A 57432-nucleotide genomic window follows, 5' to 3' on the forward strand; every position below is an offset into this window, starting at 1 on the left:
CCCCTACACCCCCGTCCGTCTCACCCAAAATCCTCAAATACTCCCTCCTCCACCAATGCACATCCTGCGCCCGAATCCGCTCCAGCAGCTTCTGATGCCGGGACTGCCGCTCCGCCAGCGGCATATGCAAGGCCTGCTGAATCGCCTGCGCGGTAGCATTGATATCGTAAGGATTCACCAGCAACGCCTCGCGCAATTGCTCGGCAGCGCCAGCAAACCGCGATAGCACCAAGACCCCGGGATCGTCCGGATCCTGCGCGGCAACAAACTCCTTCGCAACCAGGTTCATCCCATCGCGCAACGGCGTCACCAGCGCCACGCGGCAAGCGCGGCAAAGGCCCGGCAGACGGCGCCGTGCCGTGGTGCGATGGATGTAGCGCACCGGCATCCAGTCCAGCTCGCCATACTCGCCATTGATCGCCCCGGACAGCCCTTCGAGCTCGCGCCGCAGATCCGCATAGGCGTCCACCGTTTCGCGCGATGGCGCGGCAATCTGGATCAGCGTCGCGCTGCGGCGGTTCTCCGGATACTGCGCCATCAGCGTCCTGACTGCCTTGAGCCGCTGCGGCAGCCCCTTGGAGTAATCGAGCCGGTCGATGCCAAGCAGAAGACGGCGGCTCGAATACTGGCCGCGCATCATCTCGTACGTCTCGCGCGATTCCTCGCACTGGCCCAGCGCGGCGAATTCATCAACATCGATGCCGATCGGGAACGCTTGCGCGCGCACGGTGCGGTGGAAAGCCCGGAAGCGATACTCGCCCATGGGCTCGGCCTGCGCTTCGCTTTGCACGTAGCGCGAGAAATGCTCGAGATCGAGCTGGCTCTGGAAGCCAACCAGGTCATAGGCGAACAGGGCCCGCATCAGCCATTCGTGCTGCGGGATGGCGGCAAGGATCAGCGGCGGGGGCAGCGGGATATGCAGGAAAAAACCCATGCGCTGGCCGCACCCCATGGCACGCAGCTCCGACGCAAGCGGAATCAGGTGATAGTCGTGGATCCAGATCACATCGTCCGGGCGCAGCAACGGGGCAAGCTTGCGTGCAAAGAGCTGGTTGACGCGGCGATAGATGTTGAGATAACCGGAGTCGAAATCCGCCAGGTCGATGCGATAGTGGAACACCGGCCACAGCACGCCATTGCTGTAGCCCTGGTAGTACGCGTCGTGGTCCTCGCGGCACAGGTCGACCGTGGCCAGCGTGACATTGCCGGCTTGCTGGATATGCAGCTCTCCCTCGCCCGGCGTGCCGCCCTGCGCGGCTTCCACGATCTTGCCGCTCCAGCCGAACCACATGCCGCCGGTCGCCTTGAGTGCTTCGCCCAGTGCCACGGCGAGGCCGCCCGCGGCAAGGTTGCGCGGATCGGCCACGCGGTTGGATACCGCTACTAGTCTGCCCATACATTCCTTTGTGCTGGCCTTTGTGCTGGCCTCACCGCGCGCGCCTTCAGATCACGGAATCCCATGGCGCGGACAGGCGCATGGCGCCGTTGATCAGGCCTACCATCGAGTAGGTCTGCGGAAAATTGCCCCACATCTCGCCGGTCACGGGGTGCGTATCCTCGGACAGCAGGCCAAGCGGATTGCGCGCCGCCAGCATGGCCTCGAAGATCTCACGCGCTTCCTCCCGGCGCCCCACGCGCGCGAGCGCATCGATACGCCAGAAGGTGCAGATGTTGAAGGCGGTCTCGGGCTTGCCGAAGTCGTCCGGCGCCTCATAGCGGCGCATATAAGGCCCGTCGCACAGCGACGCTTCCATGGCCTTGAGCGTGGACATGAAACGTTCATCCCTGGGCTCGATAAAACCGACCTCGGCCATCAGCAACACGCTGGCATCGAGCTCGCGCCCGCCGAAGCTCTCGGCGAACGCCTGGCGTTCCTCGCTCCAGGACTCGCGCACGATGCGCACCTTCATGCCTTCGGCATGCTGGCGCCAGTAAGCCGCGCGATCGGGCAATTGCAGCGCATCGCCGATCTTGGCGAGGCGGTCGCAGGCGGCCCAGCTCATCAGGGCGGACGAGGTATGCACCCGCGCGCGCGTGCGCAGCTCCCACATGCCCGCATCGGGCGTGCCGAACACGCGTACCGCCTGCTCGCCCACGGTTTCCAGCACGTGGTACTCGGCCGCCCCGCCGCGGTGCAGCAGGCGATGGTCGTGGAAAGCCTGGGCCGCGCCCAGCACTACGTTGCCGTAGACATCATGCTGGAAGTGCTCCTGCGCCTGGTTGCCCACGCGCACCGGGCCCATGCCACGGTAGCCGGACAAATGATCGAGCATGCTCTCCGGCAATTCGAGCTCCAGCCCGATGCCGTACAGCGGCTGGATATGGCCATTCCTGGATTGCATCACCACGTTGGACAACCAGCGCAGGTAGTCCTCCATGGTGCCGACCTCGGACAAGCTGTTGAGCGCGCGGATCACGAAGAACGCATCGCGCAGCCAGCAGAAGCGGTAATCCCAGTTGCGCCCGCTGCCGGGCGCCTCGGGAATGCTGGTGGTCATGGCCGCGACGATGGCACCCGTCTCCTCGTACAGCGACAGCTTGAGCGTAATGGCGGCGCGGATCACCGCCTCCTGCCACTCGCGCGGCACCGCGAGGCGGCGGCTCCACATCTTCCAGTAAGCCGTGGTTTCCTGCTCGAAGTCGCGTGCGATTTCCTCCACGCCGCCTTGCAGGGTTTCGTCCGGCCCGAGGATGAAGTTGAGGTCGCGCGTGAGCAGGAAAGGTGTCTGCGACAGCACATAGGTCAGCGGCGCGTCGGTGGTCATGCGCAGCGTGCTGCCGTCGCCGATATAGCGCACGTGGCTGCTGCCACGCGTGATCTCGGGCTTGACGCGCCCCCAGTCGAAACGCGGCGCCAACGTCACGCGCACACGCGGCGCGCCCTGAACCGGCCGGATGCGGCGGATCAGCGAGGTGGGGCGGAAGTAACGTCCGATGCGGAAGAAACGCGGCGCGAAATCGGTAATCTCAAGGCTGTTGCCATGCTGGTCGGTCAGCCGGGTCCGCAGCACGGCCGTATTGGGCTCATACCACTGGTGCGCTTCGTGGAAGTCCTCGATTTCGATGGCAAAGTGGCCAGCGTTCTCGCCCGGATCGAGCAAGGCATTGAAGACCGGATCGCCGTCAAAGCGCGGCAGGCAGCACCACACAATGCGCCCGCGCCCGTCGACCAGCGCGGAGATCGCACAGTTGCCGATCATGCCCAGCGATAGCGAAGGCGCGGCGTAGCGCCCGTCATCTCCGGCGCGCGCCGGAAACTCCTCGGTGGATGGGTTGCTCACAGCGAATCCCCCTCAAGACGTCGTTGTGGATGTGGCTCCGGAAACCTGCGTGCCCTGCGCGGCGGCCATGACTTCGAGCGCCTTGGCGGAGCGATGCAGCCAGCAGCGCAGCGCGGCCGGGCCGGTCACGCTGGCGGTGGCGGCGCTGGGCCGCGCGCCAACCAGCAGGCCGACGCCGCCAAGGCGGCGCACCACGGCAAAGCCAGCCTCGTCGGTAATATCGTCGCCCGCAAACAGCGGTGTGCGCCGCGCAAATGGCGGGCTGCGCATAAAGGCATTGATGGCGCCGCCCTTGTCGATGCCTGCTGGCTTGAGTTCCACCACCATCTTGCCGTGCAGGACTTCGATGCCGGGCACGCCACCGGCGAGTTCGGCGGCGAAGTTGCGCACCATGCCTTCGAGGTGGGGAACGGCGCGGTAGTGCACCGCAACCGCGACCGACTTGCGCTCAAGCTGCAAACCGGGATGCGCGCCGACCAGCGCTTCGAGCGGCGGGAGCAGCAGCGGCACGCCAGGGTCAGGCTGGCGCAGGCGTTGGCCGCCCGCGTCGCGCAGTTCCGCGCCATGCACGCCGGCACACGGCAGTTGCAGCGGCTGCAGGAAATGATCCAGCTCCGCGATCGGCCGGCCGGAAACCAGGGCCACCGCACCGCCCAGATGCAGATGCAGGGCGCGCAGCGTCCCCACCAGTTCCGGTTCGACCTGCACGAGGTCAGGACGCGGCGCAAGGTCGGCCAGCGTACCGTCGAAATCCAGGAACAGCGCGGTGTTCGGTTCGATCAGAGGTAGGGAAGGCATTGCGTTACACCGTATCACGAGTGTTCCGGCAGCGTCCACCGGGCTTCGTCCTACAAGGTGCGCAAGCGCCCCTTCGGCGCGCCACGGCGGTGCCTGCACCTCTGCAGTGCGCAAGGCGCCCCGGCGCGCGAAGGTGAGCTTGCCTGCCCTTCGCGGTCGCTTGCACAGGGGTGCAGCCATCGCCGCCCCCCGCCATCCATTATCATTACCGGTTTCCGCCAATCCCCGCCCCGGCTGTCCACGATGACCCGCAAACCCGATTACCTGAGAAAGATCCTGACCGCCAAGGTGTACGACGTGGCCCAAGAGACCGATCTCACCTATGCAAACCTGCTCTCCGCGCGCACCGGCAACAAGGTGTGGTTCAAGCGCGAGGACACCCAGCCGGTGTTCTCGTTCAAGCTGCGCGGCGCGTACAACAAGATGGCCTCGCTGTCGCCGGAAGAGCTCAAGCGCGGCGTGATCGCCGCCTCGGCCGGCAATCACGCGCAGGGCGTGGCGCTGTCAGCCGCGCGCCTGAAGTGCAAGGCGCTGATCGCGATGCCGGTCACCACCCCGCAGGTGAAGATCGACGCGGTGCGTGAGCGTGGTGGCGAGTGGGTGGAAATCGTGTTGCACGGCGACTCGTACAGCGACGCCTACAACCACGCCGCGGTGCTGGAGAAAAAGCACAAGCTGACCTTCATCCACCCCTTCGACGATCCCGAAGTCATCGCCGGCCAAGGCACCATCGCCATGGAAATCCTGCGCCAGCACCCGGGCCCGCTGCATGCGGTGTTCGTGGCGATCGGCGGCGGCGGCCTGATCTCCGGCATTGCGTCCTACATCAAGGCGGTGCGCCCCGAGATCAAGGTAATCGGCGTGCAGACCGTGGACTCCGACGCGATGAAGCGCTCGGTGGACGCGGGCAAGCGCGTGGAGCTCAAGGAAGTGGGCCTGTTCTCGGACGGCACCGCCGTGAAGCTGGTCGGCAAGGAAACCTTCCGCATCACGCGCGAGCTGGTCGACGAGATCATCCTGGTGGACACCGACGCCATCTGCGCCGGGCTCAAGGACGTGTTCCAGGATACCCGCAGCATCCTGGAGCCGGCCGGCGCCATGGCCGTGGCCGGTCTGAAGCTCTACGCCGAGCGCGAGAAGCTCAAGGGCCAGCACCTGGTAGCCATCGCCTGCGGCGCGAACATGAACTTCGACCGCCTGCGCTTCGTGGCGGAGCGCGCCGAGGTGGGCGAAGCACGCGAGGCGGTCTTCGCGGTCAGCATCCCCGAGGAACGCGGCAGCTTCAAGCGCTTCTGCGAGCAGCTCGGCACGCGCAATGTGACCGAGTTCAACTACCGCATCGCCGACAAGAGCATGGCGCATATCTTCGTCGGCGTGCAGATTGCGAGCCGCGCGGAAAACGAGAAGATCGCCGCCGGATTCCGCCGCCACGGCTTCGACACGCTGGACCTGTCCAACGATGAGCTGGCCAAGCAGCACATCCGCTACATGGTGGGCGGGCACTCCCCGCTGGCGCATGACGAACTGCTGTACCGGTTCGAGTTTCCCGAGCGGCCGGGCGCGCTGATGCGCTTCCTGTCGAGCATGAGCCCGAACTGGAATATCAGCCTGTTCCACTACCGCAACCAGGGCGGCGACACCTCCAACATCCTGGTTGGCATCCAGGTGCCCAAGAACGAGAAGCGCGCCTTCCGCGACTTCCTCGCCACGCTGGGCTATGTACACTGGGAAGAGACCGAAAATCCCGTGTACAAGCTGTTCCTGTCCTGATCATCCGAGGCAACCATGAGCCTTCCCGAACAATCGCCGCTAGGCAAACCCTCGGCCTACAAGACCGAGTACGACCCGACGTTGCTGTTCCCGATCCCGCGCCAGCCCAAGCGCACGGAGATCGGCCTGGCGCAAGGCCGCGCGCTGCCGTTCTTCGGCGTGGACATCTGGAACGCGTACGAGCTGTCGTGGCTGAACATGAAGGGCAAGCCCCAGGTGGCGCTGGCCAGCTTCATCATTCCGGCCGACACGCCCAACATCGTCGAGTCCAAGTCGTTCAAGCTCTACCTGAATTCGTTCAACCAGAGCAAGATCGCCTCGCCCGAAGCGTTGCAGCAGCTGCTGCATCACGACCTGTCCGAGGCCACGGGCGGCACGGTGCAGGTGCGCCTGGTGACCGAGGCCGATCTCGGCACGCAGAAGATGGCCGAGCTGGACGGCGTGCAGCTGGACCGGCTCGACATCGAAACCGACATCTACGAGCCGGCGCCGCACTTGCTGCATGCCGCCCAGGACGAATCGCCGGTGGAAGAAACGCTGGTCTCGCACCTGCTCAAGTCCAACTGCCTGGTAACCGGCCAGCCGGACTGGGGCAGCGTGCAGATCCGCTACGTGGGCGCGCCGATCAACCAGGAAGGGCTGCTAAAGTACCTGATCTCGTTTCGCAACCACAACGAGTTCCATGAGCAATGCGTGGAGCGGATCTTCACCGACGTGATGCGGCAGTGCAAGCCGGTGAAGCTGGCGGTTTATGCACGCTATACGCGGCGCGGCGGGCTGGATATCAATCCGTTCCGCACCAACTTCAACACGCCGTGGCCGGACAACCGGCGCAACGCACGGCAGTGAGCCTCGCGAACGCATGAAGCCAATAAAAACCCCGGTGTGCACGCCGGGGTTTTTACTTGCGCCGTGATCCTGGCCGGCTCAAAACTCCGCATGAAAGCGCACGCCGTAGAACTTTGCCGGGCCGCGGTCGCGGTTGTAGCCAGGATTGCGGATGTACTGGAAGTCCGGGCTGATGCTCAGGTACTTGACCGGCTGGAAGCTATAGAACACTTCCACGATCTGCTCGGGACCATACCTGAGCGCGCCGTCGCCGAGGAAGGCGCCCTGCCCGCCTGCGGCCAGGTAAGCCTGGTGCCTCGACCCCAGCATATTCACCGACATCGCCAAGCCAACCACATCGCGCGGCCGGCCCCACGCATTGCCGTTGAGCACGCCGCCGGCGGCGACCTGCCGGCCGATTTCCGTAAAGGCATAGGTTTCGGTCTTGTCGTCCGACATATTGGCGCGCGCGAATACGCCGAGCGATTCGTTGACCCGCTGCATCAGCGACAATCCCGCGCCGATCTTGGCGTGCTCCTCGCGCACATTGGCCACGTCCGGCGTGGCGCCGGTGTTGGCGCCGAGCTGCAGCGCATCGCTGAACGCGCCCATGCGCGCCTTGTTGCGCCAGAGCAGCAGGCGCGCCACGCCGGGCTGGCCGGCCAGGTTGTAGCGCTTCTCGAACTCGAGGATGTCGCCATAGTGCTGGAACATCCGCGTATCGAGCTCCAGCCCGTTGGACTCCAGCGGTTGCAGGAAGTGGCCAAGCCGCACCGACCACATGTCGCCAATGTACTCGAGCGCCACGCCCCAGTTGTAGCCGCGCGCATCGGCCGGGTAGTCGAAGGAGCCGTGCGCCATGAACGACCAGTTCATGAACTGGGTGCGCGGGTCGGAGCCGTACTCGTTCTGGTCGAACACATCGAGCACGCCGAAGTTGCCGGCGGTCAGCACCACGCGGCGCTTGTCGACGCTGCCGGCCAGCTGGTTGAAATCGGCTTCCAGCTGGTCGCTGCCGCCGCCCAGCCCCCAGGTCTGGCGGACAAACGCGCGCGCCCGGTAGAACACCGGATTGGTGCTCGATACCTTGGCCAGCTCACCGTTGGGCAGCCCGCCCAGGCCGTGCAGCCCGGAGAACGGCACGCCCTGGGTCACCTCCGGGTTGAAGTGGAACTCCGCGCCGCGCCACAGGCGCAGGCCGAGATCGAGCGTGGTGCTGAACGAGTAGCTCTTGGCGCGGTCCGCCGTCAGGCTGTTGGCGCCGGAATAGGCCGCGCCGAAGGACGGCTTGCGCTGCCAGATATAGGTGGTCTGGCCGTGGAAGGCGTAGTCCTCGGGGGCATCGGCCTGCGCGGGCGCGTCGCTGCTTGTCCCGGCTTTTTCCTGCGCCAAGGCGGGCATGGCCGCCATGCCGGCAACGCCGGCCAGCGACAAGGCCACACCCGCCAGGCGCGTGGCAAAAAACAGGCATAGCCGCGCTGGGGCGGCGTGGGGGCGGCAGAGCAGCATGAAAAATCCGGGAAACAGCAGCGGGCACATTGGGGGGCACGCCCGGCTGATGGGCGGACGAAGCATAGCCAAGGGTTTATGACATGTCTACCTTGCATTGCTGCAACGCAACATTATGCAAAATAAAAGTGAAATTTACATCACGTTGCAATCGACCTTGAATTAATTAATTCATAAATTAATATTCACTGCAGATTCAGGAGCCGCCATGCCGCCTGCTGCCGCCACCCCACCCCCAAGCCGCCGTCCGGGCCGGCCCGCCGCCGGGGATGCCGCCAGCGCCGGACAGCGCAAGCAGTTGCTCGACGCCGCCACCGAATTGTTCGCCCTGCGTGGTGTTGCCGCTACGCCGATCAAGACCATCGCTAGCCATGCTGGCGTCACCCCGGCGCTCGTGCACTACTACTTCCGCGATCGCGACCAGTTGCTTGACGCAGTGGTCGACGAGCGCCTGCAGCCGCTGGTGGAACAGGTGTTCGCGCCGGCCGCGGCCGACAGCGCGGACCCGGCAGCCATGCTGGTGGGCATCGCCGGACGGCTGATCCGCACAGCCGCCGCCACGCCATGGTTTCCCGGGCTGTGGATCCGCGAGATCGTTGGCGCGGACGGGCAGTTGCATCAGCGCGTGCTGCAGAAGATCGCGCTGCAGCGCGCCGGCCTGGTGATCGGCCCGCTGGCGGCGGCGCGCGCGCGCGGCGAGATCAACGCCAGCCTGGAGCCGGCGCTGCTGATGGTGTCGCTGATCGGCCTGACGTTGCTGCCGCTGGCTACCACCCATATCTGGCGCCGCCTGCCCGGCGCCGGCGCCATCGACAGCGAGGCGCTGGTGCGCCACGTGAGCGCGCTGCTGGCGCACGGCCTGGGGGTAGCGCCGATCGCCCCGATCACCCCGATACCGCGGCCCGGGCCGGCCACGCCGCCGTCCGCCTGAACCCAGCCTGCCCGCCACGGAGCCAGCATGCCTCGCCACGCTCAGCCTCATTCATTCCGCCCCGTCCCGAACCTGCGTGCGGGCTGGCCATTGGCCGCCCTGATCGGGGCCGCGCTGCTATCTGCCTGTGGCGAGCCTGCGCCACCCTCCTGGCAAGGCTATGTGGAGGGCGAATTCGTCAGCGTGGCGTCCCCCTTTGCCGGCCGGCTGGACCAGATCTCCGTCCAGCGCGGGCAGCAGGTGGCAAGTGGCGCGCCGCTGTTCGCGCTGGAGGCCGACGACGAGCGCGCGGCCCGGCAGCAAGCGGCGGAACAAGTGCGTGCGGCCGAGTCCCAGCTTGCCGACCTGCAGACCGGCAAGCGCGTGCCGGAAGTCGACGTGAGCCGAGCGCAGCTGGCGCAGGCGCAAGCCGCCTCGGTGCGCAGCGCCGCGCAACGCAAGCGTGACGAAGCCCAATACGCCATCGGCGGGATCGCGCTGGCGCAGTTGGAAGACAGCCGCGCCACCGCCGCCTCCGACGCCGCCCGCGTGCGCGAGCTGCAGCGCGATATCGACGTGGCCCGGCTGCCGGGACGCGTCGCACAGCAGGCGGCCCAGCAAGCCCAGGTGGCCGCTGCGCGCGCCGCGCTGGCGCAGGCCGAGTGGAAGCTATCGCGCAAGACCGTAGGCGCGACCCAGGCCGGCCTGGTCTACGACACGCCCTTCCGCCCTGGCGACTGGGTGCCGGCCGGCAGCCCGGTGGTGCGGCTGCTGCCGCCGGGCAACGTCAAGGTGCGTTTCTATGTGCCGCAGGCCGTGCTCGGCGCGTTCAAGAACGGCGAGGCCGTACGCGTGCGTTGCGACGGCTGCGCCGCGCCCATTGCAGCCACGGTCACCTACATCTCCAGCCAGGCCGAGTACACGCCGCCGGTGATCTACAGCAACGAAACGCGCAACAAGCTGGTGTTCCTGGTGGAAGCGCGGCCCGCACCGGCAGACGCGCCGAAGCTCCATCCGGGCCAGCCAGTCGAGGTGGCAAGACCATGAACGCGACCGCTGCTCCCCTGGACGGCGGGCCCGGCAAAGCCAGCGCCCTGGCCATCGACGTGCACGGCATCAACAAGCACTACGGCGACAAGCACGTCGTCAACAACCTGACGATGCAAGTCGCGCGCGGCGAGATCTTCGGCTTCCTCGGCCCCAATGGCAGCGGCAAGACCACGTCCATCCGCATGATGTGCGGGCTGCTGACACCGGACTCCGGCACTGGCACGTGCCTGGGCTACGACATCCTGCGCGAAACCGCCGAGATCAAGCGGCGCGTGGGGTACATGACGCAGAAGTTCTCCTATTGGGACGATCTCTCCATCCGCGAGAACCTGGATTTCGTGGCGCGCGTGTATGGCATGCCGCGCCGGCGCGAGGCGGTGGACCGGGCGCTCGAGCACCTCGGCCTGGCCAGCCGCGCGCAGCAACTGGCCGGCGCGCTCTCGGGCGGCTGGAAACAGCGCCTGGCGCTGGCCGCCTGCCTGCTGCATGAACCGGAACTGTTGCTGCTGGACGAGCCCACCGCCGGGGTCGACCCGAAGGCGCGCCGCGATTTCTGGGAGCAACTGCACCAGCTAGCCGCGCGCGGCATCTCGGTGCTGGTCAGCACGCACTACATGGATGAAGCCGAGCGTTGCCACAAGCTCGCCTATATCGCCTACGGCAAGCTGCTGGCGCAGGGCACGGCAAGCGAAGTGGTGGCCAGCCAGAAGCTCGTGACCTGGAGCGTGCAGGGCGAACAGCTCTCCACGTTGTCGGATCAGCTCAAGGGTGCGCCGGGCGTGGAGCAGACCGTGGTGTTCGGCAGCGCGCTGCACATTACCGGGCACGATGCGCCCGCGCTGGAGGCCACGCTGCGCCGCATTGCCGGCCCACAGCACCGGATCGAACCGATCGAGACCAGCCTGGAAGACGTCTTCATCCACATGATGAGCGGCGCCGAGGACAATATGCGCGCGGGCAAGGAAACGCAAAAAACCAGGCGGGACGGCAAGGAGGCCCCGGCATGACGCGCGACGCAAGCGAATCGGCCAAGGCCACCAACGGCGCACGCTTCCCGTTCTCCCTGCAGCGCTGGTGGAGCATCGTGCTCAAGGAGTTCCTGCAGCTGCGGCGGGACCGCGTTACCTTCGGCATGATCGTCGGCCTGCCCATCGTGCAGCTGATGCTGTTTGGCTTCGCCATCAACACCGATCCGCGCCACCTCACCACCGCGGTCATCGCCGCGGACCAGAGCGAGTTCACCCGCTCCTTCGTGGCCGGCATGCAGGCAACCACCTACTTCAACGTGGTCGGCACCCTGCCCGACGAGGCCGCCGGGCGCGAGGCGCTGATGAAGGGCGAGGTGCAGTTCGTGCTCAGCATCCCGCCCGACTTCACCAGCCGGCTGCTGCGCGGCGAACGCCCGGCGCTGCTGGTGGAGGCCGATGCCACCGACCCGTCCGCCACCGGCTCGGCCATCGCCGCGCTGTCGCAGCTGCCGTTCTCGGTCGCCGACAAGGACCTCCAGGGCGCGCTAGCGCACCTGGCGGGCGGCAAGCCGCCCTTTGACGTGCAGGTGCAGCGCCTTTATAACCCGGAGGGACTCACGCAGTACAACATCATTCCCGGGCTGATGGGCGTGATCCTGACCATGACCATGGTCATGATGACGGGCCTGGCGATGACGCGCGAACGCGAGCGCGGCACCATGGAAAACCTGCTTGCCACGCCGGTCAGGCCGCTGGAGGTGATCAGCGGCAAGATCGTGCCCTACATCTTCATCGGCCTGATCCAGGCCACCATCATCCTGCTGGCCGCGCGCTGGGTCTTCGGCGTGCCCTTTGTCGGCTCGGTGGTCGCGGTCTACCTGGCGGCGCTGCTGTTTATCGCCGCCAACCTGACCGTGGGCATCACACTGTCGTCGCTTGCGCAAAACCAGTTGCAAGCGGTGCAGCTGACGTTCTTCTACTTCCTGCCGAACCTGCTGCTATCCGGCTTCATGTTTCCCTTCCAGGGGATGCCACGCTGGGCGCAAGCCATTGGCAACGTGCTGCCGATGACTTACTTCAACCGCCTGATCCGCGGAATCCTGCTCAAGGGCAACAGCTGGACCGAGCTATGGCCGAACGTGTGGCCGATGGCCCTGTTCACGGTCGTCGTCATGACCATTGCAGTGCGTTTTTATCGCCGCACGCTGGATTGAGGAGCCTGCCATGCATGCCTCGCCACACGGTAAATCCACATCCCGCACGGCTCTCGCCGTACTGGCGGCAGCCATGCTTTCGGCCTGCGCGGTGGGCCCGGACTTCACCGCGCCGGCAGCGCCCGCCGCGCCGTCCTATACCGAGGGCACGCAGCCAACGCGCACCAGCGCCGCCGACGCACCGCACGGCCAGGCGCAAACGCTGGAGAGCGGCGCCGATGTGCCGGCGCAATGGTGGACGCTGTTGCGCAGCCCCGCGCTGGACCGCGCCATCCGCGCGGCGCTGGACGCCAGCCCGACGCTGGCGCAAGCACAGGCCCGCATCGAACAGGCGCGCCAGGAACTGGTGGCCACCACCGGCGCGCGCCTGCTGCCGCGGGTGGACGCCAAGCTCAACACCACGCGCCAGCAGGTCGACGTCAACTCACTCGGCATCACCGCCTTTCCCAGTCCCGGGCCGTTCACGCTGTACGGCGCCAGCGTGGCAATCTCCTACACGCTTGACCTGTTCGGCGGCCAGCGCCGCGAGCTCGAAGGCCTGCGCGCGGCGGTGGACTACCAACGCTTCGAGCTGGAAGCCGCGCGCCTGACGCTGGCCGGCAACGTGGCCACGGCCGCCATCCGCGAGGCTGGCTTGCGCGCGCAGATTGCCGGCACCGAGGCCATCGTGGCGGCACAGCAGCGCCAGCTCGCCATCACCGAGCAACGCTTGCGCGCCGGCGGCGTGGCGCAGGTGGACGCGCAGCGCCAGCGCAATGAACTGGCGCAGAGCCAGGCCTTGCTGCCGGGCCTGGCGCAGCAGCTTGCGGCCACGCGGCATCAGCTTGCCGTGTATCTGGGACAGGCGCCCGCAAGTGCCCAGCTGCCCGAGTTCCGGCTGGAAGATCTCACCTTGCCCGCCACGCTTCCGGTGAGCCTGCCCTCCGCCATGGCAAGGCGGCGCCCGGATATCCGCGCGGCCGAGGCGCTGCTGCACCAGGCGTCGGCCAATATCGGCGTGGCCACCGCGCAGCGCTACCCGCAGCTCACGCTGTCCGGCAGCGCCGGCACGCAGGCGCTCTCCGCGCGCGATCTGTTTGGCAGCCTCAACGTGTGGTCGCTAGCCGCGGGACTGGCGCAGCCGGTGTTCCGGGGCGGCGAGCTGGTGGCGCGCAAGCGCGCGGCGCAAGCGGCCTACGCGCAATCGCTCGCGGCCTACCAGCAAACGGTGCTGCAGGGCCTGCGTGAAGTCGCGGATTCGCTGCGCGCGCTGCAGGCCGATGCCAACACCTTGCAGGCGCGCGCCGACAGTGCGAAGCAGGCCGCCGATACGCTATCGATCGTGACCGGCCAGTATCGGCTCGGCGGCGTCAGCCAGCTTGCGGTGCTCGATGCCGAGCGGCAGTACCGGCAGGCCGCGCTCGCACTGTCGCAGGCTACCGCCAGCCGCTTTACCGATTCCGTGGCCCTGCTGCAGGCGCTAGGGGGCGGCTGGTGGCAGGCGGAGGCGGAGGCGGCCGCTGCGCAGTAAAGCGCTAGCGGTGCCGTCTCAACATGAAGATGGCGCACGCCAGCCCGATCGCACCGCGAACGGCGCAGCGCTCACCGCCCCAGAAACCCGCGCAACCGTCGCACACCCTCATCCAGCCTCGCCGGATCACACGCATAGCACCACCGCACAAAGCCCTCCCCCTCGTCCCCGAACGCACTCCCCGGCGCCAGCCCGAGCCGTGCCTCGCGCACCAGCTGCTTGCACAGCGCAAGACTGTCGCTGGCGCCGGCCAGCCGGAAGAACACATACATGGCACCCTCGGGCGCATGCACATCCACGCCCGGCACCACAGCCAACGCACCCACCAGGTGATCGCGCGCCGCGCGCAGCCTGCCGACCAGCTCACGGGTAAAGGCCTCGCCCTCCCGCACCGCCACAATGCCGGCTTCCTGCACGAAGGACGGCGCGCACGACGTGTTGTACTCAACCAGCTTGCCCAGGTCGTCGGTGAGCGCTGCGGGCAGCACCATCCAGCCCAGCCGCCAGCCGGTCATCAACCAGGCCTTGGAGAACGAGTTGACGCAGATCACCCGCTCGTCGCGGCTGGCGATATCCAGGAACGACGGCGCGATGGCGCCATCGCCTTTGCCGTAATACAACCGCTCGTACACTTCATCGGCAATGATCCAGATGCCATGGCGCCGGCAGTGCGCGAGCACCGCTTGCTGGTCCGCGCGCGACATCACCCAGCCGGTAGGGTTGTTCGGCGAGTTGATCATCAGCAAGCGCGTATCTGGCGTCAGCGCGGCCAGCAGCTTGTCGAGATCCAGGGTCCAGCCGTGCGCGCCGTAATCGAGCGAGACGGTTTCCACCTCGGCGCCAAGGATCTTGGGGATTTCCACCAGGTTGGGCCACAGCGGCGTGACGGCAACCGCGCGGTCGCCGGGCCCGGCCACCAGTTGGGCGGCCAGCATCAGCGCGTTGACGCCGGCGCTGGTCACCACCACGTTGTCCAGGGCGGTGGCGCCATGCAGCGCGCTGACGTAGTCAGCGAGCGCGCTGCGCAGCGGGGCGATGCCCAGGTTGTGCGTGTAGAACGTCGCCCCGCCGGCCAGTGCCCGGCTGGCGGCGTCGCGGATAAAGGCGGGCGTGACCTGGTCGGATTCGCCGAACCAGAAGGGCAGCACGTCGGGCAGGCCGATGCCGGCATTGGCCACCTCGCGGATGCGCGAGGCGCGCAGGTGATGGACGGTGGCGCGGGCTGCGGCCGGGGCGCACGCAAAGCCGGACGGGCTGGTGGACATCTGGGCTCCTTGCGGTGTAAGGGTCGGACTGCGGTTCGGACTACGGAACCCACAGAGCGTACCGCAAAGGCACTGACGCCGGTATGCCCGGCAGCATGCCGAGCTGCCGGGCTGGCGGGCTAACGCCCGGGCCCGGCGGAATCGTCCTGCTGCGGCCAGCCGGGTTTCATCCGCAGGCCAAAGCTGCTGCGCGGCTGGACGTCGCGCTCGGGGCGTAACGCGTATTGGTCGTGGTTGACCTGCGGCGCGGTGGTGGCTTGCTGAACGGCCCGGGAGGTTGGCGTCGTCGCCGAGGCCGCGCGCTTGCCCGCCTTGGCAGGCGCGCGTACGCCGCTCGCGTCCAATGCGCCAGCGGGTGCCGCCAGCGCGGATGCGCTGGCCAGGGCGAGCCATAGCGCCGCCACGATGGCGGGTAGGCGGAGGAGGGAGAAAAGGAAAAGGGGTTTTGCTATCACGCTGTCATGCGGCGGCGACGCATGGCCTGCCCGGCCGCCACCTCTGTGGCGCACGGCTGGACCGGCGGCGGCCGCCAGTTGCTGAATCCGTCATTGTGTCAGCTACCGGGGCCGCCGGGTGAAAACGGCCTGCAGCCTCGCCCTCCGGGCAGGGGCGAGGCCGCCGCGCTGGCTTTACTGCGCCGCCGCAAGGCGGTGCCTGGCGTCGTTGCCGCTCTCTGGCGTTGCCTTGCCAGCCGCCTTGCCGCGGGCCAGCACCGGCGCCAGCGCCGCGCCGGTGTGGCTGGCCCGCACCCGCACCAGCCCCTCGGGGTCGGTCGCGGCGACAATGCCGCCGCCCGCCACGCCGCCTTCCGGGCCCAGGTCGAGGATCCAGTCAGCCTCGGCGATCACGTCGAGATCATGCTCGATCACCACCACGCTGTGCCCGCCATCGGCCAGCCGGTGCAGCACGCGGATCAGCTTGGCCACATCGGCCATGTGCAGGCCCACGGTAGGCTCATCCAGCACGTACAGCGTGTGCGGCGCCTGCTGCCCACGGCGGGTGATGTCGTCCCGCACCTTGGACAGTTCGGTCACCAGCTTGATGCGCTGCGCTTCGCCGCCGGACAGCGTGGGCGACGGCTGGCCCAGCGTCAGGTAGCCCAGGCCCACGTCCTTCATCAGCTGCAGCGGGTGCGCGATATTGGACATGGCGGAGAAGAACTCCACCGCCTCGTCGATCTCCATGGTCAGCACGTCGCCGATATTCTTGCCGCGCCAGGTGACCGCCAGCGTCTCCGGGTTGAAGCGCTGGCCGTGGCAGACATCGCAATGCACCTTCACGTCCGGCAGGAAGCTCATGCCGATGGTGCGCACGCCTTGCCCCTCGCAGGCCGGGCAACGCCCGTCGCCGGTGTTGAAGGAAAAGCGCGAGGCGGAATAGCCGCGCGCCTTGGCCTCCAGCGTCTGCGCGAACAGCTTGCGGATGGTGTCCCACACGCCGATATACGTGGCCGGGCAGGAGCGCGGCGTCTTGCCGATCGGGGTCTGGTCGACCTCCAGCACGCGGTCGATGCTTTCATACCCGGTGATGGACTCGCAACCCTGCCAGTTGTGCGTGACCTCCAGCTTGCGGCGCGGCTCGGTGCGCGCCGTGGCTTGCGAGCGCGCGGGCGCCTCGCTGCCAGCCGCCTTGCGCGCGCGCCGCGTGGCCGGCGACGACATCACCGAGCGGCCCACCGCGTCGAGCAGGTTGGCCATCAGCACATCGCGCGCCAGCGTGGACTTGCCGGAACCGCTGACGCCCGTGATGGCGACCAGCCGCGCCAGCGGAATGCTGGCGGTCACGTTGCGCAGGTTGTGCTTCGTGGCGTTATGCACGGTCAGCCAGCGCTCGGGTACGGCCTCGTTGTTCTTGCCCGCCGGCGTCACCTCACGGCGCGGCTGCAACGGATGCAGGATCGGTTGGGCGAGGAACTGCCCGGTGAGCGAATCCGCACTGGCCGACAGCGCGGCCACGCCGCCTTGCGCCACCAGCGTGCCGCCGCGCTTGCCGGCGCCGGGGCCGATGTCGATGATGTGGTCGGCGCGGCGGATGGTGTCCTCGTCGTGCTCCACCACCACCAACGTGTTGCCCTTCTCGCCGAGCTTGCGCAGGGCGTCGAGCAGGATCTGGTTGTCGCGCGGATGCAGCCCGATGGTGGGCTCGTCAAGCACGTAGCACACGCCCTGCAGGTTGCTGCCAAGCTGCGCCGCCAGCCGGATGCGCTGCGCCTCGCCGCCGGACAGGCTGGGCGCGGCGCGGTCCAGGCTGAGGTAGCCCAGGCCGACCTCCTCCAGGAACTGCAGGCGGCTGCGGATCTCGCTCACCACATCGCGCGCGATCTCGCCTTCGCGCCCGGCCAGGTGCAGGCCCTGCACCCAGCGGTGCGTGTCGGAGACCGTCCACTGCGCCACTGCCACGATGGGGTGCGTGTCGAAGGTGACCGCGCGCGCCACCGGGTTCAGCCGCGTGCCGCCGCAGTCCGCGCAGGGCGTATCGGCGACGTCATCGGGCTCCTGCTGCTCCGAGGGCAGCGTCTGCTCGCGCCCGCGGTTGTCGTCGGCCATCACGGTGTCGTCGTAGGCCGCACGCTGCTCGCGCGTGAGGGTCAGGCCGGTGCCCACGCAGCTGGTGCACCAGCCGTGCTTGCTGTTGTAGGAGAACAGGCGCGGGTCCAGTTCCGGATAGCTGGTGCTGCACACCGGGCAAGCGCGCTTGGTGGAGAACACCGTGGTGCTGCCGACGCGAGCGGTGCCGCCGTTGCCCATGGCATGCTGCAGGCCATCGAGCGGCGCCAGCAGGTGCATCACGCCCTTGCCGGCTTCCAGCGCCTGCCCGAGCAGCGCGCGCAATGCGGCTTCGTTGTCCGCGGACACGATGATGTCACCCACCGGCAGTTCGATGGTGTGCTCGCGGAAACGGTCCAGGCGCGGCCACGGGTCCACCGGCAGGAATTCGCCGTCCACGCGCAGGTGCGTGTTGCCGCGCGCCTTGGCCCATTTGGCCAGGTCGGTATAGACACCCTTGCGGTTGACCACCAGCGGCGCCAGCAGGCCCACATGCTGGCCCTTGTAGTCGCGCAGCAATTGCGCCGCGATGGACTCGGGGCTTTGCGAAGTCACGGGCGTGCCGTCGTGGATGCAATGCTGGATACCCAGCTTCACATACATCAGCCGCAGGAAATGCCAGACCTCGGAAGTGGTCGCCACCGTGCTCTTGCGGCCGCCGCGCGACAGGCGCTGCTCGATGGCCACGGTGGGCGGAATGCCGTACACCGCGTCCACCTCCGGGCGCCCGGCGGGCTGCACGATGGAGCGCGCGTAGGCATTGAGGGATTCGAGATAGCGGCGCTGCCCTTCATGGAACAGGATGTCGAAGGCGAGCGTGGATTTGCCCGATCCCGACACACCGGTGATCACATTGAACTTGCCGTGCGGGATATCGACGTTGAGCGCCTTCAGGTTGTGCTCGTGCGCGTTGACGATGCGCACCACGTCCTCGCCTTCGATGGCGCGGCGCGCGCGCGCCGCGCGCAAGGCGGCCTGCAAGGGCACGCCCGCATCCTGCGCGACAAAGGCATGGCCGACGGCGCGGTCGTATTGCAGCAGCGCCTTGCCGGTATGCGAGTGCGCGCAGCGCTTGACGTCTTCCGGCGTGCCCACGCACAGCACTTCACCGCCGGCATCGCCGCCCTCTGGGCCGAGGTCGATGATCCAGTCGGCGGCGCGCACCACGTCGAGGTTGTGCTCGATCACGATCAGCGAGTGGCCGCCATCGAGCAGCTTGCCGAAAGCACGCATCAGCTTGGCGATGTCGTCGAAGTGCAGCCCGGTGGTGGGCTCGTCGAACATGAACAGCTTGCACTCGTACGGCATCGGCTTGACGCGCGTATTGCTCGCCTGCGCGGTCTCGGCCAGGTAGCCGGCCAGCTTCAGCCGCTGGGCCTCGCCCCCCGACAATGTCGGCACCGGCTGGCCCAGCTTCACATACTCCAGGCCCACGTCGACGATCGGCTGCAGCACGCGCAGCACCGCCGCGTCGCCAGCAAAGTACGCCACGGCCTCGCTCACGGTCAGCTCGAGCACATCGGCCACGCTGAGCGCGCGCGGCGGCTGGCCCGGCAGCGCGCGCTCGATCTTCACTTCGAGGATTTCCGCGCGGTAGCGCCGTCCATCGCAATCCGGGCAGCGCAGGTAGACGTCGGAGAGGAACTGCATCTCGACGTGCTCGAAGCCCGAGCCGCCGCAGGTGGGGCAGCGCCCGTCGCCCGAGTTAAAGCTGAACATGCCGGCGGTATAGCTGCGCTGCAGCGCCATTGGCGCCTTGGCGAACAGCTTGCGGATCTCGTCGAAGGCCCCCACATAGCTGGCAGGGTTGGAGCGCGCGGTCTTGCCGATGGGCGACTGGTCGACGAACACCACGTCGGCCACCTGTTCCGCGCCCGTCAGGCTGCGAAAGGCGCCGGGCGCATCCGTGGACTTGCCGAACTGGCGCGCCATGGCGGGATACAGCACGTCCTGCAGCAAGGTGGACTTGCCCGAGCCGGAAACGCCGGTCACGCACACCAGCCGCTGCAGCGGGATCTCCACGGTGACGTCGCGCAGATTGTGCTCGGAGGCGCCTTCGAGCACGATGCGCGGCGTCGCGGCGTCGACCGCGCGCGGCGTCCAGCGGGAGAGATCGGTCACCTGGCGATGGCCGGCAAGATATTCGCCGGTGAGCGTGCCCGAGCCGCGGATATCGGCGGGCGTGCCGTCAAAGATGATGTTGCCGCCGCGCTCGCCCGGCCCTGGGCCCATGTCGATGAGCCGGTCTGCCGCGAGCATCACCGAAGGATCGTGCTCCACCACCACCAGCGTATTGCCGGCGTCACGCAGGCGATGCATGGCCTCGACGATGCGGTTCAGGTCGCGCGGGTGCAGGCCGATGCTGGGCTCGTCCAGCACGAACAACGTCTTGACCAGCGAGGTGCCGAGTGCGGTGGTGAGGTTGATGCGTTGCACCTCGCCGCCGGACAGCGTGCGGCTCTGGCGGTCCAGCGTCAGGTAGCCCAGGCCCACGTCGCACAGGTATTTCAGGCGCGTGCGCACCTCGGCCAGCAGCAGCTTGAGCGCATCATCAAGCATCAGGCTCGGCAGCGTTAGCTCGTCGAAGAACTTGCGGATGCGCTCGATCGGCATCAGCATCAGGTCGTGCACGGTCAGCCCCGGCAGCGCTTCGAGCTGCGTGCGGTCCCAGTCCACGCCGCGCGGCGCGAAGCGCTTCTGCGGCGCGCATACGGCGTCCGCACCCGGCTTGCTGCCCAGGCGCCACAGCAGCGCCTCCGTCTTGAGCCGCGCGCCGCCGCAGGTCTCGCACGGCGTATAGCTGCGGTACTTGGACAGCAGCACGCGGATATGCATCTTGTAGGCCTTCGACTCCAGGTAGTCGAAGAAGCGCTTGACGCCATACCAGTGCGTATTCCACTTGCCGTTCCAGTCCGGCGAGCCGTCGATGACCCAGGCCCGCTCGGCCGGGGTGAGGCTGGACCACGCCACGTCGCGCGGGATGCCCGCCTTGGCGGCGTAGCGCATCAGGTCGTCCTGGCACTCCTTCCAGGCCGGCGTCTGCATCGGCTTGATGGCGCCGCCGCGCAGCGTCTTGCGCTCGTCCGGGATCACCAGGCCGAGGTCCACGCCAATCACGCGGCCGAAGCCGCGGCAAGTCTCGCAGGCGCCGTAGGCGGAGTTGAAGGAGAACAGCGCGGGCTGCGGATCGGCATAGCGGATATCGCTTTCCGGGCTGTGCAGGCCGGTCGAGAACCGCCACACCTGCGCCTGCGCACCCTCGTTGGCCGCGTCGGTCACGTAGACATTGACCCGGCCGCTGCCGCGCTTGAGCGAGGCCTCGATGGCTTCCAGCACCCGCACCTTCTCGGTATTGCCCAGGCGGAAGCGGTCGGCCACCACGTCCAGCACCTTGCGCGGGCCGGTGGGCGAAGCCACCACGCGCTGCGCCTGCACACGCGTGTAGCCGCTGACGGAGAGCCACTGCTCGATCTCGGCATCGGTGGTGGTTTCCGGCAGTTCCACCGGAAAGGTGACCACCAGGCGCGGATCACCCTGGGCGGCACGTGCTTGCAGCTCCGCGTAGATGGTCTCCGGCGAGTCATGCCGCACGGGCTGCGCGGTCTGGCGGTCGAACAGCTCAGCGGCGCGCGCGTACAGCAGCTTCAAGTGATCGTTGAGCTCCGTCATCGTGCCGACCGTGGAGCGCGAACTGCGCACCGGGTTGGTCTGGTCGATGGCGATGGCCGGCGGCACGCCGTCCACCCGGTCCACCTGCGGCCGGTCCATGCGGTCCAGGAACTGGCGCGCGTAGGCGCTGAAGGTTTCGACATAGCGCCGCTGCCCTTCGGCGTAGAGCGTATCGAACACCAGGCTCGATTTGCCCGAGCCCGACGGCCCCGTCACCACGGTCATTTCGCCGGTGTGCAGATCGAGGTCGAGATTCTTGAGATTGTGCTGACGGGCTCCGCGGATACGGATGACACCGGATGACATGGGATGCGTCCTTTAAGGCGTGGCTAGCTGATGGCTTGCGTGCGGCGTGCGATTGGCGAAGACAGGCCTGGCGGGGCACACGAGCCCCGGGAGCGCGGCGAAAGCCATCGCGAATCGCGGTATTGGTACGGTCAGGCCGCTATCCTATCCTGAAGGGCGGCAGCGTGCCGCGCGCTGACGTGTGGCGCTGACATCTCCTGACAGAACGGTGTCAGGAGGAAATGGGGACGGATTGAAAAAAGGAAAGGCCTGCGAGGCGCCCGGCGCGCTGCCGGGCGCTTGCCCACCCTCCAATGCGTGCTAACCCGTCAGTACCGGCAGACAGCCACTGCCGCCAGGGCTCTCAATGGGCTGCAGGCAAGCGGTAGCCGTCGTTGAGGGTCTTCAGGAACGCGATGACGTCGCGGATCTCCGCCTCCGACAGCGCGGCCTTGCTGCCTGGCGCGCCGCCAAACGGCGGTTCCATATTGACATTGTCACGATACCGCGCCGGCAGGTCGTCGAACTTGTCGATGCTGCCGTCGGCCTTGCGCGGGTACCACTTGCCGGGATTGCTGTCCCGTTGCACGTAGAAGCGCAACACCTCTTCTAGCGAATGAAAGGCGCCGTTGTGGAAAAAGGTCTTGCGTTGCGCCACGTTGCGCAGGCCGGGGGTGCGGAACAGGCCACAGTATTCGGCGCGCGCCTTCAGGTCGGTGCGATCCGGCCCGCACAGGCCCATGTCGAAGAAGGCCGGATCGGCATTGACCGCCAGCTTGCGGTTGCGCGGCACGCCCAGCGCGATGAAGCCAAAATCGCTGAAGGCGGGAAAGACGCCATCGGCGCTGATCGCGCTGGGGTGGCAGGCCGCGCAGTTGCCCTTGGCGGGATCGTTGAACAGGTGCAGGCCGCGCGCCTCCTGCTCGCTCAGCTTGACCTGCCTGCGCAGGAACGCATCGTACTTGCTGCTGTAGGGATAGAACTCGGACGGCGTTTCCTGGAACACTTCGAGCGCCATCAGCGCGGCCTGGAAGGCTACCTCGTCGCGCTCCAGGATGTCGGCGCCAAACACCTCGCGCAAGGTCTGCGCATGCTTGCCGGTGCGCAGCCTGGCGGCCACCGCCGCCGCGTCCGCGTTCGCCATCTCATGCGGGGACAGCAAGGGAATGCCGGCCTGCTCGTGCGTGGAAGACGCCCGCCCGTCCCAGTTGTGGCCGCCGGTAGGGCCCTGGTCTTCGCTGTCGTTGCCGTCGTTCTCGTGGAAATGCTCGGAGAACGGCGGCACGTTCTGCACATAGCGCAGCGACGGCGCCGCGCGCGCGCCGGCACGCAGCATGTCGGGGCCGCCCAGTTGCACCGACAGGTCGTTGGCCGGCCCATAGGCGTGTTCCGGGCTGTGGCAGCTTGCGCACGCGAGCCGGCCGGACGCCGACAATGCGGGATCAAAGAACAGCGCCTTGCCAAGCGCGGCCATGGCCGGCACCTGCGGCCGGCGCGTTGCCATCATGGTGTAGAACGCGTCGGCATAGGCTGGCCGCGAAGGCGCGCCGTCCTGGCTGGCCGCCGGCGCGGATGCCGGGGCCGGGGCCGCGGCCACGCCCTCCTGTGCGGACTTGCCACAGCCCGCAAGGGTCAGGGCGATAGACAGCAGCAAGGCCCCGTTGGCAAAGCGGCGGATCGGCGAAGAAACTGGCGGCAGAACAAAGCGCGGTGGCATCTGTGCGGCGAAGTGGAATGGCCCGGGCGGAATGGGTGCGGCAGCCCAGGCACAGGAAATTCAGGAACGGGCTGCCACGCTAGTGTCCTGAGTCTGAAATTCGTTGAAGAAATAAGTTGCCCGAGAAGGCGTGCGAGCCTAGGAGCGAAGCGCAGCAAGGCTGGTGCCTTGCGAGCATTCGTGACGACGGATCGTGCGTCTTATCGGGCGACTTACTCAACGAATTTGTGATTCGGGACACTAGCACGCGTGCATGACAGCGACGTGTCATGCGTGGCGGATATCTTTCTCTCGTCCCGGCGCCATCATCAATCTGACATGGAGCGGCGCGAGAATCGCGCGGCTGTCCCAAAAAAACCGCCTTACACATAACGAAAAAAGGATATTCCATGCGCCGAGCCTTAAGACTTTATCCCCTCGCAGCGGTAGCCGCCGCCACCATGGCCGCCTGCGGCGGCAGCGACTCCACTGCTGCCCTCACCACCTCGGGCGTGGTGACCGGCAGCTATTTCGAGCACGCCAAGGTCTGCATCGATGCCAACAACAATGGCAAGTGCGAAAGCACGGAGACCAGCACCTACACCGACAAGAACGGCGCCTTTACGCTCACCGGCCAGGGCGCGATCACCGCCGAGATCGGCAGCGACGCCTTCCGCAACGATGACACCGGCGGCCACGCAGCCGTGACCCGTCCGCTGGTGTTCCGCGCACCGGCCAGCGCCAACGGCGTGCTCAGCGCCATCACGACCGAACTGGTCGCGCTCATGGAGTCCAACGGTGGCGACCTCACCGCGGCCAAGGCACGTCTGGCCGCACGCATCGGCGTGACGGCGGACAAGCTGCTGGCCGACCACAACAAGGAAGCCGACAAGGCCATCAAGGCGACCCTGCAGGCGGAGATCGATCAGACCATCGACCTGATCGCCGACTCGGTAGCCGGCGGCGGCGACATCGCCCACGCGCTGCGCGACGGCGTCGCCAAGCGGGTCGCCCTCGACAACATCAAGACCGTGGTGGTGATCTATGCCGAGAACCGCGGCTTCGACAATCTCTACGGCCTGTTCCCGGGCGCCAACGGCATTCCTGGCGTGAACCCCGCCTCGACCGGCACCGTCGAGCCGCAGAAGGACTTCGACGGCTCCGTGCTGCCGGTGCTGCCGCCGACCTGGGGCGGGCTCACCGCGGCAGGGCAAGCCGTGCAGCTGCCGCAGGCCAGCACCGCCAACTGGGCGAACAAGCCGTTCCAGATCGACACCCCGCTCGCGTCTGGCGGCGTCAACGGCAGCGGCGTGGAAATCTCGCAATCCGTCACCACACGCGATCTGGTGCACCGTTTCTACAACAACCAGATGCAGATCAACGGCGGCAAGAACGACAAGTACGCCGCGTTCTCGGACGCGGGCGGCCTGTCGATGGGCTATTACGACGGCAGCCAGATGCAGATGTGGCAGCTCGCCAAGCAATATGTGCTGGCCGACAATTTCTACATGGGTGCCTTTGGTGGCTCGTTCCTGAACCACCAGTACCTGATCTGCGCCTGCGCGCCGCAGTACCCGAACGCCGACGCGGCCACCTCGCCGGCCAAGGCCTCGATCTCCGCGATCGACGTCGACGCCAACGGCAACTTCGTGCGCCTGACCCCCGGCACCGGCAACCCCGCCTCGGTCCTCTCCGGCAAGGCGGTGTACCAGAACGACAGCACGCTGACGCCCAAGGACGCCAGCGGCATGTTCTACGCGGTCAACACCATGCAGCCGGACTACCAGCCGAGCGGCAACAAGCCCGCCGCCACCGATGCCACGGGCCTCTACGCCGACCCCACCAAGGCGACCACGCTGCCGCCGCAGACCCAGGCCACCATCGGCGACCTGCTGAACGCGCGCGGCGTGAGCTGGGCCTGGTACGCCGGTGCCTGGGCCAAGGCCACGCAGGACCCGACCGCCATCTACAACAACACCGTGCCCAACTTCCAGGCGCACCACCAGCCGTTCAACTACTACGCCAACTTCGACCCGGTCACCCAGGCCGCCAACCGCAGCGCGCACCTGAAGGACTTCGACAGCCAGTTCCTGCAGGACGCCGCCGCCGGCAACCTGCCTGCGGTCACCTTCTACAAGCCGCAGGGCAACCTGAACCAGCACCCCGGCTACGCAAGCGTGGCCGACGGCGACAAGCATATCGCCAGCGTGATCGCGCAGCTCCAGCAGAGCCCGCAGTGGAAGAACATGCTGATCCTCGTCACCTACGACGAAAACGGCGGCTTCTACGACCACGCGCAGGTGCCCACCGGCGACCGCTGGGGCCCGGGCACGCGCATCCCGGCGATCCTGGTGTCGCCGTATGCAAAGAAGGGCTTTATCGACCACACGCAATACGACACGGCCTCGGCGCTGCGCTTCATCACCCGCCGCTTTGTCCTGCCGACCCTGCCGGGCCTGCAGCAACGCGATACCGCCCTGCTCGCCAACAAGGGCAAGGCCATGGGCGACCTGACCAACGCGCTGGACTTCACGGCCATGCCGCACTGAGCGCGGATGAAGGCCCGAGGCACTAGCCGAAGCCGAAGCCGAAGCCGAAGCCGAAGCCGGAGGATAGGCCAAGGCCGCCTGCAATGACGAAGGCTGTTGCTCCCTCTCGCACAAGCGCAAGAGGGAGCAAACCGCCTTCGAAGCTGGCTCCGAGGTTAAGCAGTTACAGCCATACCGCGCGGCGTACCGCCAATCAGCTCTCTTCCTTCGGCATCTGCGACACGATGAACTCGTGCTCCTCCGTGTTCAACGTCGACACCCGCCACTCCACCGGCTGCCGGTGGTAGGAAAACGCCACGCGGTGAATGCGCATCAGCGGCGCGCCCGGCTCCACGCCGAGCAATGCCTGCTCCCGCTCCGTGGCCAGCACCGAGCGCAACCGCTCCTCGGTCTGGATCACGTTGACGCCAAACGCTTCCTGGTAAAAGTTGTACAAGGTGTTGGGCCGGCCGCGTAACTGCGCCTCGGTCAGCCCGGCAAACAGCCGCTCCGGCAGCACGATGTCGTCGATCATCACCGGCCGCTCATCCAGCGACAGCACGTTGGTTAGCTGAAACGCGCGCGCGCCGGCCTCCAGCCCAAGCAGCGTGCACACACTCTTGTCGGCCTTGATCTTGCGGAACGACTCCAGCTCCACGGTCGGGTAGCCGCGATGGCCGTCGAGGTGGGCCACCTTGAAGAAGCGGAAGAAATGATCGTCGCGCCGGTGCGTGGCCACGAAGGTGCCCCGCCCCTGGTGCCGGATCAGCAGGTTTTCCGCCACCAGTTCGTCGATGGCCTTGCGCAGCGTGCCGATCGACACGCCGAAGCGTTCGACCAGTTTTTTCTCCGACGGTATCGCCTCGCCGGGTTTCCATTCGCCATCGGCCAGCGCCTGCAATGCATGCCGTTTCACGTCCTTGTAGAGGACGCCACCGGGCGCGGGGATATCTCGTAGGTTGCTCATGGCTTGGTGCTTTTTTTGGATAGTTGGAATGTACCAGAGATTAACTCATACAACTCATACATATGACATAGTTGACACAAATGAATTGAGAACCTATCCTTTGTTCCATCGGTTGCCGCTCACCGCATGCTGCGCCGTAACAAAAACCAAGGAGGAGCAATGATTCACGTAGTGCTGCACGATGCAAAAGACACGGTCGCCGTAGCGGTGGTCGAGGGGATCGAGGCCGGGACCGAGCTGAACGCCTGGATCATGGACGAGGACAAGGTCATCACGGTGGTTGCCAAGCAGCCCATTCCGATTGGCCACAAGGTCGCGCTGCGCGACATGGAAGTGGGCCAGACCGTCTTCAAGTACGGCATCGACATCGGCAAGGTGGTTGCGCCCATCACGGCCGGCGACCACGCCCACGTCCACAACATCAAGACCAAGCGCTGGTAAGCCGCGCCGCGCCCCGTCCCCCAAAACCACATACCGAGAAAACATCCATGTCCGTCATCGACAACCAGACCACCTTCCGGGGCTATCGCCGCGACAACGGCCGCGTCGGCGTGCGCAATCACGTCATCATCCTGCCGCTGGACGACCTCTCCAACGCCGCTGCCGAAGCCGTTGCCGTCGCCATCAAGGGCACGATGGCGATCCCGCACCCGTACGGCCGCCTGCAGTTCGGCCCCGACCTCGACCTGCACTTCCGCACCCTGATTGGCGCGGGCAGCAACCCCAACGTGGCGGCCGTGGTGGTGATCGGCATCGAGGATGGCTGGACCAAGAAGGTGGTGGACGGCATCGCCAAGACCGGCAAGCCGGTGGTGGGCTTTGGCATCGAAGGCCACGGCGACCACGACACCATCATGCGAGCCTCCAAGGCCGCCAAGGAATTCGTGCAGTACGCCACCGGCCTGCACCGCGTGGAGTGCCCGATCAGCGAACTATGGATCTCGACCAAGTGCGGCGAATCCGATACCACCTCCGGCTGCGGCGCCAACCCGACCGTGGGCAACGCCTTCGACAAACTGCATCCGCTGGGCACCACGCTGGTATTCGGCGAGACCTCTGAGCTCACCGGCGGCGAGCATATCGTGGCCGCGCGCTGCGCCAACGACAAGGTGCGCGACGACTTCATGAAGATGTTCAACCGCTACCAGGGCATGATCGACCGCTGGAAGACCACCGATCTGTCCGAATCGCAGCCGACCAAGGGCAATATCGCCGGCGGCCTGACCACGATCGAAGAGAAAGCGCTCGGCAATATCCAGAAGATTGGCAAGAAATGCACCGTGGACGGCGTGCTGGACAAGGCCGAAGAGCCGACCGGTCCCGGCCTGTGGTTCATGGACTCGTCCTCGGCCGCGGCGGAAATGGTCACGCTGTGCGCGGCGTCGGGCTATGTCGTGCACTTCTTCCCGACCGGCCAGGGCAACGTCATCGGCAACCCGATCGTGCCGGTCATCAAGCTGTGCGCCAATCCGCGCACCGTGCGCCTGATGAGCGAGCATATGGACGTGGACTGCTCGGGCCTGCTGCAGCGCGAGCAGACGCTGGACCAGACCGGCGACAAGCTGCTCGAATGCATGATGGCCACCATCAACGGCCGCTGGACCGCCGCGGAAGCGCTGGGCCACCGCGAGTTCGTGCTCACGCGCATCCACGAGTCCGCCTGATGAAACAGGTCTGCATCAGCGAGTTCATGGACGCCGATGCCGTGGCGGTGCTGGACGCTTGCGTCCGGCTGCGCTACGAACCGGGCTGGGTCGACCAGCGCGATGCCCTGCTCGGCGCCTTGGCGCAGACCGATGCGCTGATCGTGCGCAACCGCACCCAGGTCGACACCGAACTGCTCGACGCCGCGCCCGCGCTGCGGGTGGTCGGCCGGCTTGGGGTGGGGCTGGACAATATCGACGTCAAGTCCTGCGAGGCGCGTGGCATCCGCGTGATTCCGGCCACCGGCGCCAACGCGCGCTCGGTGGCCGAGTATGTGGTCACGACCGCGCTGATGCTGTTGCGCGGCGCCTATCAGAGCGACGCCGCCATGGTGGCGGGAAAGTGGCCGCGCGCGCGCCTGTCGGAGGGCCGTGAGGCACTCGGCAAGACGCTCGGCCTGATCGGTTTTGGCGATATCGGCCGGCTGACCGCGCGGCTTGCGCAGGCACTGGGCATGCAGGTGGTGGCGCACGACCCCGCACTGCCTGGCGATCATCCGGTCTGGCGCGATACCGGCGTGCAGCCGATGAAGCTGGAGGCACTGCTGGCCAGCGCGGATGCGGTGAGCCTGCATGTGCCGCTGGTGCCGGCTACGCGCCATCTCATCAATGCGGAGCGCCTGCGCGGCATGAAGCGCGGCGCGGTCCTCGTCAACACCGCGCGCGGCGGCGTGGTCGACGAGACTGCGCTGGCGGCGGCGCTGCACGAGGGGTTGCTGGCGGGCGCCGCGCTCGATGTCTTCGAAGCGGAACCGCTAGGTGCGGGCGGTATCCTGGCGCACGCGCCGAACCTGGTGCTGACGCCGCATATTGCCGGCGTCAGCTTCGAGGCCAATGTGCGCGTGTCCATGATGATTGCGGACGCAGTCAAGAATGCATTGGGAGTGCAGAGATGACCGCCTTTCGGGCAGAAGAACTGGAACAACTCGCCGCGAACGCGCTGAGAAGCGCGGGTGCCAGCGCGGCGCAGGCAGGCCCCACCGCGCACGCGCTGGTGCAGGCCGACCTCGCCGGGCTGCCGTCGCACGGGGTCTCGCGCGTGCCGATGTATGTGGCGCACCTGCGCCACCAGCGCGTGAACGGGGACGCTCAGCCCACGGTAGCGCGACAGACGCCCGGCACCACGCTGATCGACGCGCAAGGGGGCTTCGCCTTTCCCGCCTGCGCGCAGGCGGTCTCGGCCGCCATCGCCAGCGCCCGCGAATGCGGCATTGGCGCCGGCGTGGTGACCAACAGCCACCACGCCGGCGCCGTGGCCCTGCATCTGGACCCGGTGGCGCAGGCTGGCATGATCGGCATCGCCATGGGCAATTCGCCAGCCGCCATGCCGGCCTGGGGCGGGCGCACGCCGCTGTTCGGCACCAATCCGATCGCGGCCGTGTTTCCTCGCCGGGATGCCGCTCCACTGGTCATCGACCTGTCGCTCTCGGAGGTCGCGCGCGGCAAGATCATGGTCGCCGCCAAGCAAGGCCAGCCCATCCCCCTGGGCTGGGCGCTCGATGCCGATGGCAAGCCCACCACCGATGCGCAGGCCGCGTTGCGCGGCTCGATGCTGCCCGCGGGTGGCGTCAAGGGTGCGATGCTCGCCTTGCTGGTGGAGACATTGATCGTGTCGCTCGCCGGCGCCCACTTCGGCGCGGAAGCCGATTCCTTCTTCGAGGACGCCGGCAACCAGCCACGTATCGGCCAGTTGTTCCTGGCCTTCAATCCGGGCGGCTTCGCAGGCGATGCCGCCTATCATGCCCGCCTCGAAGCCCTGATCGCTGCCATGCTGTCGGACAGCGGCACCCGCCTGCCCGGCACACGGCGCATCGACGCGCACGCCAAGGCGCGCGAGCACGGCATCGAGATCCCCGAAGCACTGGAAAAGGAGTTGCGCAAGCTAGCTCAAGCCTGACCAAAGACTGACCGCACCGCATCCACGGCGCCCGCCAGAAGGCGCCGGTCCCACCAAAGGAGACACCATGCATTGCACCTTCCTCCGGCGCATAGCCGCCCCGTCGCTGTTTGTGCTCACGCTGCTTGCCGGACCGGCCGCAGCCAGCAGCACACCCGCAGCCTTCCCGGCCAAGCCGGTCCGCTATGTCGTTCCGTTTGCGGCAGGGGGCCTCACCGATATCTCGGCGCGACAGGTCGGCCAGTACCTGGCAGAGGAATGGAGGCAGCCGGTGGTAGTGGAGAACAAGCCCGGCGGCAATGCGAATATCGGTGCCGAGCAGGTCGCCCGCGCCAGCGCCGACGGCTACACCTGGCTGGCGGTCACGCTGGCGCATTCATCCAACGTCACGCTGTTTCCCCGCCTGTCATTCAATATGCAGAAGGACCTGGTGCCGGTGGCGCGCATCGCCTCGTCGCCGATGATGGTGGTGGTGCCTGCCAGCTCGCCGATCAAGTCGCTGAAGGATCTGGCGGAAGCGGCGCGCAAGGGCCACCTGACCGCCGGCTCCAGCGGCAACGGCACGCCGCCGCACCTGGCGCTGGCGCTGTTCGAGCGGATCACCAAGACCACCATCACCCACGTGCCCTACAAGGGCGGCACGCCATCCATGACCGACCTGATCGGCGGCCAGATCGACGTGGTGTTCTCCAACTTCCCTGAATCGCTGCAGAACGTCAAAGGTGGCAAGCTGCGCGCCTTGGCGGTGACGACGCGCGAGCGCCATCCGCTGATGCCGGATGTGCCGACGGTGGCCGAAGCCGGCTTTCCCGATCTCATCGTGGAGAACTGGACGGGCCTGATGATGCCCGCCGGCACGCCGCAAGCCGTGATCGACAAGATCGGCAACTCGGTGACCAGCATGCTGGAGGTGAAGGGCGTGCGCGAGCGCATCATCGCCAGTGGATTCACGCCGGCACCGATGGCCAGCGCGGCGTTCACCACCTACTTCAATGGCGAAGTGACACGCTGGGCCAAGCTGATCAAGGAACAGGACATTCACGCCGACTAAGGCACGCGGCGCTTGCGCCTTCAGTCTTCAGTCTTCATCAAGAGGCGGCGTACCCATTGGTGCGGCCTCCGGCGGCCCGCCGCCGCGAATCGCACCGCTTTGCCGGAAATATCCCTTGATGACATCCGTAAATGCCAGGCGTGCATGCGTCGTGCGTTCCAGCAAGCCAACGCGGCGCCGCACGTCGACACCGTCGAGCGGCACCAGGCGCAACAACCTGTCGCCCTCCCAGGTGACGTTGGCCAGCTGCGGCACGATGGACACGCCGAAGCCCTGCCGCACCAGTTCGATGATCGCCTCGTTCGAATTCAGCTGCATGCTCTCGTTCACGGTCACGCCGCACTGGTCCAGCACCTCCTGCACCAGGTTGCCGGTCCACGTGCCCGGCTCGAAACGGATGAATGGCGCCTCGGCAAGCATCTCGCGGCTATCGTCCGGCAGGAAGAAATGCGGGTGGCGCGGCACGATCAGCACCATCGGCTCGGTATATAGCTCGGTCCACACCAGATTCCTTGCCAGCGGGCGCGGCGAGCGCGTGACCACCGCGGCATCCAGGTCGCCGTGTTCCACCTTGAGTGCGAATTCGGCTGAGAGGCCGGCGAAGAGCCGCACGTCCAGACGCGGGTGCTCCTGCTTGATCGCCCACAAGGCGTCGGCGAACGCGCCCATCAGCACCGACACCAGAGCACCGATCGCCACCGTTCCGGAGAGGCCATCCTCTCGTCCGGAGGCAAGTGCTTCATATCGCTGCACCAGCGCTTCGAGTTCCGGCACCAGCGCGCGGCCGGCGGGATTGAGAATCGCCGCGCGCGCATTGCGGTCGAACAGCTGGCAGTTCAGGTCTTCTTCCAGCGCGCGGATCTGCAATCCGACCGCGGCGGGCGTCAGCCCGATCTGCTTGCCCGCCGCCGCGAACGTCCCACACCGTGCCACGGCGAGGAACGTCTTGAGGGTGCGGATGGAAGGCATTGCGGCTCCGGGATGGCAGTGCGGGGAAAGCGGTCGCGCCAGGTCCGGCGCGCGCGAAGAGAAAGAAATTCTTTATCTGGACAAGAGAATTACTAGCTTTTTGCTTGCCGCGCAATCCGGAACAATACGAGCGGACCGCCCGTATCGACAAGCCCCGCAGACACCGCAGCGGCGCACCGAAAACCCTCCCCCAATCGATCCCATGACTACTCTCAACGTTCGTGTATGGCGCGGCAACGAGGACGGCCAATTCGCCTCCTACCAGGTGCCGCGCAGCGCCAGCCAGACGGTACTGGACGTGGTGACCTACATCCAGCGTCACCTCGAGCCGGACCTCGGCTACCGCTTCGCCTGCCGCGTCGGCATGTGCGGCTCATGCGCGATGACCGTCAACGGCAAGGCGCGCTGGAGTTGCCGCACGCACGTCGCCAAGGTCGTGCAGGGCGACGCACTCGAGATCGCCCCGCTGTCGAACCTGCCCGTCATCAAGGACCTTGCCACCGACATGACGGCCTTCTTCGACAAGTGGGCCGCCGCCAAGGGGCAGTTCAAGGGCGCCGCCACGCGCCACGATGCATTCGCCAGCGTCGAGCCCGCCTCCCCCGCGCGCAAGGCCGCGGATGCCGGTATCGAGTGCATCGGCTGCGGCGTCTGCTACGCCTCTTGCGATGTGGTCGGCTGGCGCCCCGATTATCTCGGCCCGGCCGCGATGAACCGCGCGTGGACGCTGGTCAACGATGTGCGCGACGTGGTGGGCACCGAACGCCTGCGCGCCGTTGCGGGCGACGCCGGCTGCCACAGCTGCCATACGCAGGGCTCCTGCACCGAGCGTTGCCCCAAGCAACTTGCGCCGACGGCGGGCATCGCCGGACTCAAGCGCATTGTCGCCAAGGCCGCCATCAAGGGGGAGCTATGAACATGGCCATTTCGGTCGGTACCCAGGCCAGGCTGTGGTACTGGCAGCGCATCAGCGCCATGGTGCTGGCGCTGTGCGTGGTGGGACATCTCATCGTCATCATGGTCGCCGTGCGTGGCGGACTCTCCGGTGCCGAGGTGCTGGCACGCACGCGTGGCAACTGGGCCTTCGGCGTCTTCTACACCTGCTTCGTACTGGCCTGCACGGTGCATGTGCCTATCGGCCTGATGCGGGTGGCAGAGGAATGGCTGGCATGGCGTGCGCGCAGCGTGGTGACGGCGGCATGGCTGTTTGCCGCCGTGCTGGGATTGGCAGGCCTGCGCGCCGTCTACGCGGTGGTGATGCCATGAAGAAAAACGACATGCGCGCGCGCAACCATGCCGCCTATTGGGCCTTCCTGATCCACCGGCTTTCCGGCCTCGCGCTGGCGCTGTTCCTGCCAGTGCATTTCTGGGCGCTCGGCCATGCCATCCGGGGCGAGGCAGCGCTCGACGGCTTCCTGAAACTCACCGACAACCCGCTGTTCAAGGCCGCTGAGTGGGGACTGGTGATCCTGCTCTCGCTGCACATGATGGGCGGCATCCGGCTCCTGCTGATCGAGTTCCGGCCGTGGACGGGCCTGCGCAAGGACTGGGTTGCACTCAGTCTCGGCGCCGGGTTGTGCACCGGGCTGGCCTTCATGCTCTCGCTGTTTTCGTAGGTTCGCAACGATGAGCGCCGCCGGCTGAAGTGGCGCCATTCCCACAACACCAAAGGAGACCACCCATGACGCTTTCCCCGAAGTCCACGAGCCGCCGGCGCTGCCTTGCGCTCTGCCTTGGCACGGCCGCAGTGCTTGCGGCCGGCAGCGCGCAGGCGGATGCATGGCCGACTCGCCCGGTCACCATGATCGTGCCGTTCGCCGCAGGCGGCAGCACGGATGTGCTCGGCCGCGTGATCGGGCAGAAGCTGAGCGAGATGTGGAAGCAGACCGTGGTGGTCGAGAACCGTCTGGGCGCGGGCGGCGCCGTGGGCGCGCAGGTCACCGCGAAGGCGGCGGCCGACGGCTATACGATGATGCTGGCCTCGGGCAGCATGTTCACCGTCAACCCGTTCATCTATCAGCGGCTGCCCTACAGCGCCAAGGACTTCACCTTTATCACCAACGTGGCCAGCGGCCCGATGCTGGTCGTCGTCAACCCCGGTGTGCCGGCCAAGAACCTGAAGGAACTGATCAGCCTGGCGAAGTCCCAGCCGGGCAAGCTCAATTTCGGCTCCGCGGGTACCGGCAGCCAGGTGCACATGGCGGGCGAGGCCTTCGCCGATGCCGCCGGCATCGACATCGCGCACGTGCCTTACAAGGGCGAATCGCTGGCCTACAACGACCTGATGGCGGGTCAGCTGCAGCTGATGGTGGGCAACATCGCGGCGGCCTCGCAGTTTGTGAAGGGTGGCAAGCTACGCGCGCTCGCGGTCACCGGCACCGAGCGCTCGCCCATGCTGCCCGACGTGCCGACTGTGGCTGAAGCCGGCCTCACCGGCATGGAGAGCGTGACCGGCTGGTTCGGCTTCGTGATGCCGGCAGGCACGCCACCGGCGATCGTCAGCAAGGTGCAGCAGGACACGGTCAAGGTGCTGGCGGATCCCGATACCCAGGCACGGCTGCTCGCACAGGGCATGAAGCCGGTCGGCAACACGCCGCAGCAACTAGGCGCGGCCATCGCCACGGAATCGCAGCGATGGGAAAAGATCGTCAGGAACCGCAACCTGACGGCCAACTGAGCGCCAGCCAGACACATCCAAGCCGAGCATCGAGGACAGGCATGAACATTGATCTCTCCCTACTGGAAGACGCGGCCAGGGAACTGTACATCCGCGCGCTGAAGATACTGCCGCCTGACGTCAAGGACGGCATCGCGCAACTGCAGGAGAACGAAACCTCCGCCACCGCGCGCAGCGTCCTGGCCACCATGAGCAAGAACATCCGCATCGCGCAGGAGACCGACAACCTGCTGTGCCAGGACACCGGCGTGCCGATCTACAACATGACGATCGGCACCGGCATCGCGGTCGACGGGCATGCGTTCAAGCAGGCCATACGCCGCGGCTGCGAGCGCGCCACGCGCGAGCACCCGCTGCGCTCTTCCGTGGTACATCCGCTGACCCGCAAGAACAACCACACGTCTTGCGGCATCGAGGTGCCGGTGATCCACATCGACTTCGACGACACGCCCGGGCGCATGACGCTGGCGATGGTGCCCAAGGGCAGCGGCTCGGAGAACAACTCCTTTCTCAAGATGGCGATCCCCGCCGAAGGCATGGATGCCATCAAGACCTTCGTCATCGACAGCGTGATCGCCGCCGGCGGCAAGACTTGCCCGCCGACCATCGTCGGCGTGGGCCTGGGCGGCACATCGGACCTGTGCGTGGCGCTGGCCAAGCGCGCTGCGACTCGCGCGCTCGGCACGCGATGCGCGGACCCGGACGGCGCCGCGCTCGAAGCGGAACTGTCGCGGGCCGTGAACCAGCTCGGTGTCGGCCCGCAGGGCCTGGGCGGCGATGCAACCGCCTTCGCGGTGCATATCGAACTGGCCTCGACGCATATCACGATGAACCCCATTGCCGTCAACATGCAGTGCCATTCCGCGCGGCGCGCTTGTGCCACCTTCACCGCTGACGGCATCAGCTACGGATTCTGACCATGGCGCACTACGAGCTCTCCACGCCCGTGACGGAGGCACAGATCCGTCAACTGCGCGTCAACGACACGGTGACCTTGCAGCGTACGCTGTTCGGCATCCGCGACGCCACCCAGATCCATATGTTCGACCGCGGCCGCACGACGCGCCTTGATCTCCGCGGCCACGCGGTCATCCATACCGCGCCCAATGTGCGCAGGGTGCCGGCCTGCCCGGAGCATCCCGCCGGCTACCAGCCGATCTGCATCGGCACCACCACCTCCGACCGCATGGAGCGCTTCACCCGGCCGCTGATGACGCGCAATGGCGTACGCATGATCGTCGGCAAGGGCGGCATGCGTGAAAGCTCGCTCGATGCATTCCGCGAGTTGGGCGGCGTGTACCTGGCAATCATCGGCGGCACGGCGGCGCTGGAGACCACGTGGATAGAGCAGATCGAGGATGTCGATCTCGACGACCTCAATCCCGAATCGCTGTGGCGCTTCCGCATCCGCGATTTCGGCCCGCTGCTGGTGGCCATGGACAGCCACGGCAACAGCCTCTACACCGCCGTCAAACAGAACACCGCGGACCGGCGCGCCGCCGTGCTGGCCAGCCTGGGAGTGGCAAAGCCATGAAGACCATCGAGCGACTGCAGACTGATGTGCTGATCCTCGGCTCCGGCGGCGCGGGCCTGTTCGCCGCGCTGCATGCGCACCAGCAGGCGCCGGAACTGTCCATCACCGTGGCCGTGAAAGGGCTGCTGGGCAAGTGTGGCTGCACCCGCATGGTCCAGGGCGGCTACAACGTGGCGCTGGCGCAGGGCGACTCCGTCGAGCGCCATTTCATGGACACCGTGGAAGGCAGCAAGTGGCTGTCCGACCAGGACCTGGCGTGGACGCTGGTCACCAAGGCGGTCGAGCGCATCCACGAACTCGAGAACGAACTGGGTTGCTTCTTCGACCGCAACCCGGACGGCACGGTCCACCAGAAGGCATTCGCCGGACAGACCTTCGACCGCACCGTGCACAAGGGCGACCTGACCGGCATCGAGATCATCAACCGCCTGGCCGAGCAGGTCTGGAGCCGCGGCATCAACCGGCTCGAAGAACACCGTGCCGTCGAGCTGATCAAGACGCCGGACGGCAAGTCGTTATCCGGCGTGCTGATGATCGACATGCGCAGCGGCGAATTCGTCTTCGTGCAGGCCAAGGCCGTGCTGCTGGCCACGGGCGGCGGGCCGACCATGTACAAGTTCCACACGCCCTCGGGCGACAAGAGCTGCGACGGCCTGGCGATGGCGCTGCGCGCCGGCCTGCCTCTGCGCGATATGGAGATGGTGCAGTTCCATCCCACCGGACTGCTGGCGGGCAAGGACACGCGCATGACCGGCACCGTGCTGGAAGAAGGCTTGCGCGGCGCTGGCGGCTACCTGCTCAACGGCGACAAGGAACGCTTCATGCACAACTACGATCCGCGCGGCGAACGAGCCACGCGCGACATCGTGTCGCGCGGCATCTATGCCGAAATGCGCGCGGGCCGGACCTCACCCAACGGCGGCGTGTATATCCAGATGGGGCACCTCGGGCCCGACAAGGTGCGCAAGCAGTTCAAGGGCATGGTCGAGCGCTGCGGCGACTGCGGCTTCGACCTCGCCGGCGATCTCGTCGAGGTGGTGCCCACCGCGCACTACATGATGGGCGGCGTGCAGTTCCGCCCCGACTGCGGCACGGAGCTGCACGGCCTGTTTGCCGCCGGCGAGGACACGGGCGGCGTGCATGGCGCGAACCGCCTGGGTGGCAACGGCGTCGCCAACTCAACCGTGTTTGGCGGCATCGCCGGCGACAGCATGGCCGCCTGGACGCGGCAGAACAACGTGCCGCGCGCGCCCGACGAAGCCGCGATCGCCGCTGCCATCGCCGCCATGGAAGCGCCGTTCGGCAAGCCGGCGGGCAGCCTGGAGCCGATCCGCGAGGCGCTGTTCGACTGCATGTGGGAGCACGTCGGCATCATGCGCACGCGCGACGGGCTGCTGCTGGCCCGTCAACGCCTGGCGGAACTGGGGCAGGCGCTGAAGGCAACCGGCGTCGCCGACGGCCATCGCGCGTTCAATGTCACGTGGCACGACTGGATGAACCTCAACAGCCTGATCGTCGTCAGCCAGGTCATCGTGGAAGCCGCCCTGTCCCGCGAGGATTCGCGCGGTGCGCATTTCCGCGAGGATCACCCGGCCACCGGCGACCTGCCCGGGTCCAGCTTCACCGTGGTGCGCCAGCGCGACGGCAAGCTGCAGCTGACCCGCTCTGCGGTGCAATTTACCCGCGTGACTCCGGGGCAGACGATCCTGGAGGGAGCTGCCTGATGTAGCGCGTAGGTGAAGGAGACCCAATGAACAAGAAGAAGACATTGCGCGCAGCGGCATTCGCCGCGATGCTGCTCTGCGTTGGCGGCCTTGCATCGGCCGATAGCCCCCCCGCGCGGCCGATTACCGTTGTGGTGCCTTACAGCCCCGGCGGGGATGCGGACCTGTCGGCGCGCAACCTATCCGCCGGGGTAAGGAACATCACCGGCGAAATCCTGGTCGTCGTCAACAAGGCCGGAGCCGGGGGCGCCATCGGCTCGCAGCTTGTGCGCGACGCCAAGCCAAACGGGCAGACGCTGCTGCTCGGGCGCGTCGGCGCGCAGGCGATCCTGCCGGCGCTGCAGCCCGACCTGGGCTACAAGTGGAATGACTTCACGCTACTCGGTCTGCTGGAGTTGAACCCGGTGGTCTGCGTGGTCAGGACGGCAGCCGCCTACAAGACGCTGGACGACCTGCTCGCCGCCATCCGCAGGCAGCCCGGCAAGCTGAACTACAGCACCTCCGGCCCTGGCACGGTGCTGAACCTGACCACCCAGGCCTTGCTGCAATCGGCGCGGCTCGACAAACAGGCCGTGGTACAGGTCGCCTACAAGGGTGGCGGGGAAGCTACCGCAGCGGTACTCTCCAGCGAGGTCGATTTCACCTGCAACAACCTGACCGCATTGATCGGGAATATCAAGGGCGGGAAACTGCGCGCGCTGGTGACCACCTCGCCGCAGCGCCTGCCTGACCTGCCCGACGTGCCGACCGCAAGCGAGACCGGCCATCCCAGGCTAGAAGCGCTCAACGGCTGGAGCGCGCTGTATGGCCCGCCTGGCATGGACCCGAGCCTGGTGGAAAAATGGGCGACGGTGCTGCCGAAGGTCGCGAGCGATCCGCAGTGGAAGACCGGGGTCCTGACCATTGCCTCGATCCCCATGGTCATGTCGCCATCCGAGACGCACAAGTTTGTCGAAGCCCAGGTGGCAATGTACGAGCAACTGGGCAAGTCCCTCAACATCCAGCTCAAATAGGAACTCCAATGGCGAAGTCCCATCGCGGCGCCGATGCGCTGGCAGGCACGCTGGCCAAGGCCGGCGTCAGGCGCATATTCACCTTGTCGGGCAATCACATCATGCCGGTGTTCGATGCCTGCCTGGAAGCGGAAATCGCGTTGATCCACACGCGGCATGAAGCCGCCACCGTGCACATGGCCGATGCGTGGTCGCGTATCACGGGAGAAGTCGGCATGGCGATGGTCACCGGCGGGCCCGGTCACGCCAACGCGGTATCCGCGCTCTACACCGCGCAGATGTCGGAGGCGCCGCTGGTGCTGCTGTCGGGCCATGCGCCGAACAGCCAGCGCGGCTTTGGGGCCTTCCAGGAAATGCGGCAAGCCGAGATGGCCGCACCAGTCACCAAGGCGTCGTGGGCCAGCGCCAGCGCTGACACCGTTGCTGCCGATATCGCGCTGGCCATGCGCATCGCGCAATCCGGGCGGCCCGGCCCGGTGCACTTGAGTCTGCCCACCGACGCATTGGAGAATGCCGTGACCCGTGCTGGCGAGCCTGCCTCGATCGCTGCGCCGCAGGAGGCGCCTGCGTTCGATGCGCGGACCGCGTCCGAGGTGCTGGCGGCATTGGCAGCGGCAAAGCGCCCGCTGATCCTCGCCGGCCCCGCCTGGCTCACCGCAAGCGGGCGCAGCCGCACCGCGGAGCTGGAAGCGCGCACCGGCATTCCCGTCGTCGGCATGGAAAGCCCACGTGGCAATAACGATCCGAGCCTTGGCGCGTTCGGGCAGATGCTGGCGCAGGCCGACTGCATATTGCTGCTGGGCAAACGCCTCGACTTCACGCTGAAGTTCGGCCGCCCCCCCGCCTTCGCTGCCGACTGCAACTTCCTGCAGATCGATGCGGACGATGCCGAGCTTGAGCGCAGCCGCCGTGCGGCTGGCGCCCGCGTGCTGCTCGCGCGGCGCGCGGATGTCGGCAGCGCCATCGCGCAGCTGCTCGCCTGCGCGACCGGCAGGGAGCAGCATTGCGCATGGCTTGAGGATGTGAAGGCTGCCATCCGCTATCGTCCCGAAGCATGGAAAACCGCATCGTCGAGGGGCGCGCTGCACCCGGCCCAGGTCTGTAGCCCCCTGCAGCCGATCCTGGAAAGTCATCCGGAGGCGGTGCTGGTCTCCGACGGTGGCGAATTCGGGCAGTGGGCGCAAGCCTGCCTGCAAGCACCGCACCGCGTCATCAACGGGCCGGCGGGCGCCATCGGCAGCGCCCTGCCAATGGCACTGGCGGCGCGCTTGGCCAATCCGGACGCGCCGGTCATCGCCATGATGGGCGATGGCACCACGGGCTTTCATATCGCTGAGTTCGACACAGCGGTCCGCTACGGCCTGCCCTTCGTCGCCGTGGTCGGCAACGACGCGCGCTGGAACGCGGAGTACCAGATCCAGCTCAACAGCTACGGCAAGGACAGGCTGGTGGGATGCGAACTGCTGCCCACGCGATACGACCAGGTCTGCGCGGCATTTGGCGGATACGGTGAATTCGTGCAGGCGCCGGAGCAGTTGTTGCCGGCCGTGCAGCGCGCCATTGCATCGGGCCGGCCGGCCTGCGTCAATGTGCGAATGGAAGGGGTGCCCGCACCGGTCGTGGCACGCGAGTGAAAAGCGCGGCGCGCCGGGCCTTATCCCAGCGCGCTGCGATAAATCAGGCCGAAGCCTGCGGAGATCAGGATGGCCCATACGACGCGGATAACCTTGTCCGGCGCGATACGCCGGTGCAGCCAGCCGCCCATGAAGTAGCCGGCGATGGCGCACGGCATCAGCATCGCCGCCAGCGCGAAGATCGCGGTATTGGCATAGAGTCCCGCTACCGCGAAAAGGATCAGCCTGCCGAACGCAGTCAGCACGATCAGCGTGCTGGTAGTGGCCCGCAACTGCGCGGCGTCCCGCAACCGTCCAGCCAGGTAGATTGTGTACAGCGGACCGCCGGTACCGAACATCGCGGTCAACATGCCCCCTACTACGCCGAATGGCACCGACAGCCGCGGATCCAACTCGCTGAAGCCGCGCTTGAACAGCAGGTTCCACGCGGGATACAGCAGCACGAACAAACCGAGCAACAGCAGCAGCGGACGCTCGGGCGCGAACATCAGCAGCGCCAGGCCCGAGATCATGCCCACCAGCACGCTCGGCATCAGCCTGCGCAACTCGCCCACATGCACGTGGCTACGGCTGCGCATGCCCAGCAGGGTTCCCGCGACAAGATCGAAGAACAGGATCATCGGCACCGCGGTGCGCAGCGGAACGATCTGCGTGAGCAGCGGCATCGCCATGATGGAAGAGCCGAAGCCGGTGAGCCCGAAGATCGTATAGGCCCACAGCACGATCGGCACCAGGCAGGCGAGTTGGAGGGGCGTCAGCTGGGTCTGCGACAGCAGGAGTTCGATCAGCAAAATAGGCGGGCAAGGAGCAATGCGGGGGGCAGTTCCATCATAGGAGGCAACTCCTTGCCGAGTCAACTAGCTCATCTATATGATTTGACGAAAACGGCAACAGGCACGAGATGGCTATCGGCCCTGCCGCGCGCGGAGGCACAATACGGCGGTCTTACGGGCATCGAAAGCGGGAAATAAACATGGAACTTCGGCAGCTGCGCTACTTCGTGCAAGTGGTGGAACTGGGCAGCATGGGGCAGGCAGCCCAGAAGCTGGGCGTGGTGACCTCGGCATTGAGCCAGCAGATCAGCCGGCTCGAGAACGAGCTATCGACCCGTCTGCTGCAAAGGACCTCGAGCGGGGTCGTGCCCACCGACGCCGGCCTGGCCTTCTGGCGGCAGGCGCAACTGGCGATCCGCCACGCCGACGACGCCGTGCGCGCCGCGCAGTTGGCACGCCTGTCCGGCCATGTCAGCGTGGGCATGGCGCCGAGTACGATCGCCGTGCTCGGCTTGCCCTTCATGCTGGCCATGCGCGAGCGCTACCCCGATATCCGGCTGCATCTGATCGAGAACCTGTCCGGCAACCTGGCGTCGATGATCGGCGCGCGGCAACTCGACCTCGCCATACTGTTCCAGGTCGAAGGTACCCAGCGCTGGAGCGTGGTGCCGCTGCTCGACGAGCGGCTGTTCGTCATCGCCAAGGAGGGGCTCCCCGGATTGCCAGTGGCTGCCCCCGTGCAGCTCGAGCAACTTGGCAACCTGCCGCTGATCCTGCCAAGCAGCCCACACGGCTTGCGCGCCTTGCTCAATGCCGCGTTTGCGCGCAGCCGGCATCCGCTCAACGTCATTGCCGAGATCGACGGCCTGGCGATGCTGATGGATGCGGTGCGCGCCGGCCTCGGCGCCACCATCCAGCCTGGCGCGGCGGTGGCCCGGCTGATCGGCGAGCCGCTGCGCATGATGGAAATCGCAGACAGCAGCAGCACCGGCACGGTCCATCGGCCCAACCTGCTGGTCAGCCTCTGCGACGAGGAACTCTCCCCGGCCGGGCTGGCGGCCCGCACCGTGCTGGCCAGCGTGACCCGCGCACTGGTCGAGGACGGGCGCTGGCCCGGTGCCACTCTTCACAAAGCCTGAAGACCCCATCCCGGAACGTGACTGGCGCCGGCCTGTGGCGCTACGTACAGTCTTGCCAGCCCCGCCAATTCCAATTACCAGAACGTTCCCGCAGGAGACAAGATGAAGTCCACCGCACGCTGCGCCGTGATCGCCAGCATCCTCGGCACCGCCCTCATGTCGGCAGGTATCGTCGCGTTCGCGGCGGACAACTGGCCCGCCAAGCCGATCTCGCTGGTCGTCCCGTTTGCCGCCGGCGGCACCACCGACATCATCGGCCGCACCATCGGCCAGAAGCTCGGTGAAGCGTTGCGCCAACCGGTGGTGGTCGACAACCGGCCCGGCGCTGGCGGCACGCTCGGCGCCGCCAACGTGGCAAGGGCGCAGGCCGATGGCTACACCTTCCTGCTCGCCACCATCGCACACACGATGGCGCCCGGCATCTACAAGACGCTCCCCTACGACTTCACCAAGGACCTCGACCCGATCGGCATGGTCGCGCTGACGCCCAACGTGTTGCTGGTCAACCAGTCTATCCCGGCCAGGTCCGTGCCGGAACTGATCGCCTACATCAAGGCGCATCCGGGCAAGGTCAACTACGGCTCCGCCGGCATCGGCAGCACCGAGCACCTCTCCGGCGAGCTGTTCCGCTCGATGACGGGCACCGACATCGCCCACGTGCCCTACAAGGGCGGCGCCCCGATGATGACGGACCTGATCGCCGGGCAGATCCAGATGGCCATCGAAACCAGCCCCTCCGCCGCGCCCCACGTGCGCAGCGGCAAGGTGAAGGCGCTCGCTGTCACCACTGCAAAACGGTCATTCGCCTACCCCGGCGTCCCGACGCTCGACGAGAGCGGCGTCAAAGGATTCGAGGTAACAACGTGGTACGCGCTGATGGCGCCGCGTGGCACGCCGCCTGCGATCGAGCAGCGGGTGATCACCGAGCTGGCAAGAGTCTTGAAACTGCCCGAGGTGCAGAAACGCTTCGAGGAGCAAGGCGTAACGGCAGGCGATATGGCGCCGGCAAGGTTGGCCGGGTTTATTCGTTTGGAGACCACCAAGTGGACCAAGGTGGCCAAGGACTCGGGGGCGACCGCGGAGTGAAGCGCGGGGGCCTTCGAGGGGCCAACGAACAAAAAAACCCGGAAATCATTGATTCCCGGGTTTTTTTGTGCCGGTGCAGGCCGTACCGATTGTGTCGGCCTGGGATGGCTAGGATGCTCCAGAACGGTTAGAACGGAATATCGTCGTCCATGTCTTCAAAGCCATTCGACGGAGCCTGCTGCTGGCGACGCGCGCCACCGGCACCCTGCTGGCCACCGGCAGCCTGGCCGCCACCACTGCGCGCACCGCCGCCGTAACCACCGCCGCCCGACGATTCGCGGCCACCACCGTAGCCACCGCCGCCACCGCCCATGTCGTCGCCACCGCCACCGCCGCCGCCCATGCCCTGGCGCGAGCCCAGCATCTGCATTTGCTCAGCCACGATCTCGGTGCTGTACTTTTCCGCGCCGGACTGGTCGGTCCACTTGCGGGTGCGGATGCGCCCTTCGATATAGACCTGCGAGCCCTTGCGCAGGTACTGGCCGGCGATCTCGGCCAGCTTGCCAAAGAAGGCGATGCGGTGCCACTCGGTGGCTTCCTTCATCTCGCCGCTGGTCTTGTCCTTGTAACGATCGGTGGTCGCCAGGCGGATGTTGCTCACGGCGTCGCCGCTGGGCAGGTAGCGGGTTTCCGGATCCGCGCCCAGGTTGCCGACGAGGATGACTTTGTTGATCGATGCCATGTGAATGTTCTCCCAGGGCCACGCCCTCTGCTGCAAGCGGCGTGGCGATGCCTTGACTGTTGACTGATGCGTAAACGAATAACGCGCCCCCGGCCAAGAAGTCGGGCGCGCGGTCATGCTAGTGCCTAATTACGGCAAAAAGCTATACGAAGTGATGCGGGCAGCCCTTGCGGACCGATGACCGCGGGCTGCCAACTTCAGGCAGCGACGGCCTGGGCACTGCTTTTCCGGGCCGGCGGCGACTTCATGTTCCAGGCGATTATAAGCCAGAGGAGGAGCACCACGGCGCAGCCGATGAAGACCGCGCTGCGGCCTTCGTGCTTGAGCAGCCAGCCGCCCACGGCGCCCCCCAGGAACAGGCCCATCGCCTGCGTGGTGTTGTAGATGCCAAGCGCCGCCCCGCGCGCGGCGGCGGCGTAGCGCGATACCAGCGAGGGCTGCATGGCTTCGAGCACGTTGAAGGCCACGAAAAACAACAGCAGCACGCCCACGATGCCCCACAGGCCGTGCACGGCGGCAAACAGCAGCTGCACCGCGGTCATCAGGCCGACCGCGCCGAGCAGCACGGGGCGTACCTTGCCATAACGCTCGGCGGCCATCATCGGCCCGAGCATCAGCACGAAGGACACCAGCACCACCGGCAGGTAGACCTTCCAGTGCTGGTCCAGCGGCATGCCGGCATCGCTGAGCATGGCCGGCACCACCATGAACATGGCCACCTGCGACGCGTGCAGTGCCAGCACGCCCACGTTCAGGCGGATCAGGTCGGGGTTGAGCAGCACGCTGCGAAACGGCAGCCGCACGGGATGCGGCGGCGGCGGGGTGGGCACCAGGAACAGGGTCACCAGGATGGCGACCACGCCCAGCAGCGACATCAGCGTGAAGATCCCGGGCATGCCGATGCTGTGCAGCAGCGGCGAGGCAATCACCAGCGACAGCGCGAAGGTCAGGCCGATGCTGCCGCCCACCATGGCCATGGCCTTGGTGCGATGCTGCTCGCGGGTCAGGTCGGCGATGCAGGCCGTGATGGCAGCGGAGATCGCGCCCATGCCTTGCAGCGAGCGGCCGATGATGATGCCGGACAGCGTGTCGGAGTTGGCCGCCACCAGCCCGCCGGCGACAAACAGCAGCAGGCCCGCCACCATCACCGGCTTGCGGCCGACGCGGTCGGACAGCCAGCCCAGAGGAATGTGCAGGAAAGCTTGCATCAGGCCGTAGATGCCCATGGCCAGGCCCACGCGCTGGGCGTCGTGCCCATCGGGCAGGCCATGCGCGTACTCGGCGAACACGGGCAGGATCAGGAACAGGCCCAGCATGCGCAGCGCAAAAATACTGGCGAGCGAAATGCTGGCCCGCACTTCCATGCCGGTCATGCGGTCGCGCCCGGCAGCGGGCTGAACCTTGGAATCGTCGGCCTTGGCCGCATCTTGGGAGGAGCTATGGATCGACGGCATTGCGATCGTGGGGAATTTCTATGACGGATTGCCGGGTCGTGCACCGCGCACGCACCGCATCACCCCAATGCTGACGGGGCGGCGACAACTTCGATCCATGGCCGGAGCGGAAGTTGCGGCGCTTCTGCCACCGTTGCTGCAGGGCGCAGTCTAATGGCCCAAGCAACCCCCGGAAACCGAAGTTCGGTATATTAACAGGTTTGCTCCGCTGCGCTTTCGGCTCCAAATCGGACACTGCGGGACACCGCGAGCCCCGGCACGGGCCGGCAAAAGCCGGCCTGTGACTGGCTGAAGCCGGTCGCAGCTCTGCTGGCATGCATTTTTTCTTGAAATTCCGTGAGACCCGGCCTGTCGACCCGACCGGCGGCCCCGCCTGGCGAAGACAATCGGTATATGGAAGAAATTAGAATCCGTGGTGCCCGTACCCACAACCTGAAGAACATCAATCTCGATCTGCCGCGCAACAAGCTGATCGTGATTACCGGGCTGTCCGGATCGGGCAAGTCCTCGCTCGCCTTCGATACCCTGTACGCGGAGGGCCAGCGCCGCTACGTGGAGTCGCTGTCGGCCTACGCGCGCCAGTTCCTGCAGCTGATGGAAAAGCCGGACGTCGACCTGATCGAGGGGCTATCGCCCGCGATCGCCATCGAACAGAAGGCAACCAGCCACAACCCGCGCTCAACCGTGGGCACGGTCACCGAGATCCACGACTACCTGCGGCTGCTGTTCGCGCGCGCCGGCACGCCTTACTGCCCCGACCACAACCTGGCGTTGCAGGCGCAAAGCGTCTCGCAGATGGTCGACGCCGCGCTGGCGCTGCCGGAAGACACCAAGCTGATGATCCTGGCGCCGGTGGTGGCCAACCGCAAGGGCGAACACTCCGACCTGTTCGACACCATGCAGGCGCAGGGTTTCGTGCGCTTTCGCATCCGCTCCGGCGGCGGCACCACGCATGAGGCACCGGCGGTGGTCTACGAGGTGGATGCGCTGCCCAAGCTGAAAAAAACCGAGAAGCATTCCATCGACGTGGTGGTGGATCGCGTCAAGGTGCGCCCGGACATCAAGCAACGACTGGCGGAATCGTTTGAGACCGCGCTGCGCCTGGCCGACGGCCGCGCCATCGCGCTGGAGATCGACACCAGCCAGGAGCACGGGTTCAGCTCCAAATTTGCCTGCCCGATCTGCTCGTACTCGCTGCAGGAACTGGAGCCGCGGCTGTTCTCGTTCAACAACCCGATGGGCGCCTGCCCGAGCTGCGACGGCCTGGGCCAGATCACCTTCTTCGACCCCAAGCGGGTGGTGGCCTTCCCTAACCTGTCGCTGGCCTCGGGCGCCATCAAGGGCTGGGACCGCCGCAACCAGTTTTACTTCCAGATGCTGCAAAGCCTGGCGGCCTACTACGGCTTCGAGCTCGATACGGCCTTCGAGGACCTGCCGGCCGAGGTGCAGGAAGTCGTGCTGCACGGCTCGGGCGACGTGGAGATCCCGTTCACCTACATGAACGAACGTGGCCGCACCACGGTGCGCGAGCATGCCTTCGAGGGCATCATTCCCAACCTGGAGCGCCGCTACCGCGAGACCGACTCCATCGCGGTGCGCGAGGAGCTCGCCAAGTACCAGAACAACCAGGCCTGCCCCGCCTGCCACGGTACCCGCCTGCGCACCGAGGCGCGCCACGTCAAGCTGGGCGAAAACGACCAGGCGCGCGCCATATACGAAATCAACGGCTGGCCGCTGCGCGACGCGCTCACCTATTTCCTGACGCTGGACATGCACGGCGCCAAGCGCGAGATCGCCGACAAGATCGTCAAGGAAATCAGCGCGCGCCTGAACTTCCTCAACAACGTGGGCCTGGATTACCTGTCGCTCGAGCGCAGCGCCGACACGCTGTCGGGCGGCGAGGCGCAGCGTATCCGGCTGGCGTCGCAGATCGGCTCCGGCCTGACCGGCGTGATGTACGTGCTGGACGAACCTTCCATCGGCCTGCACCAGCGCGACAACGACCGCCTGATCGGCACGCTCAAGCACCTGCGCGACATCGGCAACTCCGTGCTGGTGGTGGAGCACGACGAAGACATGATCCGCGCCTGCGACTACGTGGTCGACATCGGCCCGGGCGCCGGCGTGCACGGCGGCATGATCGTGGCCGAAGGCACGCCGCAGCAGATCGAGCAGTCGGCCAATTCGCTCACCGGGCAGTACATGTCCGGCGCGCGCCGCATCGAGGTGCCGAAAGAGCGTGCCGCGCCCGACGAGGAAAAGCTGCTGCGCATCATCAACGCAACCGGCAACAACCTGCGCAACGTCAGCGCCGAGATCCCGGTGGGCCTGCTCACCTGCGTGACCGGCGTGTCCGGCTCGGGCAAGTCGACGCTGATCAATGACACGCTCTACCACGCGGTGGCGCGCCACCTGTATGGCTCCACGGCGGAGCCGGCCGCGCACGACCGCATCGACGGACTGGAGCATTTCGACAAGGTCATCAACGTCGACCAGAGCCCGATCGGCCGCACCCCGCGCTCCAACCCCGCTACGTACACCGGCCTGTTCACGCCGATCCGCGAGCTGTTCGCGGGCGTGCCCTCTGCCAAGGAGCGTGGCTACGATCCGGGCCGCTTCTCGTTCAACGTCAAGGGCGGGCGCTGCGAGGCCTGCCAGGGCGATGGCGTGATCAAGGTCGAGATGCATTTCCTGCCGGACGTGTACGTGCCTTGCGACGTCTGCCATGGCAAGCGCTACAACCGCGAAACGCTGGAGGTGCTCTACAAGGGCAAGAACATCCACGAAGTGCTCGACATGACGGTAGAGCACGCGCACGAGTTCTTCCTGGCGGTGCCTGTCGTGCGGCGCAAGCTCAAGACGCTGCTGGACGTGGGCCTTGGCTATATCCGGCTGGGCCAGTCCGCCACCACGCTCTCGGGCGGCGAGGCGCAGCGCGTCAAGCTGTCGCTGGAGCTGTCCAAGCGCGACACCGGCCGTACGCTCTACATCCTGGACGAGCCCACCACGGGCCTGCACTTCCACGATATCGAGCTGCTGCTCAAGGTCATCCACAAGCTGCGCGACCAGGGCAACACCGTGGTCATCATCGAGCACAACCTGGACGTGATCAAGACCGCGGACTGGCTGCTCGACATGGGCCCGGAGGGCGGCGCGGGCGGTGGCCAGGTAATCGCCAAGGGCACGCCGGAAACGGTGGCGGCAAGCCGCGCGAGCTTCACCGGCAAGTACCTGGCGCCGCTGCTAGAGCGCAGCTGACCACGGTGCGCAAGCGCTTCCGCCCCATCCTTTGCGCCTGGCAATGCGCGCTGCTGCTCGGCTGCGCCGCCGTTGCCGGCCCGGCCGTGGCGCAGGCCACCGTCACGCCGATCGACCTGGCCGCGCCGGCGGCACGAGCGCTCGATGAACCTGCAGCGCCAGCGGCATCCGCCCCGCCCGCGCAAGCGGCCCGGGAGGCCAGCGCCGCCGCCAGCGCTGCCCAGATACCTGCCAAGGCGAGCGGCGCTGTATCCGGCAATCTGGCGCTGACGCTGGGCGTCGCGGCCGTGCTTGTGGCCATCGCCGCGATGCTGCAGCGCGCGCGCCGCAGACGCCGCCCGCCTTGCTCGAAGTAGGCCTGCGCGGCGCCTTGCATTCGACCTTGCCCGGCCTACCATAGACTGCGGAAGGCCGCGCCTCTTGAAGCCCTTTCCGGGGCTGGCACAGGCCAATGCAGGAGCACGGCCATGGAACTCACCGTAGTGCCGATCGCCAAGCCCGAGGCGACCAACTTCATTTTCGGGCAATCGCACTTCATCAAGACCGTGGACGACATCCACGAGGCGCTGGCCAGCGCGGTGCCGGGCATCCGCTTTGGACTAGCGTTCTGCGAGGCCTCGGGCAAGCGCCTGGTGCGCTGGTCCGGCACCGACGAGGCGATGATCGACCTGGCGTGCCAGAACGCGCTGGCAATCGGCGCCGGTCACTGCTTCCTGCTGTTCCTTGGCGACGGCTTCTATCCGGTCAATGTGCTCGCGACCGTGCGCGCGGTGCCGGAGGTATGCCGCATCTATTGCGCCACGGCAAACCCGACCGAGGTGGTGGTAGCACAGACCGCGCAGGGGCGCGCGGTGCTTGGCGTGGTGGATGGCGCTTCGCCGCTCGGGCTGGAAACCGAGGCTGACATTGCCTCGCGGCGAAACCTGCTGCGGGAGATCGGCTACAAGCTATAGCCCTCCCTAGTGGCTCACTAGTGGCTTCTCAGTGCGCCTGCGCAGACGGCACCGCCCTGGCCGGGGGCTCGCCATCGTCTTCCTTCATGCGGCTGCGGTTAAGCACGCCAGCCTCTTCCAGCACCGTGTACGCGGTGGCGCAGAACAATGAGTTCAGGCGCTTGAGATCGCTGATCACGTCAAGGTGCAGCGAGCTGGTCTCGATGCTCTCGGCGGTCTGCACGGCAATGCGCTGCAGGTGGGTACGCGCGTACTGGCGCTCCATCTCGCGGAAGGTTGCCTTCTCCGCCATCAGCTGCTGCGCGCTTTTCAGGTCGCCGGAGAGAAAGACCGACAGCCCGAGCCGCAGGTTGGCCACCACGCGCGCGTGCATCTGCGAGATCTCCTGCATGCCCGCTTCCGAGAAGGCCAGGTTGTGTGCGATCTTCTTTTCGCGCGCGTCCTGCAGGATGCGCTCGATGATGTCGCCGGCGTGCTCGAGGTTGATGGTGAGCGAGATGATCTCCGTCCAGCGCCGGCCGTCGCGCTCATCCAGCGCCTCCAGGCTGATCCGGGTCAGGTAGAGCTTGATCGCGGTGTAGAGATCGTCCACCTCGTCGTCGATGCGGCAGGTGGCGGTAGCGAGCTTGGCATCGTTGGTGCGCAACACGCGCAGCATGTTGTCCAGCATCTGCTCGATGCGGTCGCCGATGCGCAGCACCTCGCGCGCGGCATTGGACAGCGCCAGCGCCGGCGTGGGCAGCGCGGCGGGATCGAGGTGACGCGGGGTGACCTGGCTGTCGCCGGTGTTGCGCCCGGGCAGCACCGCCTCGCACAGGCGCGCCAGCGGACCGGTGGCGCCCAGCAGCAGCACCGCCAGCGCCACATTGAAGAGCAGGTGGAAATTCACGACCAGCCGCTGCGGATCGGCATCGACCAGCGCCAGCAGGTGTTCGGCCTGCCCCAGCAAAGGCAGCGCGATCACGCAGCCGAGCAGGCGCGATAACAGATTGCCCAGCGTGACGCGCTTGCCGGGCTGGTTGTTGCCCGAGGTGGTCAGCAACGCGGAGATACCCGAGCCCAGGTTGGCGCCCAGCACCAGCGCCATCGCCACATGCAGGGACACCACCCCGGCCGAGGCCAGCGCCCCGCAGAACAGCACCACCGCCAGGCTCGAATAGCAAAGGATGGTCAGCAAGGCGCCAATCAGCATGTCCAGCGTTGGGTCTCCGGTGAGCGTGCCGAACAACACCTTGACGCCGGCCGCTTCCACCACGGGGCGGGTGGCAATGGAGATCAGTTCCAGCGCCAGCGTGATCAGCCCCAGGCCGATCAGCACGCGGCCCACGTGGCCAGGCTTGTTGCCCTTCCAGGACAGATGCAGGATCACGCCAACGAAGATCAGCAGCGGCGACAGCCAGGACAGGTCCAGCGAGAATACCTGCACCATGATGGCGGTGCCGACGTTGGCGCCCAGCATGATGGCCAGCGCCGGGGCCACGGCAATCAGGCCCTGGCCGACGAAGGAACTGACGATGACGGCGGTCGCGTTGCTGCTCTGGACCAGGCCGGTCACGCCAAGGCCGGCGGCAAAGGCCGTGAACCGGTTGGAAATGCTGGACGAAAGCACGTGGCGCAGGTTGGCGCCATACACGCGCAGGATGCCGACCTTGACGATGTTGGTGCCCCACACCAGCAGCGCCACGCCGGAAAGCAAATGAAGTAGTACGCCCATGCTGCGCCCTTATGCCCTTATGTGACCGGTGCCTCCATTGCGGATCGCAAGATTTCGCCCGGCCATCGTATCGTTGTCAATGGGGCATTATGCGCCCGCGGGCATGTGTGGGCAACGCCATGTCCACGCGGTGGAAATGGCCGCAAGCCCAATGCGCAGGCCGCTCGCGCCGGACGTGGCAAGTGCTGTGCGGCGATGCCGCCACGGCCTCGGCAGCGCGAGCGCCAGGCGCGGTGCCCGCGCCGCTCGGCGATCGGCCGTCAATGCGTGTCAATGCCCGTCAAAGCGGCAAACCGTGAACAGCGGCAGGCCGCTATCCAGCAGGTGGCGCGAGCCGCCGAGCTCGGGCAGGTCGACGATGGCGGCGCCTTCCACCACGGTGGCGCCCAGCCGCTCGAGCAGCTTGCGGCCAGCCATCATCGTGCCGCCCGTGGCGATCAGGTCGTCCACCAGCAGCACGCGCTCGCCCGGCTTGCAGGCATCGGCGTGGATCTCCACCGTGGCGCTGCCGTACTCCAGCTCATATTCCTCGGCCACGGTCTCGAACGGCAGCTTGCCCTTCTTGCGGATCGGCACGAAGCCCAGGTTCAGCTCGTACGCCACGATGGCGCCCAGGATAAAGCCGCGTGCGTCGATGCCGGCCACCACGTCGAGCTTGGCGTCCATGTAGCGGTGCACAAAAACGTCGATCAGCACGCGCAGGGACTTGGGATCCTGCAGCAACGGCGTGATGTCGCGAAACATCACGCCGGGCTGCGGCCAGTCCGGCACGGTACGGATGCGTTCGCGCAGGTAGTGGGTAACGTCGCCAAGGGCGGACGACTGGATCGTGGTATTGGGCATGGGGACTCGTTCGGGCAGCCCGCCAAATCGGCAAGCTGGATGCGGTAATGGGTTACCACCCGGGCTGCCGCAAACGGCAACACAATGGGCAACGCCTGGGCGGACGGCACGCTTTGCGGCGCGCCCCCACCGGGACACCCGTAACCATACAGGAGACAGCGATGGCGAAAAAGATCTTGATGCTGGTCGGCGACTACGCCGAAGACTATGAAACCATGGTGCCTTTCCAGGCACTCCAGATGGTGGGCCATACGGTCCATGCGGTGTGTCCGGACAAGGCGGCCGGCGCCAGCTGCCCAACCGCCATCCATGATTTCGAGGGCGACCAGACCTATAGCGAAAAGCGCGGCCACAACTTCGCGCTGAACGCGAGCTTTGCCGATGTGGATCCGGCGGCCTACGACGGGCTGGTCATTCCGGGCGGGCGCGCCCCGGAATACCTGCGCCTGAACGAGCGGGTGCTGGAGATCGTGCGGCACTTTGCCAGCACCAATAAGCCGATCGCCGCGGTGTGCCACGGCGCCCAGCTGCTAGCCGCGGCCGGCGTGCTGGAAGGCCGGACCTGCTCGGCCTATCCGGCCTGCGCGCCCGAAGTGCGCCTGGCGGGCGGAAAGTATGCCGACATTCCGGTCGATCAGGCCTACACCGATGGCAACCTGGTAAGCGCACCGGCCTGGCCCGCGCACCCGGCATGGCTGGCGCAGTTCCTTGCCGTCCTGGGCACCAAGATCGTACATTAGAGGCTTCCGAACGCGGCCCGCGAGCCTGCCCAGGGCGATCGCGGGCCGTCAAGCACGGGAGTTCTTGTATGTGTGAAATCTTCATCCGGGCCACCCCGCAGTCGTACCAGGGCCAGTCCCGCTCGCTCCGGCTGCATGGCGTAGCCACCAGCATCCGGCTGGAAAGCCTGTTCTGGGAAGTGCTCGAAACGCTGGCGCGCCGCGACGGCATGAGCGTGGGCCAGCTCATCACCCGGCTGCACGACGAACTGGTGGCCTATCGGGGCGAAGCGGCGAACTTCACGTCCTTCCTGCGCGTATGCTGCCTGCGCTACCTGATGCTGCAAGGCGAAGGCCGCATTCCCGCCGACCCGCGCATCCCGATCGGCTCGCTCGATGCGCGCTCCGTGCTGGAGGGCCTGCCGCCATCGTGGGCGGAAGAGGCGCACGCCGGCAGCCGCGTGGCGGCATGAACCCGAACTTGCGGCGCCACTGAGCGCATAGCGCAGGCTCAACCGGCCAGCATGCGCGCCTCGGCCGCTTCCAGCGCCTCTGGCTGGCCGCGCAAGACCACGATATCGCCCGGCTCCAGTACGGTATCGGGCTCTGGATCGAACGCGCGGATGCCACGCCGGCGCACCGCCGTCACCTCCACCCCGATACGGTCCAGCCCGAGCGCGCCGAGGCGCCGCCCCACCGACGTGGCCTCCGGGCCGAGCGAAATGGAGTGCAGCCGCACGGACTCTCGCTCCACCATGTCTTCCTCGTCGTCGCGGCCGTGGAAGTAGCCGCGCAGCAGGCTGTAGCGCGCATCGCGCGCCTCCTGCACCCCACGCACCACGCGCCGCATCGGCACGCCCAGCAGCACCAGCGCGTGCGAGGCCAGCATCAGGCTGCCCTCGATGCTTTCCGGCACCACCTCGGTGGCGCCCGCCTTTTGCAGGATATCGAGCTCCGAGTCGTCCATGGTGCGCACGATCACGGGCAGCGCCGGCTGCAGTTCCTGCACATGGTGCAGCACCTTGAGGGCCGAGGGCGTGTTGTTGTAAGTGATGACCAAGGCTGCCGCGCGATGCAGGCCCGCCGCGATCAGCGCCTCGCGCCGGCCGGCATCGCCGTACACCACCGTATCGCCCGCGCCGGCGGCTTCGCGCACCCGGTCCGGGTCGAGGTCCAGCGCCACGTAGGTAATGCCCTCGCGCTCCAGCATGTGCGCCAGGTTCTGGCCGCTGCGGCCAAACCCGCAGATGATGGCGTGCTTCTCGGTCTGCAGGCTCTGCACCGCGATGCGCGTCATGTTGAGCGACTGCATCAGCCATTCGTTGGCGGTAAAGCGCAGCACGATGGCGTCGCTGTACTGGATCAGGAACGGTGCTGCCAGCATCGACAACAGCATGGAGGCCAGGATGACCTGGATCAGCACCGGGTCGACCAGGTTCAGGCCGTCGATCTGGTTAAGCAGCACGAAGCCGAACTCGCCGGCCTGCGCCAGGCCCAGGCCGGTACGGATCGCCACCCCCTGGCGTGAACCGAACAAGCGGGCCAGGCCGGAGATCAGCACCAGCTTGAAGACAATGGGCACCACCAGCAGCGCCAGCACCAGCCACAAGTGATCGAGCACAACATGGATGTTGAGCAGCATGCCGATGGTGACGAAGAACAGCCCCAGCAGCACGTCGCGGAAGGGCTTGATGTCCTCCTCCACCTGATGGCGATAGGGCGTCTCGGAGATCAGCATGCCGGCCATGAAAGCGCCCAGCGCCATCGACAGGCCGAGCCGCTCGGTCAGCGCGGCCATGCCCAGCGTGACCAGCAGCAGGTTGAGCATGAACAGCTCTTGCGAGCGGCGCGCCGCCACGATGTGGAGCCAGCGGCTCACGAGACGCTGGCCGACGAAGAAGATCAGGCTCAGGGCCGCCACGATCTTCACCGTGGCCAGGCCCAGCGCCATCATCAGGTCGCCAGGATCGCGCGAGAGCGCCGGGATCACGATCAGCAGCGGCACCACGGCGAGATCCTGGAACAGCAGGATGCTGATGATGTTGCGCCCATGCTCGCTCTCAAGCTCCAGCCGCTCCGACAGCATCTTGGACACGATGGCGGTGGATGACATGGCCAGCGCCCCGCCCAGCGCCACCGAGGCCTGCCAGGACAGCGGAAACAGCCAGTTGAACGCCCAGCTCGCCGGAATCACGGCCAGCAGCGACAGCACCACCTGCGAGCCGCCCAGGCCGAACACCTGCCGTTTCATCGCCTTGAGCTTGCTCAGACTGAACTCCAGGCCGATCGAGAACATCAGGAAGACCACCCCGAACTCGGCCAGGTATTTGGTTTGCGCGGTATCGCTGGCCAGGCCGAGCGCGTGCGGCCCAATCAGGATGCCCACGACCAGGTACCCCAGCATCGGCGGCAACTGCAACATGCGAAACGCGACCACGCCAAACACGGCGGCGGCCAGCAGGACAAGGGTAAGGTCCAGCGGAGAGTGCATCGACAGGGTCAGGGTACGCCGCGCCGGGCACCGGGCCGGCCCGGTGCGGGCGGCCCTGCCGGCGGATTACGGCAAGCGCGATGGCCGCCCCGGCCGCCCAATCCCAGGAACAGCCCAAGCGCCATCGCATTCGTTGGTATACTTCGTCGCCATGATAGCTAATTTCAATGCGGATCGAGCACTTAGGCTCGCTCGCGAGACCCTCCAGATCGAAGCCGACGCCGTCGCCGCCCTCGCAGGCCGCCTGGACGACGAATTTGTGCAGGCCGTGCAACTGACGCTCAATTGCAGCGGACGCGTCGTCGTGTCCGGCATCGGCAAGTCGGGCCACATCGGCCGCAAGGTCGCGGCCACGCTGGCCTCGACCGGCACGCCCGCGTTTTTCGTGCATCCGGCCGAAGCCAGCCACGGCGACCTGGGCATGGTCACGCGCGACGACGTGCTGATCGCCTTTTCCAACTCCGGAGAGACCGCCGAGTTGCTTTCGATCGTCCCGATCGTCAAGCGCATCGGCGCCAAGCTCATCTCCGTGACCGGCAACCCCGCGTCCACGCTGGCCAAACTGGCCGACGCGCACCTCAATGCCGGCGTGGAAAAAGAAGCCTGCACGCTCAACCTGGCCCCGACCGCCAGCACCACCGCCGCACTCGCGATGGGCGACGCGCTCGCGGTGGCGGTGCTGGATGCCCGCGGCTTCGGCGAGGAAGACTTTGCCCGCTCGCATCCGGGCGGCGCGCTCGGGCGCAAGCTGCTGACCCACGTGCGCGACGTCATGCGCAGCGGCAACGCGGTGCCCAAGGTGCGCGCGAGCACGCCGCTGGCACAGGCCCTGATGGAAATCACCCGCAAAGGCATGGCAATGACCGCGGTGGTGGACCCGGACGACCGCCTGATCGGCGTCTTCACCGATGGCGACCTGCGCCGCCTGCTCGAAACCTCGCACGACTGGAAGACCGTACCCATCAGCGAGGTCATGCACCGCACACCGCATACCGTCGGACCGGACCAGCTGGCCGTCGAAGCCGTGCAGGTCATGGAGGCGAACCGCATCAACCAGATGCTGGTGGTCGACGCAGAGCAGCACCTGGTCGGCGCGCTCCACATCCATGACCTGACCCGCGCCAAGGTCATCTGAGGCCAGCCCATGCCTATGCGGGAAATCCTGTCCTCCCTGAGCCGGCTTGCCATGCGAGCCCTGCCCCTGCTGCTGATGGCACTGGTGGCGGGCAGCACCTTCTGGCTGGTGCAGGTCAACTCCCCGAAAGCAGCGGACACCGGGCCGGTAGGCAAGAAGCATGAACCGGATTACTACATGATCCGTTTC

Annotated in this window: 47 protein-coding genes (1 of these 47 only partly in view); 31 read left to right on the forward strand and 16 right to left on the reverse strand. The window is 66.9% G+C overall.

Annotated features, from left to right (window positions below; translation table 11 throughout):
- From AC1RWI_RS16440 to otsB, 3 genes are all read right to left on the reverse strand, one after another.
- Window positions 1-1396, reverse strand: a 1396-nt coding sequence (locus AC1RWI_RS16440; RefSeq protein ID WP_492368694.1) for an alpha,alpha-trehalose-phosphate synthase (UDP-forming), incomplete at its 3' end; no start/stop codon positions are given.
- A 46-nt stretch (window positions 1397-1442) separates the two neighbouring features.
- Window positions 1443-3281 (reverse strand): glycoside hydrolase family 15 protein, encoded by a 1839-nt coding sequence (locus AC1RWI_RS16445; protein WP_043343538.1) that lies wholly within the window; start codon window positions 3279-3281, stop codon window positions 1443-1445.
- A 12-nt stretch (window positions 3282-3293) separates the two neighbouring features.
- Window positions 3294-4079: a trehalose-phosphatase gene (gene otsB, locus AC1RWI_RS16450; protein WP_043343535.1), complete on the reverse strand. Its 786-nt coding sequence runs from the start codon at window positions 4077-4079 to the stop codon at window positions 3294-3296.
- Window positions 4080-4322: 243 nt separating this feature from the next.
- On the opposite strand from otsB, the gene ilvA reads away from it, so the two are divergent.
- Both ilvA and queF read left to right on the forward strand, forming a co-directional pair.
- Window positions 4323-5849, forward strand: a complete 1527-nt coding sequence (ilvA, locus tag AC1RWI_RS16455; RefSeq protein ID WP_043343532.1) for a threonine ammonia-lyase, biosynthetic — start codon at window positions 4323-4325, stop codon at window positions 5847-5849.
- Window positions 5850-5864: 15 nt separating this feature from the next.
- Complete coding sequence (gene queF / locus AC1RWI_RS16460) at window positions 5865-6698, forward strand: NADPH-dependent 7-cyano-7-deazaguanine reductase QueF (RefSeq protein WP_043343529.1); 834 nt, start codon at window positions 5865-5867, stop codon at window positions 6696-6698.
- 78 nt (window positions 6699-6776) lie between these two features.
- Here queF and AC1RWI_RS16465 read toward each other — a convergent pair whose 3' ends face one another.
- Window positions 6777-8186: a carbohydrate porin gene (locus AC1RWI_RS16465; protein WP_082054966.1), complete on the reverse strand. Its 1410-nt coding sequence runs from the start codon at window positions 8184-8186 to the stop codon at window positions 6777-6779.
- A gap of 208 nt (window positions 8187-8394) precedes the next feature.
- On the opposite strand from AC1RWI_RS16465, the gene AC1RWI_RS16470 reads away from it, so the two are divergent.
- The 5 genes from AC1RWI_RS16470 to AC1RWI_RS16490 are packed head-to-tail and all read left to right on the forward strand — an operon-like array spanning window position 8395 to window position 13838.
- The gene (locus tag AC1RWI_RS16470) at window positions 8395-9117 is read left to right on the forward strand and encodes a TetR/AcrR family transcriptional regulator (RefSeq protein ID WP_052494414.1); all 723 of its coding nucleotides are present in this window, start codon (window positions 8395-8397) and stop codon (window positions 9115-9117) included.
- Between the two features lie 27 nt (window positions 9118-9144).
- Window positions 9145-10143: an HlyD family secretion protein gene (locus tag AC1RWI_RS16475; RefSeq protein ID WP_082054785.1), complete on the forward strand. Its 999-nt coding sequence runs from the start codon at window positions 9145-9147 to the stop codon at window positions 10141-10143.
- Window positions 10140-11153, forward strand: coding sequence for an ABC transporter ATP-binding protein (locus AC1RWI_RS16480; RefSeq protein WP_043343527.1), 1014 nt, complete (start codon window positions 10140-10142; stop codon window positions 11151-11153). Before AC1RWI_RS16475 ends, AC1RWI_RS16480 begins: the two co-directional genes overlap by 4 nt.
- Window positions 11150-12328 carry an ABC transporter permease gene (locus AC1RWI_RS16485; protein ID WP_043343523.1) on the forward strand — a complete coding sequence of 393 codons (1179 nt, stop codon included), beginning with the start codon at window positions 11150-11152 and terminating at the stop codon, window positions 12326-12328. Before AC1RWI_RS16480 ends, AC1RWI_RS16485 begins: the two co-directional genes overlap by 4 nt.
- Window positions 12329-12338: 10 nt before the next feature.
- Entirely contained in the window at window positions 12339-13838 is a 1500-nt protein-coding gene (locus tag AC1RWI_RS16490) for an efflux transporter outer membrane subunit (protein ID WP_052494413.1), read from the forward strand.
- A gap of 71 nt (window positions 13839-13909) precedes the next feature.
- On the opposite strand, the gene AC1RWI_RS16495 is transcribed toward AC1RWI_RS16490, so the two are convergent.
- From AC1RWI_RS16495 to AC1RWI_RS16510, 4 genes are all read right to left on the reverse strand, one after another.
- Window positions 13910-15103: a pyridoxal phosphate-dependent aminotransferase gene (locus AC1RWI_RS16495; RefSeq protein ID WP_492867515.1), complete on the reverse strand. Its 1194-nt coding sequence runs from the start codon at window positions 15101-15103 to the stop codon at window positions 13910-13912.
- Window positions 15104-15222: 119 nt separating this feature from the next.
- A complete protein-coding gene (locus AC1RWI_RS16500) occupies window positions 15223-15558 on the reverse strand; it encodes a hypothetical protein (protein ID WP_492867517.1) in 336 nt (111 codons plus the stop codon).
- A 174-nt stretch (window positions 15559-15732) separates the two neighbouring features.
- Window positions 15733-21624: an excinuclease ABC subunit UvrA gene (gene uvrA / locus AC1RWI_RS16505; RefSeq protein ID WP_492867519.1), complete on the reverse strand. Its 5892-nt coding sequence runs from the start codon at window positions 21622-21624 to the stop codon at window positions 15733-15735.
- A 343-nt stretch (window positions 21625-21967) separates the two neighbouring features.
- Window positions 21968-23320: a cytochrome-c peroxidase gene (locus AC1RWI_RS16510; protein ID WP_043343519.1), complete on the reverse strand. Its 1353-nt coding sequence runs from the start codon at window positions 23318-23320 to the stop codon at window positions 21968-21970.
- 389 nt (window positions 23321-23709) lie between these two features.
- Here AC1RWI_RS16510 and acpA point away from each other — a divergent pair, with 389 nt between their 5' ends.
- On the forward strand, window positions 23710-25848 hold the full coding sequence (gene acpA / locus AC1RWI_RS16515) for an acid phosphatase (protein WP_492867521.1): 2139 nt from the start codon (window positions 23710-23712) through the stop codon (window positions 25846-25848).
- A 193-nt stretch (window positions 25849-26041) separates the two neighbouring features.
- On the opposite strand, the gene AC1RWI_RS16520 is transcribed toward acpA, so the two are convergent.
- Window positions 26042-26794, reverse strand: a complete 753-nt coding sequence (locus AC1RWI_RS16520) for a GntR family transcriptional regulator (protein ID WP_043343513.1) — start codon at window positions 26792-26794, stop codon at window positions 26042-26044.
- Window positions 26795-26953: 159 nt separating this feature from the next.
- Here AC1RWI_RS16520 and AC1RWI_RS16525 point away from each other — a divergent pair, with 159 nt between their 5' ends.
- The 5 genes from AC1RWI_RS16525 to AC1RWI_RS16545 all read left to right on the forward strand — a co-directional run bounded on the left by AC1RWI_RS16525 (window position 26954) and on the right by AC1RWI_RS16545 (window position 31445).
- Window positions 26954-27235, forward strand: a complete 282-nt coding sequence (locus AC1RWI_RS16525; RefSeq protein WP_006159396.1) for a UxaA family hydrolase — start codon at window positions 26954-26956, stop codon at window positions 27233-27235.
- A 47-nt stretch (window positions 27236-27282) separates the two neighbouring features.
- Window positions 27283-28458 (forward strand): UxaA family hydrolase, encoded by a 1176-nt coding sequence (locus tag AC1RWI_RS16530; RefSeq protein ID WP_492867524.1) that lies wholly within the window; start codon window positions 27283-27285, stop codon window positions 28456-28458.
- Window positions 28458-29393, forward strand: a complete 936-nt coding sequence (locus AC1RWI_RS16535; RefSeq protein WP_492867526.1) for a hydroxyacid dehydrogenase — start codon at window positions 28458-28460, stop codon at window positions 29391-29393. The genes AC1RWI_RS16530 and AC1RWI_RS16535 overlap by 1 nt, the downstream gene beginning before the upstream one ends.
- Window positions 29390-30394 (forward strand): Ldh family oxidoreductase, encoded by a 1005-nt coding sequence (locus tag AC1RWI_RS16540; protein ID WP_492867528.1) that lies wholly within the window; start codon window positions 29390-29392, stop codon window positions 30392-30394. The genes AC1RWI_RS16535 and AC1RWI_RS16540 overlap by 4 nt, the downstream gene beginning before the upstream one ends.
- A gap of 67 nt (window positions 30395-30461) precedes the next feature.
- The gene (locus AC1RWI_RS16545; RefSeq protein WP_492867530.1) at window positions 30462-31445 is read left to right on the forward strand and encodes a Bug family tripartite tricarboxylate transporter substrate binding protein; all 984 of its coding nucleotides are present in this window, start codon (window positions 30462-30464) and stop codon (window positions 31443-31445) included.
- Between the two features lie 27 nt (window positions 31446-31472).
- Here the strand turns inward: AC1RWI_RS16545 and AC1RWI_RS16550 are convergent, their stop codons facing one another.
- Window positions 31473-32414: a LysR family transcriptional regulator gene (locus AC1RWI_RS16550; protein WP_043343499.1), complete on the reverse strand. Its 942-nt coding sequence runs from the start codon at window positions 32412-32414 to the stop codon at window positions 31473-31475.
- 202 nt (window positions 32415-32616) lie between these two features.
- On the opposite strand from AC1RWI_RS16550, the gene AC1RWI_RS16555 reads away from it, so the two are divergent.
- The 9 genes from AC1RWI_RS16555 to AC1RWI_RS16595 all read left to right on the forward strand — a co-directional run bounded on the left by AC1RWI_RS16555 (window position 32617) and on the right by AC1RWI_RS16595 (window position 40996).
- The gene (locus AC1RWI_RS16555; RefSeq protein WP_043343496.1) at window positions 32617-33330 is read left to right on the forward strand and encodes a succinate dehydrogenase/fumarate reductase iron-sulfur subunit; all 714 of its coding nucleotides are present in this window, start codon (window positions 32617-32619) and stop codon (window positions 33328-33330) included.
- Window positions 33327-33680, forward strand: coding sequence for a succinate dehydrogenase (locus tag AC1RWI_RS16560; protein ID WP_043343495.1), 354 nt, complete (start codon window positions 33327-33329; stop codon window positions 33678-33680). Before AC1RWI_RS16555 ends, AC1RWI_RS16560 begins: the two co-directional genes overlap by 4 nt.
- Window positions 33677-34030 (forward strand): succinate dehydrogenase, cytochrome b556 subunit, encoded by a 354-nt coding sequence (sdhC, locus tag AC1RWI_RS16565; protein WP_492867533.1) that lies wholly within the window; start codon window positions 33677-33679, stop codon window positions 34028-34030. The genes AC1RWI_RS16560 and sdhC overlap by 4 nt, the downstream gene beginning before the upstream one ends.
- Before the next feature lie 65 nt (window positions 34031-34095).
- Complete coding sequence (locus AC1RWI_RS16570) at window positions 34096-35091, forward strand: Bug family tripartite tricarboxylate transporter substrate binding protein (protein WP_043343490.1); 996 nt, start codon at window positions 34096-34098, stop codon at window positions 35089-35091.
- A 41-nt stretch (window positions 35092-35132) separates the two neighbouring features.
- Complete coding sequence (locus AC1RWI_RS16575; RefSeq protein ID WP_492867535.1) at window positions 35133-36008, forward strand: fumarate hydratase; 876 nt, start codon at window positions 35133-35135, stop codon at window positions 36006-36008.
- A gap of 2 nt (window positions 36009-36010) precedes the next feature.
- Window positions 36011-36625, forward strand: a complete 615-nt coding sequence (locus AC1RWI_RS16580; RefSeq protein ID WP_043343483.1) for a fumarate hydratase C-terminal domain-containing protein — start codon at window positions 36011-36013, stop codon at window positions 36623-36625.
- Window positions 36622-38349 (forward strand): L-aspartate oxidase, encoded by a 1728-nt coding sequence (locus AC1RWI_RS16585; RefSeq protein WP_043343479.1) that lies wholly within the window; start codon window positions 36622-36624, stop codon window positions 38347-38349. Before AC1RWI_RS16580 ends, AC1RWI_RS16585 begins: the two co-directional genes overlap by 4 nt.
- Before the next feature lie 26 nt (window positions 38350-38375).
- Entirely contained in the window at window positions 38376-39362 is a 987-nt protein-coding gene (locus AC1RWI_RS16590; RefSeq protein WP_043343476.1) for a Bug family tripartite tricarboxylate transporter substrate binding protein, read from the forward strand.
- Window positions 39363-39370: 8 nt separating this feature from the next.
- Window positions 39371-40996, forward strand: coding sequence for a thiamine pyrophosphate-binding protein (locus AC1RWI_RS16595; RefSeq protein WP_492867538.1), 1626 nt, complete (start codon window positions 39371-39373; stop codon window positions 40994-40996).
- A gap of 20 nt (window positions 40997-41016) precedes the next feature.
- Here the strand turns inward: AC1RWI_RS16595 and AC1RWI_RS16600 are convergent, their stop codons facing one another.
- Window positions 41017-41787: a sulfite exporter TauE/SafE family protein gene (locus tag AC1RWI_RS16600; protein WP_052494411.1), complete on the reverse strand. Its 771-nt coding sequence runs from the start codon at window positions 41785-41787 to the stop codon at window positions 41017-41019.
- 182 nt (window positions 41788-41969) lie between these two features.
- On the opposite strand from AC1RWI_RS16600, the gene AC1RWI_RS16605 reads away from it, so the two are divergent.
- Both AC1RWI_RS16605 and AC1RWI_RS16610 read left to right on the forward strand, forming a co-directional pair.
- The gene (locus AC1RWI_RS16605; RefSeq protein ID WP_043343471.1) at window positions 41970-42908 is read left to right on the forward strand and encodes a LysR family transcriptional regulator; all 939 of its coding nucleotides are present in this window, start codon (window positions 41970-41972) and stop codon (window positions 42906-42908) included.
- Window positions 42909-43010: 102 nt separating this feature from the next.
- The gene (locus AC1RWI_RS16610) at window positions 43011-43994 is read left to right on the forward strand and encodes a Bug family tripartite tricarboxylate transporter substrate binding protein (protein ID WP_492867541.1); all 984 of its coding nucleotides are present in this window, start codon (window positions 43011-43013) and stop codon (window positions 43992-43994) included.
- Window positions 43995-44121: 127 nt separating this feature from the next.
- Here the strand turns inward: AC1RWI_RS16610 and AC1RWI_RS16615 are convergent, their stop codons facing one another.
- Window positions 44122-44676 (reverse strand): single-stranded DNA-binding protein, encoded by a 555-nt coding sequence (locus AC1RWI_RS16615; protein WP_043343468.1) that lies wholly within the window; start codon window positions 44674-44676, stop codon window positions 44122-44124.
- 197 nt (window positions 44677-44873) lie between these two features.
- Window positions 44874-46130 carry an MFS transporter gene (locus tag AC1RWI_RS16620; RefSeq protein WP_043343467.1) on the reverse strand — a complete coding sequence of 419 codons (1257 nt, stop codon included), beginning with the start codon at window positions 46128-46130 and terminating at the stop codon, window positions 44874-44876.
- 393 nt (window positions 46131-46523) lie between these two features.
- Between AC1RWI_RS16620 and uvrA (AC1RWI_RS16625) the strand changes: the two genes are divergently transcribed.
- From uvrA (AC1RWI_RS16625) to AC1RWI_RS16635, 3 genes are all read left to right on the forward strand, one after another.
- A complete protein-coding gene (gene uvrA, locus AC1RWI_RS16625) occupies window positions 46524-49388 on the forward strand; it encodes an excinuclease ABC subunit UvrA (protein ID WP_043343466.1) in 2865 nt (954 codons plus the stop codon).
- A 5-nt stretch (window positions 49389-49393) separates the two neighbouring features.
- A complete protein-coding gene (locus tag AC1RWI_RS16630) occupies window positions 49394-49744 on the forward strand; it encodes a hypothetical protein (protein WP_043343462.1) in 351 nt (116 codons plus the stop codon).
- A 111-nt stretch (window positions 49745-49855) separates the two neighbouring features.
- Window positions 49856-50341, forward strand: coding sequence for an adenosine-specific kinase (locus tag AC1RWI_RS16635; RefSeq protein WP_043343461.1), 486 nt, complete (start codon window positions 49856-49858; stop codon window positions 50339-50341).
- Window positions 50342-50369: 28 nt separating this feature from the next.
- Here AC1RWI_RS16635 and AC1RWI_RS16640 read toward each other — a convergent pair whose 3' ends face one another.
- A complete protein-coding gene (locus AC1RWI_RS16640) occupies window positions 50370-52055 on the reverse strand; it encodes a Na/Pi cotransporter family protein (protein ID WP_043343458.1) in 1686 nt (561 codons plus the stop codon).
- Window positions 52056-52325: 270 nt separating this feature from the next.
- Complete coding sequence (locus tag AC1RWI_RS16645) at window positions 52326-52898, reverse strand: adenine phosphoribosyltransferase (protein ID WP_043343457.1); 573 nt, start codon at window positions 52896-52898, stop codon at window positions 52326-52328.
- Window positions 52899-53059: 161 nt separating this feature from the next.
- Here AC1RWI_RS16645 and AC1RWI_RS16650 point away from each other — a divergent pair, with 161 nt between their 5' ends.
- Complete coding sequence (locus AC1RWI_RS16650) at window positions 53060-53638, forward strand: DJ-1/PfpI family protein (RefSeq protein ID WP_043343454.1); 579 nt, start codon at window positions 53060-53062, stop codon at window positions 53636-53638.
- A 68-nt stretch (window positions 53639-53706) separates the two neighbouring features.
- Window positions 53707-54090: a ribbon-helix-helix domain-containing protein gene (locus tag AC1RWI_RS16655; RefSeq protein WP_043343452.1), complete on the forward strand. Its 384-nt coding sequence runs from the start codon at window positions 53707-53709 to the stop codon at window positions 54088-54090.
- Window positions 54091-54128: 38 nt separating this feature from the next.
- Here the strand turns inward: AC1RWI_RS16655 and AC1RWI_RS16660 are convergent, their stop codons facing one another.
- Entirely contained in the window at window positions 54129-56108 is a 1980-nt protein-coding gene (locus AC1RWI_RS16660) for a monovalent cation:proton antiporter family protein (protein ID WP_043343448.1), read from the reverse strand.
- A 151-nt stretch (window positions 56109-56259) separates the two neighbouring features.
- On the opposite strand from AC1RWI_RS16660, the gene AC1RWI_RS16665 reads away from it, so the two are divergent.
- The gene (locus AC1RWI_RS16665; protein WP_043343445.1) at window positions 56260-57243 is read left to right on the forward strand and encodes a KpsF/GutQ family sugar-phosphate isomerase; all 984 of its coding nucleotides are present in this window, start codon (window positions 56260-56262) and stop codon (window positions 57241-57243) included.
- 15 nt (window positions 57244-57258) lie between these two features.
- On the forward strand, window positions 57259-57432 hold the beginning of the coding sequence (gene lptC, locus AC1RWI_RS16670; RefSeq protein ID WP_043343442.1) for an LPS export ABC transporter periplasmic protein LptC. 453 nt of this gene lie beyond the right edge of the window; 174 of the gene's 627 nt are visible here — the first part of the coding sequence; it begins with the start codon at window positions 57259-57261; its stop codon lies beyond the right edge, outside the window.

The organism is Cupriavidus sp. MPR-AND1C (assembly GCF_058809705.1).

Bases quoted from the DNA above. Each gene is read 5' to 3' on its own strand.
- otsB (WP_043343535.1), bottom strand. From the start codon at position 4,079: ATGCCTTCCCTACCTCTGATCGAACCGAACACCGCGCTGTTCCTGGAT.
- ilvA (WP_043343532.1), top strand. From the start codon at position 4,323: ATGACCCGCAAACCCGATTACCTGAGAAAGATCCTGACCGCCAAGGTG.
- queF (WP_043343529.1), top strand. From the start codon at position 5,865: ATGAGCCTTCCCGAACAATCGCCGCTAGGCAAACCCTCGGCCTACAAG.
- AC1RWI_RS16465 (WP_082054966.1), bottom strand. From the start codon at position 8,186: ATGCTGCTCTGCCGCCCCCACGCCGCCCCAGCGCGGCTATGCCTGTTT.
- AC1RWI_RS16470 (WP_052494414.1), top strand. From the start codon at position 8,395: ATGCCGCCTGCTGCCGCCACCCCACCCCCAAGCCGCCGTCCGGGCCGG.
- AC1RWI_RS16475 (WP_082054785.1), top strand. From the start codon at position 9,145: ATGCCTCGCCACGCTCAGCCTCATTCATTCCGCCCCGTCCCGAACCTG.
- AC1RWI_RS16480 (WP_043343527.1), top strand. From the start codon at position 10,140: ATGAACGCGACCGCTGCTCCCCTGGACGGCGGGCCCGGCAAAGCCAGC.
- AC1RWI_RS16485 (WP_043343523.1), top strand. From the start codon at position 11,150: ATGACGCGCGACGCAAGCGAATCGGCCAAGGCCACCAACGGCGCACGC.
- AC1RWI_RS16490 (WP_052494413.1), top strand. From the start codon at position 12,339: ATGCATGCCTCGCCACACGGTAAATCCACATCCCGCACGGCTCTCGCC.
- AC1RWI_RS16495 (WP_492867515.1), bottom strand. From the start codon at position 15,103: ATGTCCACCAGCCCGTCCGGCTTTGCGTGCGCCCCGGCCGCAGCCCGC.
- uvrA (WP_492867519.1), bottom strand. From the start codon at position 21,624: ATGTCATCCGGTGTCATCCGTATCCGCGGAGCCCGTCAGCACAATCTC.
- AC1RWI_RS16510 (WP_043343519.1), bottom strand. From the start codon at position 23,320: ATGCCACCGCGCTTTGTTCTGCCGCCAGTTTCTTCGCCGATCCGCCGC.
- acpA (WP_492867521.1), top strand. From the start codon at position 23,710: ATGCGCCGAGCCTTAAGACTTTATCCCCTCGCAGCGGTAGCCGCCGCC.
- AC1RWI_RS16520 (WP_043343513.1), bottom strand. From the start codon at position 26,794: ATGAGCAACCTACGAGATATCCCCGCGCCCGGTGGCGTCCTCTACAAG.
- AC1RWI_RS16525 (WP_006159396.1), top strand. From the start codon at position 26,954: ATGATTCACGTAGTGCTGCACGATGCAAAAGACACGGTCGCCGTAGCG.
- AC1RWI_RS16530 (WP_492867524.1), top strand. From the start codon at position 27,283: ATGTCCGTCATCGACAACCAGACCACCTTCCGGGGCTATCGCCGCGAC.
- AC1RWI_RS16535 (WP_492867526.1), top strand. From the start codon at position 28,458: ATGAAACAGGTCTGCATCAGCGAGTTCATGGACGCCGATGCCGTGGCG.
- AC1RWI_RS16540 (WP_492867528.1), top strand. From the start codon at position 29,390: ATGACCGCCTTTCGGGCAGAAGAACTGGAACAACTCGCCGCGAACGCG.
- AC1RWI_RS16545 (WP_492867530.1), top strand. From the start codon at position 30,462: ATGCATTGCACCTTCCTCCGGCGCATAGCCGCCCCGTCGCTGTTTGTG.
- AC1RWI_RS16550 (WP_043343499.1), bottom strand. From the start codon at position 32,414: ATGCCTTCCATCCGCACCCTCAAGACGTTCCTCGCCGTGGCACGGTGT.
- AC1RWI_RS16555 (WP_043343496.1), top strand. From the start codon at position 32,617: ATGACTACTCTCAACGTTCGTGTATGGCGCGGCAACGAGGACGGCCAA.
- AC1RWI_RS16560 (WP_043343495.1), top strand. From the start codon at position 33,327: ATGAACATGGCCATTTCGGTCGGTACCCAGGCCAGGCTGTGGTACTGG.
- sdhC (WP_492867533.1), top strand. From the start codon at position 33,677: ATGAAGAAAAACGACATGCGCGCGCGCAACCATGCCGCCTATTGGGCC.
- AC1RWI_RS16570 (WP_043343490.1), top strand. From the start codon at position 34,096: ATGACGCTTTCCCCGAAGTCCACGAGCCGCCGGCGCTGCCTTGCGCTC.
- AC1RWI_RS16575 (WP_492867535.1), top strand. From the start codon at position 35,133: ATGAACATTGATCTCTCCCTACTGGAAGACGCGGCCAGGGAACTGTAC.
- AC1RWI_RS16580 (WP_043343483.1), top strand. From the start codon at position 36,011: ATGGCGCACTACGAGCTCTCCACGCCCGTGACGGAGGCACAGATCCGT.
- AC1RWI_RS16585 (WP_043343479.1), top strand. From the start codon at position 36,622: ATGAAGACCATCGAGCGACTGCAGACTGATGTGCTGATCCTCGGCTCC.
- AC1RWI_RS16590 (WP_043343476.1), top strand. From the start codon at position 38,376: ATGAACAAGAAGAAGACATTGCGCGCAGCGGCATTCGCCGCGATGCTG.
- AC1RWI_RS16595 (WP_492867538.1), top strand. From the start codon at position 39,371: ATGGCGAAGTCCCATCGCGGCGCCGATGCGCTGGCAGGCACGCTGGCC.
- AC1RWI_RS16605 (WP_043343471.1), top strand. From the start codon at position 41,970: ATGGAACTTCGGCAGCTGCGCTACTTCGTGCAAGTGGTGGAACTGGGC.
- AC1RWI_RS16610 (WP_492867541.1), top strand. From the start codon at position 43,011: ATGAAGTCCACCGCACGCTGCGCCGTGATCGCCAGCATCCTCGGCACC.
- AC1RWI_RS16615 (WP_043343468.1), bottom strand. From the start codon at position 44,676: ATGGCATCGATCAACAAAGTCATCCTCGTCGGCAACCTGGGCGCGGAT.
- AC1RWI_RS16620 (WP_043343467.1), bottom strand. From the start codon at position 46,130: ATGCCGTCGATCCATAGCTCCTCCCAAGATGCGGCCAAGGCCGACGAT.
- uvrA (WP_043343466.1), top strand. From the start codon at position 46,524: ATGGAAGAAATTAGAATCCGTGGTGCCCGTACCCACAACCTGAAGAAC.
- AC1RWI_RS16635 (WP_043343461.1), top strand. From the start codon at position 49,856: ATGGAACTCACCGTAGTGCCGATCGCCAAGCCCGAGGCGACCAACTTC.
- AC1RWI_RS16640 (WP_043343458.1), bottom strand. From the start codon at position 52,055: ATGGGCGTACTACTTCATTTGCTTTCCGGCGTGGCGCTGCTGGTGTGG.
- AC1RWI_RS16645 (WP_043343457.1), bottom strand. From the start codon at position 52,898: ATGCCCAATACCACGATCCAGTCGTCCGCCCTTGGCGACGTTACCCAC.
- AC1RWI_RS16650 (WP_043343454.1), top strand. From the start codon at position 53,060: ATGGCGAAAAAGATCTTGATGCTGGTCGGCGACTACGCCGAAGACTAT.
- AC1RWI_RS16655 (WP_043343452.1), top strand. From the start codon at position 53,707: ATGTGTGAAATCTTCATCCGGGCCACCCCGCAGTCGTACCAGGGCCAG.
- AC1RWI_RS16660 (WP_043343448.1), bottom strand. From the start codon at position 56,108: ATGCACTCTCCGCTGGACCTTACCCTTGTCCTGCTGGCCGCCGCCGTG.
- AC1RWI_RS16665 (WP_043343445.1), top strand. From the start codon at position 56,260: ATGATAGCTAATTTCAATGCGGATCGAGCACTTAGGCTCGCTCGCGAG.